Below are 55469 nucleotides of genomic sequence, written 5' to 3'. Positions count from 1 at the left end.
CGTCTTCAGTTCGTCGGCCCCGACCTCCCCCGAGGGCTTGAGCTTGACGAATGCGACGGGCGTTTCGCCCCACTTGGGATGCGACACGCCGACCACGGAACAATCCTGTACCGCCTGGTGTTCAAGCCCGACCGCCTCGATGTCGGCGGGATAGATGTTGAGGCCGCCGGAGATCAGCATGTCTTTTGAACGACCCTTTATCGTTACCCAGCCGTCTGCGTCAATGCTCCCCAGATCGCCAGTGCGCATGAATACATGGCCATCCGGAGATTTCCAAGCGACGGCCTCGTTCGACGCGGGGCGAGCTAGATAGCCCGTCATTGCAATGGCACATCGCCCGACCAGTTCCCCGATTTCGCCTTTGGGAAGCTCCTTGCCACACTCATCGACAACGCGAATCTCGCACGTCGGAATCGCGCGCCCCACAGAGCCGGGGTGGTCCTTCACCTGGTGCGGCTGTATCGCTGTGGCGACACCTTCTGTGAAGCCCCATAGCTCGCCCAGTCGTTCGCCGGTCATCTCCCGGGTGCGTCGCTTCAACTCCGAAGACATCGGCGCACCCGCGGTCACGATGAAGTCAAAGCATGACCAATCCGTCTCGCGCGCTGCCGGCAAGTCGATGAGCGCCTGCGCCATGGTCGGCACCATGAAGGCGAGCGTTGGACGGAAGCGCCGGATTTCCTCCAGGTAGCGCTGCGGATTGAAGCTCCCGGCAAGGTAAACAGCGCCTCCGGTAGCCAGTGCAGGAAGCAGCACCATGAAAGAACCGTTCGTGTGCGGGGGCGTCGTCAGCAGTAGCCGGCAACTTGACGAGCAACGAAAGACCGAAGCCAGGATCAGGGCCATTTGCGCCCGCGCCCGGTGGGAGTGCACGATGCCCTTTGGGGTGCCCGTCGTTCCAGACGAGTAAATGATCGTCGCGGGATCGTCAGGCCGCAGAACCACAGTCGACCTATCCGCTGAAGCGGCTGCGGCAGCCGCACCGATGTCCACGGTCCCTGCGAGAACGCCGTCCTCGCTACACACAATGCGGCATGGTTCGTTGGGGCCGATGCGCGGGATCACTGCTGCTGCAAGGTCGCCGTACGTCCTGCTTACCAGCAGGTGCGTCGCACGCGCATCGGCCAGCTGCGCATGAATGGCTTCAGGCCCGAGCATCGTGTTCAACGGCGCCGCCACCCCACCGGCCCGCAGCACACCGAATAGATGAATCCATGACCACCGCGACGAATCGATCAGCATCGCAACTGGCTGAGCCCTGCCGAGGCCCTGTGCGATCCAGGCGTTTGCCGAGGCGGTCACCAGGCCATCCAAGCTGCGCCATGAAACTTCGCCTGCGGAGTCGATGAGCGCCGGTTCGTTTGGTCGCGCCCTGGCGTTCAACTCGATCATCTCGGCGACCGACAGGAATTCCTGCTCCAGCATTTTCTGTACTCCTTTCGTCCTCGATGCGACGGGTGCGTTTCACACACTCATCAAACGGTTCACTTTTTCTTCGTCGCGCAGGAACGCTTCACGGTTTCCCTTCCATGCCACGCACCCGGAGTCGAGCACGTAGAAACGGCGGGCCAACTGCAGCGGAATCCGCGCGTTCTGCTCCACGATGACGATTCCAATCTGTTCCGACGCAACAGTCCTGATGGCTTCCAAGACCGCTTGCGCCATGATCGGAGACAGCCCTTCTGTGGGCTCGTCAAGCAGCAGCACGGCCGGTTGACAAAGCAGCGCGCGCGCGATTGCGAGCATCTGCTGCTCGCCGCCAGACAGGGCCGCACCCGCGGCTGTCCGTCTTTCAGCCAGCCGCGGAAAGAGCGAAAAAGCTGATTCAATCGTCCAACGAGACGCCTTGTGCGCGACTGAGGACATCCGAAGGTTCTCCTCGACGCTGAGCAGTGGAAACACTTGCCGGCTATCCGGAACGAGTGCAATTCCAAGCCGGCTCATCTGCTCGGCTGACACCGCGCGCAGTGCACTTCCGTTCCAGCGGATAGTGCCTTCACGCAGCGGCTCCCAGCCGGCAAGCGCCTTGAGAGCCGTAGACTTTCCCGCCCCGTTCCGGCCGACCAGCGCCACGACCTCACCAGGTTCGATCTCCATTGACACTTCGAAGAGCGCTTGGGCGCCTCCGTAGAACACCTGTGCACGTTCAAGCTCAAGCATCAGCAGTCCCCAGGTAGGCTGCCCGAACCTGCTCGTTTGCCTGGATCTCTCCAGGCGAGCCCTTTGCAAGCACGTTACCGCCAGCCAAGCACACAATCTCATCCGCAAGATCCATGACGACATCCATGTTGTGCTCAACCACCACCGTGGTTCGGCTCGCTGCGACGCGGCGAAGCAGATCCACGTACTGGGCCATCTCGCCATGGCCCACCCCAGCCAGTGGCTCGTCCAGCAGAAGAACCACGGGGTCGGCAATGACGCTCAATGCAATCTCCAGACCGCGTTGCTCTCCATGCGAAAGTTGACCCGCAGGTAACTCGGCCCGATCGGTCAAATTGAACTCCTGCAGTCTTTCGTCAACGTCCTGGACGATCTTGCGCATGGAGTCGACGGTGCGCCACGGCACCAGGCGTTTAAGCTCCGTGCGCTGGACTGCCAAGCGCAGGTTCTCGCGCACGGTCATTCGCGGAAAGACATTGACGATCTGGAACGAGCGCGCCATGCCTTGCTGTGCCCGCTGCCAGGGGGCGCTGCGGGTGATGTCGCGGCCCTCAAGCCGCACGATGCCGGCGCTTGGTGTCTGCAACCCGGAGAGGACGTTGAGCAGGGTCGTCTTACCGGCGCCGTTGGGCCCGATCAAGGCCGTCGTCTTGCCGGGAAGGAACGTCAGGCTCACATCGCGTAGCGCCTGGAACGAACCGAACCGGACGGCGATGGACTCGCACGAGAGCTGGGCGGCCCGCTTCATGCCTGCCTCGAGCGCCAGAAACCAGCCGCCCTGCGGCGCAGAAAGCGCGCACGCAGTTGGGCGAGGATGCCCACTAGTCCAGCTGGTGCAAACAGGGTGATCAGGATAAATAGCAGGCCGACGAATCCGAGCCAGTGCGGCGTTATGCCGCTGATCACCTCGCGGGCGCCTTCGAAGAAGGTGACGCCCAACAACGGCCCGAACAGGGTTCCTGAGCCGCCCAGAATCGCCATGATCAGAACTTCACCCGACAGCATGAAGCGCAGCATGTCCGGACCGACGAACATGGTGAGCATCCCGAATAGCGCGCCGCTAAGACCGGAAATTGCGCCTGAAAGACCGAGGGCGGTGATGCGGTAGAAGCCTACGTGGTAGCCCAGTTGTTCGGCCCGCACGGGATTGTCCCGCACGGCCGCGAGAGCATGCCCGTAGGGCGAGCGTCGCACCAGCGCGATTAGCGCGAGGATGGCGCTGAACACGAAGCAGGTGAACCAGAGGTAACGCAGGGTGTCGCTGAAGTCAATCCCCAGGACCATCGGGCGCGGGATGCCCGGGATTCCGTCGGAGCCCCCGCTGAAACGACGCATCTTCACCTCGATCAGTATGCTGACAAGCTGACCCAGCGCGAGGGTTGCGAGCGCGAAGTAAATGCCCGTTGCGCGTCGTCCCAGCACGCCGAAGAGCAGGGCCAGCAGGCCACCGGCAACGACTGATGCGGCAAGGGCGGGGAAGACTCCCCAGCCGGTGCCAATAGCGACCCAGGCGAACGCATAGGCCCCAATGCCGAAGAAGGCGGCATGCCCGACCGAAAAGATGCCGGTCCGCCCAAATGCCAAGTCAAATGCCGATGCGAAGATGGCCATGATCAGCACCTGGGCAATGAAGTGCTGTGCGCCTTCAGAAACCAGTCGCCCGAGTGCGGCGCAAGCAAGCCCGATCACGACGGCCGCAATCAGTTCTAACCTTAAGTTTTTCATGCTTTGCGCGCTCCTGGCGAGTTGAACAGTCCCTGAGGACGCAAAAGCAGCACGATGACAAGAAGCACGTACGTCAGCAGGTCGACGTATTCGACTGCATATTGCTGCCCGAACGCGCGCAGCAAACCCAGGGCGAATGCGGCCGCAACAGCACCTCGGACGTTGCCAAGGCCGCCCACGATGACGACCATAAAACTGTCCAGGATCACCGTCCCTCCCATATTGACCTGCACAGGGCTGAGAGGGGCGGCGATGACCCCTCCGAGGCCAGCGAGAGCGCCGCCCAGCGCGAACACCGTGGTGCGATAGCGCGCGATGCTGATGCCAAGGCCACGCACCATCTGCGCATGTGTCATGGCGGCACGCAACACCATGCCGATACGGGTGCGATCGATCATCAGGACAAGCACGGCCGCGACCAGCGCACCTGCAGCGATCACGAAGACGCGGTAGACCGGCAGCTTCTCGCCGAGGACCTCCATTTGTCCGGAGAGAAAGCCGGGGATCTGGATGTGTCGGTAATTCAAGCCCCAGATTGCGCGAGCGACTTCCTCCAACAAAATGAGTAGCCCGAAAGTCAGTAGCAGTTGCTTCTCGTGCGACTGTTCGTAGAGAGGCCGCAGCAGAAGGGCCTCTATCGCGACGGCCAATGCGGCAATCACGAGAGGGGCGATCAGCAGACCGGCGACAAAACTCCCGCTACGAGCCACCACCTCGGCAGCTACGAAAGCACCTAGCATGTAGAGCGTGCCGTGAGCGAAGTTCACGACTCCCAGCATGCCGAATGCCAAGGCAAGGCCTGCGGCGACCAGCAGCAGCACGGCGCCGATACTCAGGCCAATCAAGACAGTGGTCAGCACGTCTGCGCTCCTGCCACGGGCCTACTAGCGGCAGGCCGTAAACAGTTCGGCCGCCGAGAAGGTGTTTGTCACTTGGATGACCACCGGCGGCATCGGCGGCGTCGCAGCGACGGCGCGACCGAAGTAGCCGCTTTGTTCCGCCTGCTGGTCGCATGAACGCATCTTCTTGGCGCCTTCCACCGAGTTGGGCCGGGCGCTGGTCTTGAGCGACTTCACCCACACGGCCTTATCCCACGACTTCGTCGCGTCGATGACGTCCAGGAACCAAGCCATTCCGTCGAACGCTTCGCCGGCGTACTGGTCTGGCACGTCGTTGTATTTGGCCTGATAGGCCGCGACAAAGGCCTTGTTGGCCGGGTTGTCTATGCTGAAGTGGTAGCGCAGCGTCGAGTAGACGCCGCTGCTTCCGGACCCCACCGCCTTGGCGATGGACTCATCCATCGTGGTGGAGCCGAACAGCTTCTTCTTTTCCTGCAGCTTGAACTGCTCACCCTGCTTGAGCAGCGTGATCATGTCGCTTCCGGAGACGAACAGCGCGACGGCTTCGGCATCGCTCTGAAGGATCTTGTTGATGATGATCGAGAAGTCGCGTGTGCCGATGGCGGGAAACTCTTGGCCGACCACCGTCGCGCTGCGGGCCTGGAGCATCGCCCTGAATTTCGCTTCGGCGTCCCGCGACACGCCTGCGTCGGAGGCGACTGTGAACACTTTTTTGAACTCACTATGGGCGGCAAAGCGGTCCAGCATGCGCATCTCCATGTCTATCGAGTTCGACGTGCGGAATGTGTAGGGATTTCCCTCCTTGGCCGTGATGTCGTCCGCCGCCGACATAGTCACGAGCAGGGGCGTTTGCGCGCGTTCAGCGACCTTCATCACCGCAAGCGTTGCGCCGGACGCGACAGGCGCGAACAGCAGGTGCGACTGGGCCGACACCATGCGAGTGGCCTTCTGCACCGCCACCTGCGGCTTTGTTTCGTCGTCTTCCCAGATGAACTTAACAGGCGCACCCAGCACTTTTCGGCCGCGCATTTCGGCAGCCAGTTCAGCGCCCTTGCGCATCGATTCGCCCATCACCCCGAACGGACCGGAGAACGTGCCGATACCGCCAATCCGGAATTCGGTTTCCTGGGCGAGCGCGGGAACCGCACACAGCGCCGCAGCTAGTGCGAAAAGGTTCAACATGCGGACCCGCTTCGGCGTACAGTGCAGCGGGGTTTTCATGGCCTGATAGTCGCGATTCATTCCTATCTCCTTGGTTGGTTTTTCCGTGTGAATCCCGCAAGGGATGTGTTCAGTTGCGTTCCAGGATGACGACCGAGCAAGCCGCCTCTTCAAGTCCCAGCAAGCCGCCACCGTTTTCCTGCAGTGCAAGACGCGCATTCACTACCTGCCGCTCGCCGGCTTCGCCCCGTAGTTGGGTCGCGAGTTCCGCCAGCATCGACAGCCCCGTTGCGCCAAGCGGGTGGCCCTTGGAAACCAAGCCGCCAGACGTATTGACTGGGATGGCACCACCAAGGCGCGTCGCGCCCGACGCGACGAACGGGCCGCCCTCGCCGTCGCGACAGAAGCCAAGCATTTCCATCTGGTAGATTTCGCCGAAAGAGGTCGCATCGTGGACCTCTGCTACATCAATGTCGGAGGGTTTCACATCTGCCTTCCTGTAGGCCTTCTCCGCGGCGACGCGTGAGAGCGAAGGCTCGTCCTCGCTTCTCATCTTGCCGCCGGTAAATACACTGGCACGGATCTTCACGGCCCTCGCACGCACCTCGGGTGCGACGCTTTGCAGGTGGCGCTCCGAACAAAGTAGCGCAGCGGCCGCACCATCACCGATGGGTGAGCACATCGCGCGCGTAAGCGGGTCGATAACCTTCCGGTCGGCGAGCACTTCCTCGGGCGTCATCTGGAATCGGTACTGCGCTTTCGGGTTGAGCGAGCCGTGGAAATGGTTCTTCGAGGCGCAGTACGCAATCTGCTCACGTGTGGTTCCCCACCGATGCATGTGATAGGCGGCCTGCATGGCATAGGTGTCCATCGGTAGCGTGCGTCCAGGCCCCGGCGCGAAAGACCGGCCAATTTTTCCAGCGATCCTGCGGTATTCCCCGAACAGCTCCTCGCGATCGAATGGAGCGCGCCCACCACTGAAGCGCGTCAACATTTCCTCGCCGCCTTCGGGGTCGTACAGCTTCTCGACGCCTATGGCCAGCGAGAGGTCGGACTGGCCGGAAAGGATGTCCTTCCATGCGCCGTGGAACGCCATCGATGCGGTGGCGCAACCGCCTTCCACATTGATCATGGGCACCCGATCCGGAAACAATCCTTCCTGTACCAGCGGGACGAAGGAGATCTGGCCCCGGACCACCGCTTGCCCCCAGTAGTCAGCCATGCAGTTGCCGAACCACGCGAACTCGATGCCATCGCCCTTGGCCATTCCAGCATCCGCGAGCACGCCCATGTAGGCTTCGCGCGATAAGTCCCGGATGGACTTGTCGATGTGCCGCTTGAACGGCGTCGTATAGGCGCCAACGATGTAAACATCTTGCATGCTTTTTCCCTAGTTCTGCCGCAGCAGACCTTGCCAGAAGCGATCGCAGATCTCGCGCTTCGACGTCTTGCCAACAGCTGTGTGGGGCAGCTCACCCCAGAATTCGACGGACTTGGGTGCTGTCGTGCCACCAAGTCGCTCGTGACCGTACTTCTGCAAGTCTTCGCGCGGAGCCTCGGAGCCGCAAGCTCGAGTTCCTCTTTGACGGTCTCTTCCCACTTGCTTCTCAGAAAGCTGATCACGGCACTCTCCCGAGCCACTCTGAGGCGCCAACCCTCGATGAACCGCCGGCAAGGCCTCGGGGACGTGCATCAATCCTGCCGAGTGCAACTCGGCGCGGCATTCGAAAAAGCCAATCAGGTTCACGGTCGTCGTCTCCGGACAATCTGGCGTCAGTACAGTGCAAGGCCATTTAATATAGCAATATTACTGATACATTAATCATTGTTTTATTAGTAGTTACCCTGAATGAATCAACTACGAGTAGCATTGACGCCGGCTGCCGCTGCGGCGCCACATTTCAGGAAGCAACGAGGACCATGAACGCGACACGACGCAGCGCCAAAGCCCCTGCCTCAAGCAGTGCGAGCTCCGAATTCGACAGCGCCTTCTGGAACGTTATCCAGTCCCACTTTTTCTCTCACGCGCACCTGCGCCAAGCGGCCGAAGCTGCACTGGTCCCACTACAGCTTGGATTGGCACACCATCGTGCGATGGCTTTCATCTATAAGAACCCGGGCATCACCGTGGGGCAGTTGCGATGTGAACTCCGCGTGTCGAGCCAGGCGCTCAATACGGTCCTCGGACAGCTGATACGTCGTGAGTTGGTGGAACAAAAAGCTGGGCAGGAAGATAGGCGGATCAAGCATCTCTTCCTCACGCGGGAAGGAAAGGATGTGCTGGAAACGGCCTTAGGCCGCCAACGCGATGTAGTCAGGAAGGCGGCACATGCGTGCGGACCCGATGCAGTAAAGGGCTTCATTGCATTGGCTCGCGCAATGGCTGACGAGGAGGCGCGACAGTCAATCGGCCCGGTTGATGAGGCTGCGGTAGTTATGCTGTGCAAAGCCGGCCGGGCCAGCTGAAATTGCTCATAACGACAGCTTGGCCTTGCCATAAGCGTTTCAACGGTAGTGCCGACAGTCCACAGGTTCTAGACTGGGACCGTCGGCTACCGGCGCATCAGGCGATGGGAGCATGAGGAAGTCATGGGGACCGGATGCCCAATGCCATGACGGTGCGCAAAAGCACCATCGAGCATGTCTTCGGCACCCTCAAACACTGGATGGGTGGGACGCACTTCCTGACCCGAGGCATAGAGAACGTGGCAACCGAGATGAACCTGAGCGTGTTGGCATACAACTTCAAACGCGTCCTCCGCATCCTGGGTTTCGAGCGGGCCAAGAAAGCGATGCAGTTGTTGGGCGCATGGGCACCCTTTGCAGCCGCCTGCAGGCCCGATCTACAACCCCGAGCGGGCACCAGCATCACCATTGCAGGCCTCAGACGGGGTCAATTCGCACAAACAAACAAGGCTGCGAGCTGCGTCTGACTCGCGCGGGCTCCCCGCGAGTTGTCACACGGCCTCGCCGCGAAGCAGACATTTGCAACGGCTGGACGGATGACAGCTGTTGGCCGGCTACGGCACTTTAAAGATAAGCCAGTTAGTCGGCCCTGATTTATTCAGATTGACGCCCAGGCCAAGCGAGGGGCTGACCTGCTGAGTGCATGGTCAAGCGGCTTGCGCAGCATCCGAGACCAGTTCGGCGATAGGCTCGCGACCTCGCACAGGCGCAAATAGACCAGTTGCAGGAAGGCCACCCCCTTCCTTGCGATCATGCGCAGCAGCCAACGGATGTTGTAGCCCGCCGCGCACAGCACCGCGTGCAGCCGGTCGCCAGTTTCACCCTTGAGGTGGCAGCGATCCATCCGATGGTCGGCCTTGAGGTGGCCAATGATGGGTTCGATGGCCTGGCGCCGCTTGAGCAGCTTTCTCTCCCGTTCGCTGATCCGCTTGGCCTTGCCCCGGTGCACGATGTGCACGCCAGGCAAGTCCGCATCCACGCCCCGGTAACCCAGATCCACGAAGGCCGTCGCCGGTTTTGTCGCACTGTCCTGCATCAGGATCGTGGCCTGCTCGAGCTGCTCGGCCAAGGTGTGCCCGTCATACGGGTTGCCGTGGAAGGCCCGTGCGCCCACGATCAGGTTGCCGTGCAGCGTGCTGGCAATGCCCACCTTCACCCCGAACTCGTAAGGCGTTCTCGCCTTGCCCTTGCTGATGCAGTCCACCTCGGGCGCGTGCCAGGCGTAGAGCTTGGGCTGTCCATCCGCCGCTTTGCGTTGGCCGCTCTGGCACACGATGCGCCGGGCCTTGTTCAAAGTCTCAGCGAGCGCCTCCCGCACAGCTTGCCCGATGGCAGTGGCCTTGCGGTCAATCTCGCGCTGCAGGCGAGCGACGATGGTGCGCTGGCGCTTGATGGCCCGGCGCATGCGCTTGAACTGGCGGGCATGTGCGTATCTTCCAGCCTTGCGGCCCAGCTCCTTGCCCTCTTTGGCAAAGGTCTGCTTCAGATCGACCCCGGCGTCCTTGGCCGCCTCCACCAGCTTGGCGCGCGCAGTCTCCAGCAAGCGGCTGTCGGTGGGGTGGGCAATCGCCTTGTGTTGCACCGTGCTGTCCACGATCACGCGGGCGAGCTCCTGCGGTTTGATCAGCTTGAGGTTCACGGCCACGTTGATGGTTTGCGCCAACAGTTCCTCCACGCCTTCCTCAGCCAGGAGCTGACGGAACTTGATCAGGGTGGTGGCATCGCAGGGGCGGCGGTGTTCAAAGTACGCCTGGCCCGAGAAGAACTGCCACGTTGGCGTCTCGCCCCAGCGCTCAACGACGCCCTCGTCGGACTCGTTGAAGGCGTGCTTGAGGTACAGCAGCGCGATCATGATGCGCAGCGGCACACGGGGGCGCCCTGCATTGCTGGGAACAGCGGCACGCTGCACCTGCTCGCCGAAGAGATCCAGGTCGGGCATGGCCACACCGGCGCGGCCTCTGCGAGAGAAGACCTGCGCCACCCGTGCTTCGATCTCCTGCCAGGGCATGCGCGAGGCCAGCACGGCCAGCGGATGGCGCAGGTCGATCATGTGATCGATGCGCGAACGGAAGAAATCATCGGTGGCGGGGCAGGCAAACAGCACGGCAGAACTCCCAGAAAACAGCCTCTATTGGAATTCAAACCGGGAGTTCCGGCCATCCGCAATCACCCCAAAGTCCAGTGCCTACGCGGGCTCTGGGGATTCTTCAGGGACGACCAGTTAGCAGTCGTTCGCCAGCGAATTCATTGAGCTGATGCTCTGCCAGTGCATCGACTTTCTGGCCAATCAAGCGCATTGTGGTACTCCCTCAACTCAATGGGAGACCATCATGGAATCCGTCACCAGCGCTATCCATCGCGAGCCGTGGAACAAGGGGAAAATCGTGGGCCAAAAGTCCCCGTTCAAGGTCAAAGACATCTGGGCACTGCGTGTGCGACTACAGATGGAGCACCGAATCCGGGAGCTTGCACTTTTCAACCTGGGTATCGACAGCAAATTGCGGGGCTGTGACCTCGTGGCGTTGAAGGTCAGAGACGTTTGCCACGGCGATCAGATGGCGACACGCGCCATCGTTATGCAACACAAAACGCAGCGGCCTGTGCAATTTGAAATCACATCAACGACACGAGATGCCCTGCAGGCATGGATCAAGCATGCGGAGCTGAAATCCGATAGCTTTTTGTTCCCAAGCAGGATCCACAGATCCCCTCATCTGGGAACACGTCAGTACGCCCGTATCCTAGCCCACTGGGTGGATGAGCTAGGGCTGGAGCGCGCAAGCTATGGTACCCATTCGATACGAAGAACCAAGCCCACGCTGATCTATCGACGAACCAAAAACCTGCGTGCCGTTCAGTTGCTGCTTGGGCACTCCAAGCTGGAGTCGACCATCCGGTATCTCGGCATAGAGGTTGACGATGCGTTGGAGATTTCCGAGCAAACCGAAATTTGAAGCAAGCTTACGGTCGTGCTGCCCTTGTCATGAACTAGGCTGCACGACTTGAGCGGCTGCTTTACGGCAAAGGCGCGGAATGACACTCCCGGCCAATCGCGGACACTCTCCGAAGCTCGACGATCGGCTGTTTGAAACATAAAGCGGCCGTTAGGAACTCCACCTGAGCGAGCGCGACTCCCGTGGTCACTTGGGCAGTGACCAAGGGTATTTCGGGGTCTCCTCGTTTTCAGTGCAATAAGTGACGGTACGCAAAGCTAGCACTGGCGCGGGGGTGGTCTGGGTAGACCGTTGATTTCATTGACTTTCCTGTTCGCTTTGTAAACGGGTATGGTGGCCTCCCACTTTTGAGGTTCACGATGCAGGGTTGGCACACAACGTTTTTGGGGATGCGTGGGCTCCCCCGCGATATCAGCGACTTCGAGATGAAGGCATTTTTCACCTTCGATGGTGCCGAGCGCGACGCAATCAATGCACGCCGAGGTGATTCCCACAAGCTTGGTCTGGCGCTCCATATTGGTTTCCTGCGCATGAGTGGGCGTTTGCTCGGTGCCTTTCGGGTAATTCCAGTAGCCTTGTGGCGCCACCTTGGCAACGAGCTTGGCATTGCAGCACCAGAAGTCGCCTCGCTGAGAGCCATGTATGAACGCGGGCGCACGCTATTCGATCACCAACAAGTAGCCTGCACGGTCCTTGGATTCCAGTGGATGAGCGAGCACCAGCGCCGCTCACTGGTACGTGAATTGCGCGACGGAGTGGCGCGCTGCGCCGACCGCGATCAGCTACTCGTGCGGGCGCGTCAATGGCTGTACAAGAACAAGCTGGTGATCGTGCACGAGCGGGCAATTCGGACACTGATTGCGGCGGCACTTGCCCAGCTTGAAGTTGAAACAGGCACCGCCATCGCCGCCGGCGTTGATCCAGCAACACTTGAGCGCTGGCGAGCTTCAGTGTCAGAGCTGCGCCCAGATGGACAAACCCAGCAGAGTTGGCTATGGGCTGCACCGGCGAAACACTCAACCCGCCAAATCAGCGAGGTACTGGAGCGCATCGACCTGCTTTACACGCTGGACGTTCATAAGCACCTGGCAGACATCCCCGATCTCATCTTGCGCCGCTACGCGCGCCGACTTGTCTCCAGGCCGCCCTCAGCCGGAGCCAAGATCAAAGAGCCAGCGCGCACCGTGGAGGTCGCATGCTTTCTTCGGTATTGCCTGTTCACCACCACAGACCAGTTGATCCTTATGGTGCAGCGCCGGATCGCCGATCTGTGGCGTCAGGCTGCCGCCGATGTCCCCGCTACCGTCAATTGGGCCGCAATGTACAAAACGCTGCTCGGCGAACTTGTTGCCTTGAGCGCGCAAGGTGCGGTGCCAGATGCTGAGTTGCGTGCCCGTCTTGAAGCCTTGATCACCGAAACCCAGAAACGCAAACCACCGAGCAGGGCCTCCCTGGTCCGCGAGGGATTGATTGATGGAATTCGCCCCGTGCGGTCGTTGCTCGTCGCCATTGCAAAGCTGCCCTGGCAGGCCACCGGCGAGCATCCTGCCATCGAGTACCTTGCCAAGCTGCAAGCTTTATATCTCAAAGGATCCAGAAAGCTGCCAGTTGAAGTGGTGGCACCAAGTCTGGGAATGATCTGGCAGGTTTCGATCTCCAGCCCAGACCGGGAACGGGCGTTTCAGGCGTTGGAGGTGGCCACCCTGTTTGCCCTGCGCCGCGCGGTGCGCAATGGCTCGGTCTGGATTGAGCACAGCCTGAGCTTTCGGGGTCGTGCGCGCTTGTTCTTCACGGACGAGCGTTGGCAGGCAGAGTCCAAGAAACACTATGCCCGTCTATCGTTACCCAGCAAGGCTGCCACTTTCTTGAAGCCTTTGCTGGCCAGAGTAACTGCCGGTGTCGATGCGGTGGCCGCTGCAGCCCGCAGTGGCGTACTGCGCGTGGATGATGAACTCCATTTGTCGCCATTGCCCGCAGAGGACGAAGACCCAGAAGTGACCAAGCTGCGCGCGGCTTTGGATCACCGCATCGGTGAGGTTCAATTGCCGGAAGTGATTCTGGCCGTTGACGCCCAGGTGCGCTTTAGCTGGATCATGCTCGGACGTGAGCCGCGCTCTACCGACGAGCTGCTGATGGTCTATGCCGGCATCATGGCCCACGGCACCAGTCTGACTGCGGTCGAATGCGCGCGCATGATTCCGCAATTGTCTGCCACCAGCATTCGCCAGGCCATGCGCTGGGCGCGGGACGAACGGCGTCTGAGCCAGGCCTGCCAGGCTGTGCTGGAATTCATGCAGCGACACCCGATTGCCGCCACCTGGGGGCGGTCCGATTTGGCATCTTCTGACATGATGAGCATGGAGACCACCAAACGGGTGTGGCAAGCCCGGCTTGATCCTCGGCGCAACACACCTTCCATTGGAATCTACTCCCATGTAAAAGACCGGTGGGGCATCTTCCATGCGCAGCCCTTTGTGCTCAATGAGCGCCAGGCGGGCGTGGCCATTGAAGGTGTCATCCGCCAAGAAAAGCTGGAGACCAGCCAGCTTGCTGTGGATACCCATGGCTACACCGACTTTGCCATGTCACATGCCCGTTTGCTTGGTTTTGATCTTTGCCCGCGGTTGAAGGAACTCAAACAGCGCCACCTCTTTGTGCCACGCGGCACCAAAGTGCCCGCAGAAATCGCTGCGGTGTGCGAAGCCAATGTCGACGTCGCTTTGATCGAAAAGCATTGGGATAGTCTGGTGCACCTGGCAGCCTCGGTCATGAGCGGACATGCCAGTGCGGTGGCAGCTCTTGCGCGGTTCGGTTCTGCAGCCCAGGGCGATCCAATCTATGAGGCTGGCGTGCAATTGGGGCGGTTGCTGCGTACGGCGTTTTTGGCTGACTACTTTGTCAAGGACGCTTTCAGGAACGAGTTGCGCCGGGTGCTCAATCGGGGCGAGGCTGTTAACGCCCTCAAGCGCGCCATTTATACCGGCCGGATCAGCCCGGCGCAGGCCAAACGTGTCGATGAAATGCAGGCTGTGGCCGATGCGTTGAGCCTGATGGCCAACATCGTGATGGCGTGGAATACCTCACAGATGCAGGCGGTCCTGGATCGCTGGTCGAACCGCCGCCAGGTCATTCCACCGGAACTGATCGGGAAGATTGCGCCCACCAGGCTGGAGAGCATCAACTTGCGGGGTGTGTTTCGCTTCCCGGTTGACCGCTATGCTGACCAAATCCTGCCTTCGCGGCCAAATGCATCGATAACTGGCACCAATGGATGAAACCGACCACGGTTTGACGCCACGAATCGCAGATTTGAAAGTGAACAGGAAAGTCAATGAAATCAACGATCTACCAACACCACCTCCGCGCCAGTGCTAGCTTTTCGTACCGTCACTTATTGCACTGAAAACGAGGAGACCCCAAAGTGCACCGGCCCGATGCGCCGAATCCAGTGGTCCTCGATGGGGTGCTTGATCGCCTTCCAGCGGTCCACGACATCCTGCATCTTCATGGTGTTCCAGGCGATCACAACGTTGGTCAGCAGGGTGTGGGACGTCGAGATGGTGCGCAGTTCATCGGCGCGGCGGCCACGCGAGACGCCCACACGCCCGTGGTACACGGCGCGCTGCAGTTGATGGATGGACTCGCCGCGGTTCAGCAGGGCGTGCATCTCGCGGCGGAACTCAGGAATGGTGAAGTAGTCGCACAGAAAGACGGTGCGCAAAAGCTTTCCCAGCTCGTCTGCGGCCGCGTGCACAGGATCCCCCCGGGCGGCGCTGCCCAGGCGGGCGATGGCTTCTGCGGCCGTGAGGCGGCCCTGGCGGATGGAGGCGATCAGGCGCAGCAGCTCCATCCAGCCGGCACGGATCTTTCGCAGCGAGACCTTGCCCACGACCAACCGCTCCAGTGATTCGGGGGGCGCGTCGCCCCAGGCCATGAACATCTTGCGCTCCGACAACTGGCGCAAGCGAACACACAGATCGAAGCCAAGCAGCTTGGCGATCGCCATGGCTGCGTTGGTGTAGCCATGGGTGTCGACGGCCAGCAGGGACAGGCGGATCTGGTCCTCACGCCGAGTGCAGTTGTGTGCTTCGACGCCATGCACCGCTGGCGCGGCCTGCCGGTCGTTGATGACGATGGGCTGGTCGTGAAACAGCGCCCAGGTGTCCAGCATGTGCACATAGATGCCCACCCCATGCTGTTTGCGGCGGTACTCCATGCGCGCCGAGTGCAGGTGCCGCGAGGTATCGAGCGTCATCGAATCGGAGGATGCCTTGTCGCCCTGGCCCCAGAGCATCGCGATCGGCATGCTCTGCTGAAAATCAATGATGCGTGTGTTGGCCTCCCGCAGGCGGCCGCTGGCCTCCAAGGCGCGCATGGCCATGGTAATCTGAGAGACTTGCAGGCCGGGGATCATGGCGCATACCCCCTTGGCGTTGTTCTCCGTCCCATGCGCGTACAGGGCGCCGTACACCGCCTTCAGCTCACCAATATCCTTGGCCATACGGCCCAGCAGCGCTTGGCTGAAGCGGGTTTTGGCATCAATCTCAACGAGCATGTTCCCGAACTGGGCGCCGCCGATCATGTTGAACATGCTTTCGCGGGTCTTCGTGACCTGGGGTTCGACTTCAAGCGCCTGGATGGGTGCGATGCTGATGTGTCCCTGGTTGTCGATGGTGAGCGCGCCTTCCTCGACAGCTTTGGCGAGTTGGGCCAGGCCGGCGTCGACGCGCTCCAACACCCGCTCCAGGAACTTGTAGGGATCGTCGGTGAGGCTGAGCGCCCGGATGAGCGACATGTTCTTTTGCGCCCATTCCGGCTCAGACATCAGTTGATCGGCGCGACTGCGGTGTCTGCCGCTGTGCGCCAGCCAGAGCTTTCCGCCTTTGATGGCCTTGCGCAGTGCCGTTGCTGCACTGACCTTCAGTGCAGCAAGCGCGAGCTTGCGGTCTGGGCTCTGCAACAACAGATGCCAGCCGGGGTCGGCAAAAGAAACGTCGAGTCCCTCAGGCAGGCTGGTTGCACCCCGTTTGGCCAGATCGCGCAGCAACTTGAGTTGCCTCAGCGCCTTGTCCGACGCCTCGCCTCTGATCTCCAGGATGCCCAGTGAGTTGAGGAGCGCTGAGACACGCGGTGCCTCTTCCTTCACCAGTGCTTCGCGAACCAACTGGGCACGCGTGCCTGCGAAGTCGGGCTCGTTTTGCGGCACAAGTTTGCGCATCGCGGCGACGATTTGCTCGGCGGTCAATTTCTTGTCGTAGAGGACCTCTTTGAGCTCCACCCGCTCAGCGCGTAAATCGACGGAGCTGTCGGCTTGCTTCTTGAGCACCTTGCCGGAAGCCTTGCGGTAGAGATCGGTGAGGCGTCGCGCACCCATCTCCGCAGCCAGGTCGGTCTGCTCAAGCAAAGTGACGTGCAGGAATGAGACCATCTCCAACTCGCGCTGTTCGGGGGACAGGTTCTTTGTTGCTGATGGTGTTCGATTGACCACCTCCTGGCTGTAGGCCTTTAACCGGTTCAGCGCAATCGCCGACAGCTTCCATTCGTGGACATGCAATGCCTTCAGGCACTCGATTTTCTTGGTGACCTCGCTCAGGGTGAGCTGGCCATGCTTGCCCGGTGGCGTTCGCAGCCAATCCAGCACGGTGTGCCCACCCGGTCCAGATCGTTTTGAGAACGTGTGCAAAAGCGCCCTGTGGATGTGCTCGCGCGGCACGCCTATGCGAATCGTTTCGAGCGCCGCATTCTCCTGGTCGGCAAATGCCGTGCGGGCCATGTCCCTGAGGTTTCGATCGCCAGGCAGCACGAGGCGGCGGTCGAAAAGCCAGTGCTCCGACTGATGCACAAGATCGTTCACCGAAACCGCAGTGGTGGCAAGCTCGCGCAGGGCATCGGCAAGCAGTGCTTTTGTGGTGTCGTCCACAACCGCGAAGCCAACGCGTTGCCGTGCCCAAAGCTGATGCTCGAAGCGGGTGGCCCGGTCCTTGTACAGCGACGTCACGGATGCGATGTCCGTCGCGCTCATGCCCAGTGTTGATGTCAGGTGCCGCAGCAGCACGGGTGGCAGGCCTGAGAGGGCATCTGGGTGTCGTCCAGTGGCGCGCAGCATTACCAGTTGAACGGCCGCGCCAAGCCGAGCTGTACCCCGGAAGCGGGGCGGGCGAAGCTCGTGGATGTCTTCAGCGCTCAGTCCAAAGCATTCTTCGACCTCGCGCCTGGACAGAGACTTGGGAAGGGTGTCGGATCCGACAAAACGCAGATAGAAGCCTGGCAAGCTGGTTCTCCCCATGGCCTGCGCAGTTCCAAGCCTTGTTGGAGTCTACGGAATTGTTCTCGTTGGTTCCAGAAGGTTTGAGCGAATGCGGGTTAACCCTCGGCTGCTAACCCGACTTTCCGCACCGAAATTGAGATCACCCCATCAAGTAACGCGAGCACAGCAGTCAGCCCAAGCATTGCGGATGTGGTCTACGTTAACGACAGCGTCAAGAGGCCGTCGTCATTGACTCCACCCACTTCCGCTGCTTTCCGGCAAGGCCTGGCTTTTCGCTTGCGCATAGTGTGAGCCAATTGCCAGCCTCTTATCGTCCAAACCAAAGGAAGTGGCGAACCTGGACCGTGACCGTTCATTCATACGCTGTATTTTCTCAATACACTGAATATATGGATGCTGCAGGCGCCTTCTTTCCCAGCAGTTCGCCAAACTGGAGGACGCGTTCCGTGCGGCCGAGCCAGTTGCTGCCGACGGTTTTCTGGAAGTCCATTTGTAACCTAGCCAATGATGTTCTGAAGACTGCCAAGCTTTTCGATACGCATCTCCACAATGTCCCCTCTACTCAGACGAATGTTCGCGTCTAGCGCGGAGCCGCCAGGGAATGCCCCGCTGGTCACCAATTGACCAGGATGCAAGGTCTGACCCTTTGAAAGATAGGACACGAGGTCGGCAAAGCTCCAGGCCATACCGGACGTGTGGTAACCGCTCACGGGTGCGCCGTTCACCTCGAATGACATCCGCAGATCGTGCGGATCCCCAACCTCGTCGGCTGTGACCAGCCAGGGGCCTAGAACATTGCTTTGGTCCGCGTCTTTTCCTTTGGTGGGGCCCAGGCCGAACGCCATTTCACGCAACTGGATTTCGCGATAACTGACGTCGTTGAAGATGGTGAAGCCCACGATGGCTTCGCGAGCCTCATCGATGGAAAGGTCTTTTCCTCCGGTGCCAATCACAGCCGCCATTTCGCACTCGACATCTGTATACGTCGCGTAGGGTGGCCTCGGTATACACGTGCCTGGACCCTCCACAGCATCGGGGTTTGCCTTGTAGTACGCGCGAAGGTCACTTCCAGGCTCAGGGAATTTGAGCATCGTGTAGCCCTTGTCGTTGCTGTCCTCGACGTGCGCGCGCCATGTGATGAAGCATGCGATGCCTGGAGGCCGCGGAATGGGCGCGAGCAAGCGCGCGCAATTCGGTGCGTGAATTACCGAAACACCGCCACTCGTCGCCTCCTGCCCACTCTTGCGCACGTGTGCCACTGCTTCTCGAACCCACTGGATCGCCTCGGCGCCAGATCCAATCAGTTGCAACATGTCAGCTGGGACCTGGGCTTCGCCCACCCGTCGAGCGGCTGGCGAAGGCAACGTATTCTCAAGCAATGCGATACGGGCAGCTGTCGCATCGACGATGCCTTCTTCGACCACCACACCGACCCGGCGCAGCTCACCCAGAGGCGATGCAAGAGCAAAAGTGCAGAGTTTCATTAGGGATTCTCAGGGGTTTGCGTTGCGCACACAATTCATACAATCTCATTGTGGCATATGGCTCTCGCCGCGTCACATGTTGACCACATTTCGAGGGATTGGATTTGTATGGGCACTTGTATTGGCCTTGTCGAGGACGCTCGGTCCGCTGGACGTCGCATGCGATTCGATGAAGGAAACTTCCGTGGAGAGGCAGATTTTCTCTTCGAGACCTCACCGGGTGAACCGCCCGGTCCGCAAGCCCTGATTGCACGTCAGGCGGCGGGCTGGTCACTGCCCGTTCACTTTCACCTGCAGCACCAGTTCCAGGTCGTTCTGCGCGGATCAGGAACGCTAGGGTCACATATTCTGCAGCCTGGTAGCGTGCACTACACATCGCCTCAGTCGGGCTATGGCCCTACGCGGGCTGGCGAAGAAGGACTCGACTACTTCACGCTTCGCGTTCTCACAGAGAAAGGCGCCTGGTACTTGCCAGAGGCTCGCACGGCCATGACCCTCGGCATCTTCAAGGAACAAAAGTGGGCCTCTCTCAACCCGGCGGCTCCTGCTCGTGGATGGCAGACGCTTCTGGAATTGCGAGAGGATGGTTTGGCCGCGTGGGCCTGCACGTCCCAAGCAGGAGAGTCTGTGGCGTGTCCAGAGAAAGATAGCGGAGGCGGTAGATTCTACGTGGTAATACGGGGCAAGTTCAGCGAAGGAACGACCGATCTACCAGAGGAATCGTGCCTGTACTGGGCGCCGCCCGAGGCGGCTCCGCATTTGGTGACGATGGCTTCGAACTCCCTGTTGGTCGTGGTTCAGTTTCCCAGGCAAGCACGGCTCAACGAGGTTCCTGCGGAGTTGCAAGTAGCGCCTTCTCCACGCGGAAAAAAAGTCAATTAACACAAGTTGGTTGTATTATTTGCCGTATCAGACCTCGTCCGTCAATCCGACGGTGAAGGTCGCCATTTGGAGTGCGCGATGTCAGAAGCTGTTTACATTCTTGGAACTTACTCAACCCCATTTCGTCGCTGGCCTGAAAAGGGATTCAAGGAGCTCACCCGTGAGGCATACCTTGGCGCAGTGAAGGACGCCGGGCTTGTCGATCCCCTGTTGATTGAAGCCGCTTGGTTTGGCAACTGCGTGATGCACTACTGGGGTCAACCCATGGTGAGGGGCAATGTCTCCTTCATTCCACTGGTTCGCGAAGGTCTCTTTCGTGATCGCGCGCCGGTGATCAATGTCGAGGGCGCTTGCGCCACGGGCAGTTTGGCACTCAATGGCGCCTACAAGGAAATACGGGCTGGCGATGCCGAAGTGACGGTTGCCGTCGGTGTCGAGAAGCTGTACGACCAGAAGAACCCGTCTGCGATATTGCCCGAGTTTGGCAAGGGAGCGGACCAACTGGACCCGCAGGAGTGGATCCGCCACTACAGCGAGATCGGAGAACGACTGGATCAGCCCTTTGAGATGTCGCCAGATCGATCTGTCGCGATGGACACCTACTCAATGCAAGCAAGGCTTCACATGAAGCTCTATGGCACCACATCCGAGCAAATTGCTGCGGCCTGCGCAAAAAGTCACACCAACGGTAGCCTGAACCCACTGGCCCAGTATCGGTTTGCCATGACAGCCCAGCAGGTCCTGGACGACCGCATGGTCTCAAACCCGCTCACGCGGGCGATGTGCGCACCCGTCGGTGACGGTGCTGCAGCCGCAGTTCTGTGCTCAGAGCGGTTCCTGCAAACACAGCCGGCCAGTGTTCGCGAGCGGGCCGTCAAGATTCGTGCGCTGGCGCTTTCTGGCGGCAAGTACCGGGGAGAGCGAGAGGCAGGTCTGTCCCGAGCCGCGGCGGACAAAGCCTACAAGCAGGCAGGCATCAGCCCTGATCAAGTGAACTTGGCAGAAGTGCATGACGCCACATCGTTTTGTGAGATCTATCAGACGGAAATGATGCGTTTTTGCCCTGATGGCCAAGGCGGGCCCTTCGCGGTTTCTGGTGCGACCGCTATTGACGGCAAGGTTGCCATCAATCCGTCGGGCGGTCTGGTGTCAAAGGGACACCCGATCGGTGCCACCGGTCTTTCCATGTGCCACGAAATCGTCAATCAGTTGCGTGGTGAGGCGGGGGAGCTTCAAGTTCGAAATGCCCGCGTTGGTCTGCAGCAGAATGGAGGGGGCATCATCGGCCTGGAAGAGGCCGTATGTGCGGTGGCGATCTATGAGCGATGATTTCGCTAGTCGTCCCGGGGAGTCATCGACTCAAAGCCAGGCTCCAGCGGCACATCAAACGAGTTGACTATTCGAGCAACGCCGGCATAGAAGCTGGCGGTGACCACGAATTCCGTGACGTGCTCATTGGAGAAGCGCTCAGCAAGTTGAAGCATCGTCGCCTTGGACGCCCCGGTTCCCGCTGCCGTATCGTCGGCTAATGCAAGGACCGCACGCTCGTCGGCATCGAACAGAGCGTTGGTTTGCCAATGGGCAAGTGCCTGAAGCTTTTCCTCGGAGACTCCCTCCTCCTTGGCAATCACCCAGTGGTGCTTCCACTCGTACTCAGCCGCGAGGAGTTGTCCCGAGCGCACAATCATCAGCTCACGCAATGCTGGAGAAATCGTAAGGCGAAAACGTAGGGCACTGGAAAAATCCAGCCAAGGCCCGATCAGTCCAGGAGACCAGCCCAGTAGGCGATACAAGTGCAGGACGGGGGCCCCTTGCCAACGATGACGCAATCTATCGAAGACTGCACTCACTTGTTCAGAGTCCGGCTGTTCGGGAACAAAGGGCAGTGTGGTCATACAGTAGATCTATTCCGATGGCCCATCTATGCACGCCGTCGCCGTTTTTCAGAAGTGACTCAGACGGACTCGGAGGGGTCATCGAGTTCGGTCAGGCGCTGAACCCATCCTCGTCGATCATCATCGAGCATCGCTTCCATCACTTTGAAGTAGCTTTGGAGGTCCCTAGCGCTTACGCTGTCATAACCTCGCTGAATCCGCTCGCGCTGGCCTGCCGAAACAAACTCAAGCAACTTGTCGCCCTTGCGCGAACAGTAGATACGTTTGACTCGACCATCCTCCGCTGAGGCACGCGTCAAGATGTAGCCCTCTTCCACCAATTGCCGAAGCGCGGCCTGGATGTTCTGGTGCTTGACGCAGAGCACCGCCAGAAGCTCACTGACCGTGATGCCTGGGGTGAAATGCGCAAAGTAAAGGATTCGGTGATGCACACGGCCCATGGAACTTGTACCCAGGCGAGCGTCGGCGTCTTCGCCAATGCTGAGCTGCACCATGAAGTGCAACACCAACCCCTTGTGTATCAGTTGCTTTAGCTGATGGGCGGAAGGCTCCAACTGCTTGGAAGTCTTCACGACGTCTGCTTTTTCGGTCTGATTTTTGGGCATGCGGCGTAGTTTAGAGCGAGGAAGCGTTCGCCTCCTTCTGTGGCTTCACTCTAACGCGAGATTTAGAGATTTGGCAATCGGACCCCAGGTTGCGCGGTCGCGCGCAACCCGTTCGGCGAAAGCCTGGTTCGACTCCTCCAGAGGAGCAAAGCCCGCAGCGTCCATGATTTTCCTTACCTCTGGGTCGGCCGCGGCCGACCCGATGAGCTGGCTCATGCGTGCCAAGATGGGCGCGGGTGTTCCCGTCGGCGCATAGACACCGTAGTAAACGGTGGGCGTGAAGTTAAAGCCTTGCTCGCTGACGGTCGGCACATTGGGCATTGCGCGATATCTCTTGTCGCCCAGGATAGCAAGTGGTTTGAGGCGCCCCGCATCTATGTACTGTGCGATGGGTCCGTAGAAAAGCAATGTAGCACTTGCGTCATTGCTCAGGGTCGCCTGCAGCATTTGCGGCACGCCTGGGTACGGCACATTGGTGAGGCTACCATTCATCGTCTTATTGAAAGCGGTCAAGGACAAGTGCGCTGCACTACCGATGCCCCACGTCGCGAAGTTTGCCTTGTCCTTGTTCGACTGCGACCATGCTGCCAGTTCTTTTAAGTTGCTTGCCGGCACGGAGCTGTTGGCGACGAAGGCCAGAATGACCGTTGCTACTGGCGCAACCACGACAAAATCGCGTGCAGGATCGTAAGGGACGGTCTTATACACATGAGGATTGATGGCCATCACGTCAGAGACCGGTAGACAATAGGTATATCCGTCCGGAGGCGCGTTCTTGCACGCCGCAGCGCCGATCATGCCGTTGGCGCCTGCTCGATTCTCAACGACCATAGCCTGTCCAGTCGATTTGCTAAAAGCCTGTGCCATCGCACGCCCCAGGATGTCTCCGCCACCGCCAGCGGGATAAGGAATGATCAATTTCACCGGACGCGATGGAAAGGAGTCTTGTGCGAAGCCGGTTGTGGTCGTTGTAGCGCATGCGGCGGCAATCAACAGAGGGAGGAGGGTTTTCATGGCTTGTGTACTTGAAAGAAAGGCAATCACTGCTTCATGGTTTTCGCCACGCCGGTCATATCGGTCAACTGCCTCCACTTAGGCACCTCCACATCAATCTGACGGGCAAACGCCGCCGTGTTCAGGACGTCGGGTTCGACACCCATAGCGACAAGTTTCGACTGAAACTCGGGGCGTTGGCCAACCTTGACCATTGCTGCGTTCAACTTCTCCACGATGGCATCAGGCGTTCCATGTGGAGCAAGGGTGCCACCCCATGATGTCAGCTCAAAACCTGGCAGCGTTGACTCGGAGATGGTCGGCACGTCCGGCATTGCGCGCGAACGTTGAAGGCCGCTCACGCCCAAGAGCTTCAGTGTCCCTTGTTTTCCATGCGGCAACGCACTGGCCACTGCTGTGAACGTAATGTCGACGTGACCGGCAATCACGTCGGTGAGGGCTTGAGCTCCGCTCTTGTACGGGACGTGTTCTATTCGTGTCCCCGCCATTGAATTGAACAGCGAGAACGCCAGGTGGATAGTGCCTCCCTGTCCGCTGGATGAATATCGCAGCTTGTCCGGATTCGCCTTGGCGTACTCGATCACTTGCTTGACGTTCGAAAAAGGGGAGCTCTTACCGACAACCATCACCAAATGCGCGTTGCTGATCTTGGTGACAGGGCGGAAATCCTTCACCGCATCGTAGGGAAGCGACGCGAATGCGAACTGATTGATGTAGTGCGCGGGCGCGGTGAAGAGGAGGGTATAGCCGTCTGCCACGGCCTTCGCAACTGCGTCGGTTCCGATCACGCCGGACGCTCCGAGACGGTTGTCTACAACGATTGATCCACCAATCTCTTCGCTGACGCCCTCCGCCATCATGCGCGCAGCGAGATCCAACGCGGTTCCCGTTGAGAAAGGAACAACTAGCCTGATCGGCCTGTCAGGAAAGGTGCCTTGCGCCCTGGACAGCAGCGGAGCAATGCCGCCCATCAAAGGCAAGGCGAGGACAGAACGTCTCTTCATACTTAGTCTCCTGTGGGAATGACCCCAAGCGTTAATCGAGCCTAAAGCTCTTCGCAACAGAGTTGAAAAAGGGTTCTCTAAAAGAGCTTCTGGTGGATGATTAAGGCATATATAACAAGTAGCTTGTACCAGTAGTTTCCCCAAGATGCGCCCCCTGCGCGGCTCGATACACTACAAGTTACCTGTAGCATTTTGGACTTCTGCAATGAGACTCATCGACTTCTTCCGGCGCGGCCTTCTGAGTGCGCCCGACCGTATCGCGTTCGTGGATGCGGACGGCAACGGGGCATGCACCTACGCGCAGGTGGATACCTTGGCTGAAAAAATTGCCGCCGGGCTGCATGCGGTAAGCGATGGCGATGCGAACGTTGCTATCTACAGCCCAAACGATCCGCGAGCCTTTTGCGCCATGATCGGGATTTTCAGAGCGGGGCGGCGATGGGTCCCCATCAACATGCGAAACCCGGTGGCCATCAACGCCGCTTTTCTTCGCACAACAAAGTGCACGGTCTTGTTCTTCCATCCATCGCTGGAGGGCCAGGTACGAGAGCTTCGGGACACGGTGCCAACACTGCAACATCTGGTGTGCATAGAGCAGAGCCAGGAAGATTCCATCGGCATGTCCTTTGATAGATTCATTGCCCAGGCAAAGGTGCCGGCGCCAGAGCCCCTGGACGAATCAGGTCGCATCGAAACGGTTTTTCCGACCGGCGGAACCACGGGATTATCCAAAGCCGCCATGTGGACTCAGCGGACATGGGAGTCTGCTATCAAGGCGTTCTGGGCATGCCTGCCTACGGACCGGCCCGCGGTGCACCTGGTTGCAGCGCCCATGACCCACGGCGCAGGTGTTGTCGCACTCATGATGATGGCGGAGGGAGCTACCAATGTGGTCCTTCCATCGGCCGATGCCTTGAGCATCCTTGATGCGATACAACGCCACAAGGTCACGCATTTCTACATTCCCCCGACGGTCTTGTACAACCTCCTGGCCCATCCGCGCGTTCATGAGTTTGACTACAGCTCTTTGCGCTCAATCGTTCTCGCCGCGGCGCCTGTCGCTCCGGCGAAGTTGAAAGAGGCCATGGAGGTGTTTGGCCCTGTCGTCTGTCAGTCATTCGGACAAGCCGAGGCTCCAATGTTTCTAACCTTCCTTGCGACGCGTGACATTACTGACGCACCGGAGGGTAGTGACCGCTGGGCAAGTTGCGGTCGTGCGACGCTTGGGCAGAGGGTTGAGATCATGGGCGATGACGGCGTCATCCTTGCTCCTGGTGAGCGGGGGGAGATCGTTGCTCGGGGCGACTTGGTGTTTGGCGGGTACTACGAGAACCCTGCAGCCAGCGAGGAGGTATCCATGTTCGGTTGGCATCACACGGGAGATGTCGGCTACAAGGACAATCATGGTTTCGTCTATATCGTGGACCGAAAGAAGGACATGATCGTTACAGGCGGCTTCAACGTCTTCAGCGCCGAAGTCGAACACGTCATTGCTGAACACCCCTCTGTGGAAGACTGTGCAGTAATCGGTGTACCTGACGAAAAGTGGGGCGAGGCAGTGAAGGCGGTGATCCAGCTCAAGCCTTCGACGCACGCGACCGAGCAAGAGATTGTCCAGCTTGTGAAATCCGTGCTTGGTTCGGTTCATGCACCCAAGACGGTCGACATTGTTACGAGCCTGCCGCGCAGTCCGAACGGGAAGGTACTCAAGCGCGAGATCCGTGACAAGTTTTGGGCAGGCGCGAACCGCCGCGTGGGGTGAACGCCATGGCTGGAAGACTGGATGGCAAGGTAGTAGTCGTAACCGGCGCGGGCACCCGCGGTGAGGGCGTTGGAAATGGCAAGGCGTGTGCCATTGTTTACGCTCGTGAAGGAGCACGGGTACTTGCTGCGGACATTGATCTGGCTTCTGCGGAGGCCACCGCCCAGCTGATTCAAAACGAAGGTGGCGATTGCTTGGCTTTTCGCGCAGATGTGTCTCGTGCGGACGATTGTCGCGGAATGATCGAGGCGTGCACTTCTCACTTCGGTCGGCTGGACGTTCTGCACAACAACGTCGGCATTACGAACTCGGGCGGTCCCGTGGATTATCCCGAAGATCAGTGGGACCGCATGATGAACATCAACGCGAAAAGCATGTTCCTGACCTCCAAGTACGCATTGCCCCACATGGAGAGACAAGGCTGCGGGTCGATTGTGAATGTGGGATCCATCAATGGGGTGCGAACCATTCCATTTCCAAAGCTGGCATATGCAGCCTCGAAAGCGGCCGTCATTGGTCTGTCGCGAGAGATTGCGATCCAATACGCATCGAAGGGCATCCGTTCTAACGTGGTACTGGTCGGGCTCATCCGCTCCCCGATCGTCGAGCAGAACAACACGGCGCTGTATGGCGGGGATTTGGAGGAGATGTGGCGCAAGCGAGACGCCATGTCTCCCACGGGGCGACAGGGAGAGGTATGGGACATCGCGAGTGCCAGCCTATTCCTGGCATCAGACGAGTCAAAGTACGTCAACGGCGTCGTGCTTCCTGTAGATGGTGGTCTGATCAATATGGTGAAGTTGTAACTATTCAGATCTGGCGCCAGTAGCGCGGCCGGGCTGCCCGCTATAGCCGCCGGCCTTGTGCAGATCGCATTCAGCGCCGAACCCGACTATGGTGAGCGCGCACGCCAGACTGTGCGCAGGGCGGGCTGGCGCGAGGGTGGTATCAGAGGTCCAGCACGAGAGACGGCGATGTGGCGGTTGAGCAGCAGATCATCATTCTGTCGCCCGCGGCCCGCTCGTCTTCGCTCAGGAGCGTGTCGCGGTGCTGGATGCAGCCTTCGAGCACCTCGGTCTCGCAGGCGCCGCACACACCTTCGAAGCACGAGTAGGGGACGTCAATGCCGGCTTCGAGCACCGTCTCGAGGATGGACTTGTTCGGCAACACCTTCAGGGTGCGGCCTTGTCGGGCCAGCACGATCTCGAAGGTCTTGCCGATGGAAGGCACCGGTGTGGCTGCCGCGAAACGCTCGCGGTGCACGCGCGTCGGCGGCCGTTCGCTGCACGCGCGTTCGAACGCGTCCAGCATTGAACCTGGCCCGCAGCAATAGAGGTGCGTGTTCTCATCGGCCGAGGCAATTTGTTGAGCAATGTCGAGCGGCGCACCGCCAGGCTCCAGATCGAAGTGCAGATGCAGCTGGCCTTGGCCCGATGCCGCCAGCTGCTGCAACTCCTCTACAAAGGCCGCGTGCTGACGGGTGCGCGCGCAATAGTGCAAGGTCCAGGCCTGCCCGAGGATTTGCAGGCGGTGCACCATGGCGCGAAACGGTGTGATGCCGATACCGCCCGCGATCATCAGGGTGTGTGGCGCTTGCTCCACCAGCGGGAAGTTGTTGCGCGGCACCGATGCCGTCAGCTGGACGCCCTCGTGCAACGCCTGGTGCACGAAGCGCGACCCACCGCGGCTCGCGGGATCGTCGAGCACGGCGATTTCATAGCGGTTGGTTTCCGACGGTGCGTTGCAGATCGAATAGCTGCGCTTGAGCCCGTCTTGCAGGTGAAGGTCGAGATGGGCCCCGGCTTCAAAGCGCGGCAGTGCGCCGCCGTCGGCGAGCAGTTCGTAGCGCCGGATGCCCTGGGCTTCCTGCCGAACGCGCCCGACGCGCAAGGAGAGGGTGGCGGACGTGCTCATGCGTCGGCGTAGAGGTCGGCGTAGGCCTCTCGGATCTTGAATTTCAATACCTTGCGTCCGACCGTGCGCGGAAACTCGTCCACCAACACCACGCGCTTGGGCGATTCGAAACCGGCCAGCCGCGTGCGGCAGTGCTGCACCAGCGCCAGCGGGTCGACCGAGGTGGCCGGCTTGAGGATGACGAAAGCGGTCACGGCTTCGCCCCAGCGCGCGTGCGGCAAGCCCACCACCGCCGCTTCGGCCACGGCGGGGTGTTCGGTCAACGCGCCTTCCACGCGCACGCTGGAGACGTTTTCGCCGCCGGACTTCACCAGGTCCTTGAAGCGGTCGACCATGACCAGCAGGTGGTCGTCGTCGTACTCGCAACAGTCGCCCGAATGGAACCAGCCCGAGCGCGTGGCGTCGCGCGTGGCGTCGTCGTTGCGGAAGTAGCCGGCGGTGTTGGCGGGCGAGCGGTACACCAGCTCGCCCGGTTTTCCCTTGTCGCGCACCGGGTCCATCAGCTGACCGTTCTCGTCGATGACGGCGGCAGCCAACAAGGGGCTGGCCACGCCGACGAAGTTGCGCTTGGGCGCTTCGGCTTCGAACTTCTCGGCCCAGCGGTCGGGCCAGAAGCGCGTGCAGGCAATCGCTTCGGTCTGGCCGATGCGTCCCGCCAGTTGCACGCCCGGGCCGCACAGCCTTGTCAGCGCAGCGGCGATGGTGGGGCTCATCGCTTTCCAGGCCCAGGAAATCTGGACCACCGAGCGCAGGTCGTAGCGCGCGGTGCTGGTGTCGACCGCTTCGACAAGATCCGCCAGGAACTGCGGCGAGCCGGCCCACAGGCCCGTAACCTTCTCGCGCGTGACCGCCTCGGCCATCAACGCGCCCGAAGGCTTGCGGTGCGGCTTCGATGGTGGCCATGTCGAGCACGCGCTGCACCGACAGCCCCATCGGCCCGCCCGCGCGCACCCGCGCCAGGCTGAGCGCGGTTTTCATCGCCGCGGGAACTCTTGAGACAATCGGCAATTCAGCCGAACAACTACGTGGATGAGTCCCGGCATTTAACTAAGCAAACGTGAGGCTGGGCTCTTGGAGAGCCCGCCCTTGCGCTGATAACCGAGTACTACAGCAACAGATTGATGACCCGTCATCGCCATCGTGTCCGCGAGTGAGACATTTTGCGCAGCGGCTTCCGTCACGAAGCCGCTGCGCAGCGAGTGCGCAGAAAATTCCCCCTCAACCCCCGCCAACAGACACCGCGCCTGAACGATGTCGCGCACCGCCGCTGCGGACAGCGGGCCGCCCAGGTGGCCGCCCTTGAGCACCCGGCGGAAGAGGGCGCCCTCCCGAATCCCGCTGATCAATAGCCAATCTTCCAGTGCTGCACCCGCTGCGCCCAGCACGGGCTTGTGGTTCTCGGGCCGGTCGACGCCGCTCTGGTTGGTTTTCGAGAAGACCAGCTCGTAAGAAAACTCCCCAGGCCCGGTCTTCTTCAAAAACTTCATATCGGCCGCAGCCACCTCCGAACGCCGCCGCCCACCGCTGGCCCAGGCAAAGAGGAGGAGGGCGCGGTCGCGTTTGCCCCTCAATGAATCATCACAGGTGGCCAGCACGAGCTGCAGCGGATCCTTCGTCAGCGCGTCTTTTTTCTTGGGCAACTCGCCACGCTTGGCGTACGCCTTGCGCGTGCGCGAGAGCAGCTCGCGCACCTTGGGGTCCTGACACGGGTTTTTCACGTCACGCATCTGGTGGGCTTTGGAGAGCACCGCCAGGCGGTGCACCAGCGTGTTGTGCGCCATCGGTCCCGTCTTTCCCTTGTAGCCGGCCTCGACCAGGGCGGCGTCGATCTCGGGCGGGAGTTCGTGCACCAGGCCCTTGGGGCTGCTGCGCTGTGCGTGGTCGACGATGAACTGCAGCACGCAGGCCGCTGGCAACGGCAGGCCGATCTGCGCGCCGTAGCGGATCCCATACCAGGCGGCCCAGTAGCGCAGTGCGCTGCGGTAGCTCAGCTGCGTGTTGAGCGATTCCCCCTCGCGCAGCAGGTCGGCCACAGCCTGCGCGGTCACATCACTGAGCTCGTTCGGCTGCAGGGCGGGAGTTTTCTGGAGGATGGGCAGGCGCATGTTCAGGGCAGGGTGACGAATAGAGATTTATCACACATACTATGTATTGGATCATACAGAAAAGAGCGATAACTCACGATAACAATCTCTTATCGTGGGTAATTTACAGCGCGGAGCAGGGCGATGCAAACGAAAAGTACGAGAGTCACGCGCGGCGTTCAGCCCGATGAGGTTTGGGCCGCGGCCGACGCCGTGCTCGCGCACGGCGAGCGGCCCACGATCGAGCGCGTGCGCGCGTATCTTGGCCGGGGGTCGCCGAACACCGTGGCCCCCATGCTCGATGCCTGGTACGCCTCTCTGGCCAAACGGCTGGGGGGTGGCGATGAGGGCGCCGGAGAGCAGGGCACTCTGCCGGCACCGGTTCTGCGGGCGGCCAAGACGCTGTGGGGTCGCGCCCAGCAGCATGCCCAGGAGCAGGCGGCTCAATCGGTACAGGTTGATCGAGACGCGCTGGAAGGGCTGGTGGAGCGGCTCGCTGCGGAGCGAACAGCCTTGGATCAAGAACAGCAACGGTTGAACGAGCGCTCGGAAGCACTGGGCGCAGCACTTCTGGCCAAGGACCACCAGATCGCCGATCTGATGCGCCAGGTCACCGACCTGCAAAAAGGGCTGGCGGGTAGGGACGCCGACATTGAATCCGTGCGCACCCAGCATGCTGCGGCAACGCAAGCGTTGCAAGCCGAGCGTGGTCGCCTCAATGCGCTGAACGAGGAGCACCGGCAGGAGCGTGAGCGCCTGGAGCAACGAGCTTCAGCTCAGGAACGTCGACTGTTGGAGGACGTCGATAAGGCCCGGCAGGAACTCAAGCGCGTCACCCTCTTGCTCGCAGATGACAATAAAAAAGCGGCCAATTCGTTGGCAGATTCGCACGAGCAAGCCCAGTCGCTTCGGGTGCAGGTCAGCGCCCTGATCGCCGAGAACGCCGGCTTGGCCCGTGAGATCCTTTCTGCACGCGAGGATCTGCAGATGGCGCACTCGCACCAGGAGCAGTTGCAAAAAGACATGGCTGACCTATTGGTCCAGCTCAAAGCACGCCTACCCAAGGGGGGCACCAACACTGGGACACCCGCGACGCGGTCCAAAACGAAGACCGTGCTCAAACGCTAGTAGCGCAACAGCACGATGCTTTCGCTCCAAGCTCCAGGCCCTGGCTGCGCACCAACCATACGCTGTACAGCGTATGGAATGCTTTGAGCACATAGTCGAAGGCGCGTTGGATGGTGGCTACGGTCACTCAGTAGGAAAAAATATTAGTTAAATCAAATACTTAGCTTCTTTTTTGCGGATTTTGCAGGAATCACGGCCGACCCTCAATAGAGGTGGCTACTGGACGATCGGCACCTGGGAGCCGTGCGCCGCAAGCACGACGCTGCGATGCAGCCGTCCGGTGCCAGGCTGCACGAGAGATATGTTTGAGACCCTCACCATACGTGCGATGCCCTCTTTGAACAGGCACACGCAGCCGTGATAGGGGTGCTGCGCGGAGGCATACAAGACTCCGTGAGCGTCCGAACGCCTGCAGTCTGCAGCGAAGGCCTGAGTCGACTCGTAACGCAGCGACTGCAATACGGGGAACCGCTCTTCCAGTCCTCGAAGGTCTACCAGCCGGAGCCTGGCAGTCGTCCGGAAGCTGGTCAATGTGCGTTCCTTGAGCCTGTCGAGATGGAGACTGCGCGCTTCGCGACGAAACAGCGATTCGTACAGCGCGGTTAACTCTCCATCAGCGAGATAGGCAGTCGCTTCATCTTCCAGATCGAAGCGTCCGGACAACGTACCGGTGGGGGCCATGGTGAAGCCACGCATGCGCACGCTGCCGGAACGCGCCCTTGCCCGCTGAATGCGGTGCCACAACTGATGTTCGGGAAGCTCAATGAACGGTGGGTTGAGATCGGTGAGGTTCATGAAATGAGGTCAATGAGCCTCAGCCGTAGCCAGCGCCAGGATGCGCTCGCTGGACACGCCTTGTTCGAGCGCCGCGCGTGGTGTCTGTCCGTCGAGGGCCATCGAAGGCGTCTCTAGAAAGGACAGCAACTGCCAACCGTCGCTGGTGCCCAGGCTTTTCACCAAGGGCTGCAGCAAGGGCCAGACGGTGGGCTCGAACTGCCAGCGCGGCAGCTTGAACCCACGACGCAGATTCGCCACGCCAATGCAACGTCCCGCCTTGATCCAGGCGTTGATCGTGACGCGGCTGGTGCCGGCCAGCTCCGCTGCTTCGTCCGTGGTGATCATGTCAGCGGCTTCCATGCGATCACGGCGGTACTGCGCGCCCGAACGCAGCAATGCGGCCGATTGGGCTGCAGTAGCGTAAGGGTCGGAAGGCGCGTCGCGTCGATCGCGGGCATTACCCGGGGCATACGGTGAGGTGATGGAGAGAGTGTTCATGCGTGTTCAACCGTGGTGCGCTCAAGGCGCGTTACGCAGATTCGGCTTCGCTGCCGAAAAGAATCCCCGTCCGACATTGGGGCCCAGGGGAGCGACAGTGCCGGCGTGCCCCTGGGCATGAGCTCCCTGGACCAGCCTGGCCCGTTTGAAATCGAGTGCGAGCAGCCGGATCTGGCAACGCCAGACCGCCACGCGTTCAAAGAAGGAAAAGGTCAGACCTTGGCACAGGATCTTGCGGCGTTCCCGGTCGGTCAGTGTTCCATGTACTGCCAAGAATGCCTTCTTCATGGCTTCGGCGATCCTGCTCGGTTCGAATGGAATCACTGCGCCGTTGCGGCGAATGATCTGGTAGTGGGCAAAAACTGTGCTCGACGCTGGCTCGTCGGTCTTCCAAACAATCATCATGGATCTCCTGGCAGCGACGGAGCCGGCCGAGATGCCGATGGCGCTGTCTTGCAAACAGTTTACCTTACTTTAGTTAAGTCCGGCAATCTCGTTAAGTTCGATATGAAGTGAACCGAACGCGGATGGATTTCAGTCAGAAGCCGCCCGGACCCTTAAGTACCTTATTCCAATTTTGTTGAATTTGTGCATGCTTCAGATCCAAACAGCTTAAGTATCATTTTTAACCGTATCTCGGCATACCCCCATGAAGGCGTGGAATTTGTCCATGTTTTAGCCGCTAAATCGGAAGGCCCGCCCTACTCCGGCGAGCCTTCGCTTCTGTTGTTGAAGGAGATCGAGCGCGGCACGTAGCCGCCCGCGACGTTGATGGATGGAGCTGCTGCCGGCCTGGCCGCCGGCGCGGCCGCTGGGGCCGCTGCCGTGGCCTGCTGGGCGGCTTGCACCGCCGGCGCTGGCCCGGTCGGCATCGAGGGCGTGGCCCCCGCCTTCGTCACGTCCAGCGTGACGAACCGAGCTTCGAGCCAATCCGCCCACTTGGCGGCCTTGCGCATCAGGTCGGCGCGATACACCGCGTTGTACTGCGGCGTGCGTGAGTGGTAATTCGCGGCCTTCGTCCAGAGATCGCCCTTGTCGTTGCGAATGTGCATCCGCAAGCGCCAGGCGGCGAGGTCGAACGAGTAGCAGCCAGCGGCCGCTACATCGTCCGCCGTGATGCCGTAGCGGGCCAGGTCGCGCAGGTAAGCCGTGTTGAACTGCATCGGCCCCACGTCATGAGTGCCGTTCGAGTTGCGCACCCACTGGCCCGGCTTGCCGCCTTCCTTCTCCGCGACGGCCAACACGATGTTGGCCGGCACTTCGTACTTCACGGCCGCCGAAACGGCGCACACGACGCGCTCCTGGAGCTGCGGCGGAAGGTCGGCAGCAAAGGGCATGTCAGTAACCCCCCCAGGAAGCGCGGCGGCGCTCTTCGTCCTCGCGCCGGATGCGTTCGTTGTACTCGGCCAGCGCCCGGTCATAGTCGGCCGCTTCGACCCAATACCCGCCCCTTTCTGGCGTGCCGACATAGCGCGGCTTGGTGCTGCTGAAATCGGTGTAAGCGTGGTTGGTGTAGGCCGCGCAGTAGTCGGGCATCTGGTTGCTGATGTACGTCGTCCCGTCCTCGTAGCCCTGCCAGAACACCAGCGTTTGATTCAGGGCCTGCGCATCGCAACGGCCAGCGCCGCGCGACATGGCCGACACCAGCGCGGACATTTCCGGCGTCTGGTTCGACACCGGGCACAGATCGAGGAAGTTCTTGCGCTTCTTGATCGTGTCGGACATTTTCCGCGCCGTGATGCTGAAATACTTGCGAAGCGACGGCGCGCATTCGCTCGGGCGGGTGCCGCTTGCGAGGCACAGGATCGCCTCGCAAGCCAGGCGGGTGTCGCCGGTCAGCACGTCTTGCGCGCTGGCCGTGCCGACCGAGCAGAGGGCCGCCACAGCGGCCACGATGGAAAGCAACTTCTTCTTCATGATGAACACTCCTTTGGGTTACGCAGATTTGTCGTTGCGGCCGCCGTCACGGAACGCGGCTACTTCGGACTCGGGATCGGCAGAGCTGTCAGCTCCGGCCAGGCTGTTGTCGCCGAAGGTCGGCGAGGGTTGTTGATCGGGCACGTCGATGCTCGTGTCGGCCGAGCTGCCGCCCTGCGCCTTGATCGCGGCCGCGATCTTTCCGCCGGTGGTGTCGGCGATGCGTTCCATCGCCGAGTCGCGCATGCTGGCGGCCTTCGCGGCCGCCACCGCACCTACACCCTTCGCCAAGTTCGCGCCGGCGTCGGCCGTGACGCGGCCGGCCTTGCCAAGCGCGGAAGCGGCCGAGGCCAGCATGCCGGGGCCGGTACTACCAGGTGCGTCCTGCTGGCCGCCCTGCCCCGCTCCCTGGCCCTGGCCGCCACCCTGGCCGGCCTTCGCGCCGCCGGCGTCACCGCCGCCGCTGGCCTTCTGGCCGCCGCCTTCGCCACCCTTCGAGCTGGAGCCGGCCTTATCGCCGCCGGCCTTGTCGCCGCCTTTGTCGCCGCCCTTCGACTCGCCGCCGCTGCTGCCGCCGCCGCCAGAGTCGCCACCGCCGCCACCGAAGCCGGCGGCTTGGCCCAGGGGCGTGCTGGTGCCGGCTTCACCGCCACCACCACCGCCAGAGTCGCCGCCACCACCACCGCCCAGCATGGACATGACATCCGACCCGGACGAGACGTTTTCATTGGCCTTCGAGAACGCGGCCATGACCGCAGAAGCACCGCCGGCGGCCGAGGCCGCGCCGGCCGCCAGAGCAGCGCCGCCGGTTGCCGCTGCTGCGGCCGCCATGCCAGCGGCACCGAGGGCCGCGCCTGCGCCGAAGTTGCCGATGCCGGCACCGCCCACGCTCGCGCCGGTGATGACGCCGGCGATGAGCGCCGGAATCTTGTTGACGAGTGCCAGCAGGATCACGCAGACGATGAGCATCACGCCCATTTCCTTGAGGTTGATCCCCTCGCTCATGCGCGCGTAGTAGTCATCCAGAAAGGTCTTGCCGATGCCGACCAGCAGCACCATTGCCATGAGCTGCGCGGCCACACCCAGCACGGTCTTGTAGTAGTTGATCGCCATGTCGGAAGTCCACCGCGACCCACCGAAGCCGAGGAAGAACACGCCGCCATAGGCGAGCACCCAACCAGACGCCAGGAGAAGAAGCATGTTCACGCCGATGAGCGCGAGCACGATCAAGATGGCAACGGCCATGAGGATGCCGGCCATGCTGTCCACCGGCGACCACACCGAGGACTGATCCATCACCTTGTAGAAGATGGCAAAGCCAATATCGACAATGCCGGAAGGCGACAAGGCTTGACCCAAGCCCGTCGCGTTGCCGGCAATTTGGCGTAGCGACGCATAGATGGTCGAGGCGAAGTTAGGGCCGTTCGTCAGCAACCACCAGAAGAAGCCGGTGAAGATGGTGAAGCGGACAAGCTCCGCGAAGAACTCCCCAATGTCGGCCTTGCGCAAGGCCATCATGCCGAACGTCCAGACCATCGAGATCGTCACCAGCAGCCAGAACAACCAGGATGCGGCGTTGGTGATGACACCGGCCCAGCCGCTGGCGGCGGCGTTGTAGCGGTTCAGAACGTCATCGAAGAGGCCCGAGCTGTTCATTTGGGCGGAAGCGTCCGTAGAAAAGAACGCCAGCCAAACGAGCAGCGGCAGGGCGAGTTTCAAGCTGGCTGGCATTCTCATTCGTCAGTACCTCACCAGGACTTAGGTTCGCTAGGTTTGAACGAGCCGGCCCGCAGGCACTGCGATGAAAACGCCTCTTGCACGCTCTTATCGAGCTTGGCGATGTTCTCGGGTTTGCAGTTCTCGGCATTCACTTCGGGCAGCGTCACCGGCTCGGGCTTTTTCTCGCAGCCGGCCAGCAGGGCCGCCACAAGGGCGGCCGCTGCCAGGATCGAGGGTTTGGATAGGCGCATGTATCCCCCTTACCAATTACGGGCCGGACTGGCCCTGTACTCGCCCTTGCGCAGCGCCTCGCCGGCGGCTTGCTGCTGCGCTTCACGGTCGGCTTCGACCTGCATCCGCGTGGCGATGGCGTTCTGCTGCGCGACCATGAGGCCCCGGATTTGCAGAAGCTGGTTTGCCTGCTGGGCCGCGAGCTGGTTGGCGAAGCCGATGGCCTGCATTTGCCCGTTCGCGCCCTGCGCGGCCGACTGGAGCCGTTCGAGCTGGCGCGCGTCGGACTTCAAGGCGTCCTGCTGGCGATCCAGGCCCTTGAACAAGGCATCGTTGGCCTTCTTCTGGCTCTCGCTCGCCAGGCGGCGGTTCTCGGCCATTGCGGCCTGTTCGGCGGGCGTGCAGCCGCCGGTGCCGTTGAAGCACGGCGAGCTGCGGTAGTAGGCCACGTCCTGGAACTTGCCCAGGTACGAGTCGATGCTGCCGAGCTGGGTCTTGTAGTAGTTCAGCGTATCGACCGCATTCATCAGCCCGTTGATCGTGGACTGCGCCTGATCCCAGATATAGGCCGCCGGCGCGACCGTGTTCTGGATCATGTTTTCGTACTGCTGGAGCTGGGTTTGGTACTGCTCAATTTGCTTGAGCGTCTGCGCCACCGACTCGATGGCCGTCATGACGTTCTGCACCAGGTTCCCGCCGTCGATGACGGGAATGCCGGCCTGCGCGGGCGACATGGTGGTGATCGACCCGGCCATCAGAGTGACGGCGAGAGCGACTTTAGCGGCTAAAAACTTCTGCTTCATTTGCTTTCTCCTGGCGTTAGTAGTCAAACGATTGGTACGGCTTCGAGAACGTCATGTCCTTGGTCACGATGACGTTGAACCGATAGCCGGGGCGGATTTCCAAGGTCGGGGCAATGTTCAGATTCTTGGAAACGAGTTGGGCGATGGTGTTGCCCAGCACTTGCCCAAGTGCTTCGCTCAAAGCATCGCTGGCGCGCTGCTGATTGCCGGTGGAACCGCTGTTGTCCTGGCTCATGCTCACGGCGGCGATGACGCCCGACATGAGGAAGGCCGAGCCGAACACGCGCAGGTAGTGGTTATTCACCTGGTCATTGAAGCCCGCGTACCCGGCGCTATCCGCGCCCGGCATCGTGCCAATGTCCATCGCCTTGCCATCGGGGAACACGATGCGCTGCCAAGCCACAAGCACGCGCGACTGACCGTAGGCAACATCGCTCGAATACGACCCGACCAGGCGCGAGCCTTGCGGAATCAGCAGATGCTTGCCGGTCGGCGTGTCGTACACGTTCTGCGCGACCTGGGCCATGATCTGGCCCGGCAAGTCGGAGTTGATGCCCGAAATGAGCGTGGCCGGCACCACGAAGCCGGCGCGCAGCTCGAAGGGCGAGCGCGGCGCTTCGGGCTGGGAGTCCAGCCGCCAACGGTCGCCCTGGCCGCTTCCCGCGAACTGCGCGTAGTTCTTGCCCTGGCCGCCACCGGCGGTTTGCAAGAGCTGCGGCGCACCACCACCCACGCCGCCGCCGGCCTGCTGGCCGCCGACGCCCGAGGCGCGAAGCTGCGCGAGCCGGGCCTGATAGGCGGCGGTCGGATCGCCCGATGCTTGCGCACCGATTTGCTGCCGCACAGCCGCCAGGCGGGACAGCATTTCGTCGCGCGTCTGCGGCGTGCCCGGCTGCGCGCCCGATGACCCGCTGCTGCGCGGCGCATCGACACGAACGCCCGTCTTGGCCTTGACCGCTTCCTGGAACATTTGCAGCTTCGCCATGCGGATGCGGTCGGCTTCATCGTCATGCACCGGCTGGCCCAGGTTGCCGCTGGGCGGTGGCGGCGGCGCGTCCAGGTCGGGGCGCGCGACAAGCACCGGCGCAGCCTCTGGCCCGGTCGCCAGCTCCGGCGGCTTGAGCGGCGAGGCCGCTTCTACCGTGCCGCCATCCCTGTCGCCGACGATCTCCTTGGCGAACATCGACGTGTTACCCGCCTTCTCGGCCGCGCCTTGCGCCGGTGCGTTCTGCTTCGCAGCGCGATCCGCCGCGACCAGCATCATCACCAGCAGGAAGGCACCCAGCGCGGCCGCAAGGATGTACATCGGCATGTTGTTGACACGCCGCACGCCGGACTTCTTCGATACCGCGCCCGGCGAGGCGTCCGGTGCCATTTGATCGGCTTGGTCACTCATAGGTCACTCCTTGCGCACCCAATACCCAGCCGGCGCAAAGCTGCCGTCTTGCACCAGGTACGGGCGGGTGATGGATTGATGGCCGACCAACAGAGTCAGGCGGTACAGGTTCGAGTCGCCGGCCTGGTCGAGCACGTACCGCAGCGGCAGGGCCGCCGGCGATGCCGGCTCACTGGCCGCCGTGGCCTGCGCCTTCGCGCTGGCCGGGTTGAACTCCAGTAGGGCATAGCCGCGCTCGCGCAACGTCAGCACCAGGGCCTGGCCGAAGGCATCAGGCGTGGCCTGTTGCAGCTCCAGGCGCGTCTTGGCCGGCGGGTACAGCACAGCGAGCTGCTGCACCGCTTCGCGGGCGAGCTGCTGCTGATCGACCGTTGCGGTCGGCGGGACGAAGTTGCCGTATTGGCCGGTGGTCGCGCAGCCGCCCAGGGCGAGGACGAACAGCGCAGCAAAGATGATCTTGCGCATGGTCACTTCCTCCGGGAGATAGTCACGCGGTCTTGGCTTCCACCAACACCGGCAATCAGGATCGCGCGGTCAAACACCGTGTCCACGATGTAGCGATTGCCCTGCACGCGATAGTTCACCATCACGGTTTCCTCGTCGCGGAAGATGCCGCCCTCGCGGCGCACGACCAGGAGCGTCGGCGCTTCGGTTTGCTCCATCGTTCCGGGCATTTCGATGATGGTCTTGCGGCCATCGTTGAACACACGCACCGGCTTCCAGCTCGCCGAGCCGGACAGGTCATAGTCGAACTTGAGATCGCCCAGGTACTCGCCGGTCTGCGGGATGGTGCGGTCGGTGCGTTCTTGCGTTTCGCGGCGCTGGATCGCGTCCCACTTCGCAAGCGCGTCCTCGGGGTAGGTGAACGAGACTTGCGGCATGTACTCGGTGCGATGCGAGCGCAGGCGCAGGTGATAGGCGCGGCGGTTCGTCGTCACGATGAGGCTGGTTTCCAGGCCAACATCCATCGGCTTGATGATGAGGTGCTGCACTTCGTTGGGGCCGCTGCCGGTGATGGCCGGCTCGACCGTCCACCGGGCCGTGTCGCCCAGGTTGATCGAGTTGACTTGCTCGCCTGGCTGCAAGGCCACGTCGCACACCTGGAGCACCGCGCACACGATGCTGGGCTGCTGCGCGCCGAACAGGAACTTGATCGCGCCATTGGAGCCGGCGACGGGCTTCATGCCGGTGGCAGCGCCCGCGTTCCATCGCTTCGCAATGTCGATGGCCGCGCGCTCTTGAGGCGTCAGCGTCGGGTTCTTGCCGGTGAAATACTTGTCGGCCAGGTCATCGGCGGCCAGGGCCAGGGTGGGCGACAGCAGCGCAGCGCCCAAGGCGACAACGGAAAAGATTTTCTTCATGGTGAATGTCCTTGGGTTCATTGAACGCGCGACCAGGAGTAGTCCCGCACGTACACGCTTAGGGGGTTGTTCCGAAGTTGCTCATCCGTGGTTTGCGGCGTGACTTCCGCGACGTACACAGTGACCAGCGCACGCCAGATCGCGGGCTTGCCCTTCGGTGTGCCTTGACGGTCGCGGGCGGTTTCTTCCCACTCGACTTGCCAGGTGTCCGGCGTCTGCGGGATGGCCGTCTTGATCTCGACGTTCACCATTTCCTTTTCAGCGCGACGGAACGGGCTGGCATCCGGGGTGCCGTTCAACCACTCATTCATCTTTGGCGTTGCCGGATCGTTGGGCGACAACTTGGCGTACACGCGGAACACAGAGCGGCGCTGCAAGGCCACGTCCGGCGTGACCGTGCGGGCGTCGGTGATGAACTCGGCGACCGTCGCATGGATGACGCGGGCATCGGCCTTCGAGGCCGCTTGCACCGGGCCGGCGGCCACTGTCTGGCCGAGCTTGTCCACTTCCACCACGTAGGGGATGAACTTCGACTGGCTGCCGATGTGGATCACGCCGCCGACGCCGGCGAGCGCGATCAACAGCGACAAGATGCCGATCACTTGCCAGGTCTGGCGAGACGACACGACGCCGCCCACGTGATCGTTCCAGGTGCGACGAGCGGCCAGATAGGGGTTCTCGGCCTCGCCCTGGCGTCGGCCGCCTTCCAGCGGTTCATCGGTCTGCCGAGGGTCGCGCTTGTCGCGTCCTGCGGCCGTGGCGGGCTTCTTGAAGATCAAGCCCTTGAGGGTGTCGGCAAAGCTCATGCGGCCTCCAGGTAGTCATTGAGATTCAGATTGCGGCCGGCCAGCCAGTGATCGACCCACTCATGGCCGAACTTCGCTTGCAGGCTCTTGATGGCGGCGACCGATTCCTTGTCGGACGCGCCGACGAAGGCCAGGGCCAGCGGCCCCAGGGCGAGGTCATAGAGGCGGCGGCCGTTCTCGGAGACGTAGTAGTACTGCCGCTTCGGAACCGCCGTGGCGAGGATTTCGATTTGCCGCTTGTTGAGGCCCATGCGGCGATAGAGCGCCGCCGTGTCCTCGTCGCGGGCATAGACGTTCGGCAGGAAAATCTTGGTCGCGGTCGATTCCACGATCACATCCAAGATGCCCGAGTTGGCCGCGTCGGAAAGGCTTTGCGTAGCCATGAGCACCAGGCAGTTCGCCTTGCGCAAGACCTTGAGCCATTCCCGAATCTTGGCGCGGAACGCCGGGTGGCCCAGCATCAACCAGGCTTCGTCCAGGATGATGACGGCCGGCTGGCCTTTAAGGCCGCGCTCGATGCGGCGGAACAGGTACAGCAGCACCGGCAGCGCGAACTTCTCGCCGAGGTTCATCAGCTCTTCGATCTCGAACACCGTGAAGTCGGAGAGCGACAGGCCATCCTCTTCGGCATCGAGCAGGTGGCCCATCGAGCCGTCCACCGTGTATTGCTTGATGGCCTCGCGGATCGCTTCGTCCTGGATCGTCACCGAGAACTCGGAGAGCGTGCGCGCGCCGCTGGCGTGCATGCTCATGATCGCGTGGCCGATCTCGTTGCGCTGCCCTGGCGTGGTGTCCACGCCGTTGAGCGCAAGGATCGTGTCGATCCACTCCATCGCCCAAGCCCGATCCGCCTTCGTTTCGAGGAACTGGAGCGGGCAGAAGGCCAGGCGGTCATCGTCGGCGGCCACCGTGAAGTGCAGGCCAGTCTTGCCCTTCGAGCCGGCATTGATTGCGGCCGCGAGCGGGTACATCGACATGCCCTTGTCGAAGGCGTAGATCGACATGCCGGCATAGCGCCGGAGCTGCGCGGCGATGATGCCCAGGTGCGTCGATTTGCCCGCGCCGGTCGGGCCGAACATGAAGGTGTGGCCCAGGTCGCGCACGTGCAGGTTCAGCCGGAAGGGCGTAGCGCCGACCGTGACGCAGTGCATGAGCGCCGGGGCCAGCGGCGGGTACATCGGGCACGGCGCGGTGGCGCTGCCCGTCCAGATGGAGCTTGTCGGCAGCAGGTCGGCCAGGTTCATCGTGTTGATGAGCGGCCGGCGCACGTTCTCGACGCCGTGGCCGGGCAAGCTGCCCAGGTAGGCGTCCATCGTGTTGATCGTCTCGATGCGCGCCGCGAAGGCCAGCCGGTTGATGGCCTTCTCGACCGACAGCGCGGCGGCCGCCAGGCGCTCCCGATCCTCATCCATCAACACGACCACGGACGTGAAGTAGCCGGCGGCCACCAGGCCGCTATTGACCTCGGCGATGGCCGCCTCGGCATCGGCCACCATCGTTGCCGCGTCCTGGTTGACGCTGCCGGTGTTGGTGTTGAAAACCTGGTCGAAGAAGCCGCGAATCTTCTGCTTCCACTTCTTGCGGAACTTGTCCAGGTGCTTCAAGGACTCGTGCTGATCCATGAAGATGAAGCGGCTCGACCAGCGGTATTCACTCGGCAGCTCGGCCAGGGCCGACAGCAGGCCAGGCGTTGACTCCAAGGGGAAGCCTTCGAGGGACACCACCTGGATGAACTTGCGGCCGATCTTCGGAACGACGCCGCCCCACAGCTCTTGCCCGCCGATCACGGCGTCCAAGTACATCGGGTTGCTGGGGAGCTGCACCGGGTGATAGTTGCCGGTCACGCAGAACTGCAACCAGCTCAGGAAGTCGTCATGCGTGACTTCCCTGCCCTCTTCCGTGGCGATCTTGTGGCCCTTCAAGCGCGTGAGCTTGACGGCCGAGGACATGCGCGATTCCAGGCTGCGGATTTCGCGCTTGAACTGCTCGATGAGGCCCACGGTGCGGGCCGTGTGGTCGGGCGTCACCGCGTCATCGTCAAACATCAGCTCAACGAACTTGCGCTGGGCCAGCACTGGCGGAAACCAGGTCACGGCGAATACGAAGTGCCCTTCGTACATCGTGCCCAGGCCCTCGAAGAGCCGCCGGCGCTCTTCATCAATGGCGGCCGACACCGGATCGGTGAAGGTGGAGACGCCGCGCTCGGAGTAGTTGGGTGCCGGCCGGCGCACGGCATCGACATGAACCATCCAGCCGCTGCCCAGGCCCGCCAGGGCCTGGTTGATGCGGAAGGACACCATTTCCCGCTGCTCTTCGGTGCTGCTGGCGTTGTCATCCCCTTGGTACAGCCAGGCGGCCATAAAGGAGCCGTTCTTGCCCACGATCACGCCGTCATCGACCACGGCGGCATAGTTGAGCAAGTCGGCCAGGCCCGCGTCCTTCGACCGATGCTTCTTGAGCTTCAGCTCGGCATCGACCTGACGGATACGGGCAAAGAGGATGAGCAACAGAACCGCACCGAGTACAGCAATGCCAATTGCGATTGCTTCGATCATTTGTATTGCTTCCCTTGACTCGGCGTGTTTTCACGGAAGGGCGTGCTGCGAGCCGGGTAGTACGGCTTGTACCGGCGGTGCCGCAGGTACACGTGTCGCAGCTTCGGGTCGGACTTCGCCATGAGGCGCAGCACGAATAACGCGCCGAACCACAAGGCGATGCCGAACACCGTTGCCCTCACTTCTTGGGCGCTGAAAATCAGCGCCCCGGCCAGCAGGCCCGAGAACATCACCAGCTCGCGGTCGCCACCCATGAACAGGTTTTCTCGGTTGCCGGCCCTACGGATGGGGATCGCGCGCAGTGCCATGACTTACCCCGCGATGTGGCCGCGTTCGGCCCAGCGTGCGATGGCTTCACCAGGGAAGCCGGCCATGTCCAGCGCCGCGACCTTGGCCTGGTGCAGCACGCCATCGGTCAGGGCGGCGATTTCCGCGCCACGGCCGAAGAAGGTGCTCATCATGTTCTGCGCGCCGACCAGCAGGGCCATGACCAGGACGATGAAGATCAACGTGCGGAAGAAGCCGTTGAGTTCGCCGCCGAAGATCAAGATGCCGCCGGCGACAACGATGCCGATGATCGACAGCGCGAAGGCCACCGGGCCGGTGACGCTGTTGCGCAGGTTGGTCAACCAGCCTTCATACGGCAGGGAACCGCCGGTGCCTTCGGAGGCGAAAGCGTGCTGGGGGGCCAGCAGGAAGAACGCCAAGAGGGCGAACATGCCCAGGTAGAACACGGCGCGGCTGTCGAAGCGGAACGCGGGAAGGGTCGATTGCATGGGTCTAAGCTCCTTACAGGGTTACAGGGTTACAGGGTTTTGGTTGCGTACTGGCCGTTGGCGTAGCCGGAAACCTCAAGGATTTCCTGGATGCGCCGCGAGCCGTCAGGGGTGCGGGCGATATGAACGACCACGTGAACCGCCTCGCCTATCAGCGGTTCAATGGGTTTGGGTGAATCGGGGTGCATGCTGATGAGCATGGCGAGCCGATCAAGGCCCGCTTTGGCGTTGTTTGCGTGCAGGGTTGCGGCTCCTCCTTCGTGCCCGGTGTTCCAGGCCATCAACAGATCAAGTGCTTCGGGGCCGCGCACTTCGCCGACCAGGATGCGGTCGGGCCGCATGCGCAGCGTGGTCTTGAGCAGCGCCGTCATGGTCACGTCGATGCTGGTGTGGTACTGGACGTAGTTCTCGGCGGCGCACTGGATTTCGCCGGTGTCCTCGATGATGAAAACCCGTTCGGTCGGGTCTTGAAGCACCATCTCGTTGATGATCGCGTTCACCAGCGTGGTCTTGCCCGAGCCGGTGCCGCCGATCACCAGGATGTTCCGGTGGGCACGCACGGCGGCAATCAAGGAATCGCGCTGCTGCGCGGTCATGATTCCGCGCTCGACGTACTGCGCCAGGGTGAAGATGGCGACCGCCTTCTTGCGGATCGCAAAGGTCGGTGCGGGCACGACCGGGGGGAGCTGGCCGGCAAAGCGGCTACCGTCTAGCGGGAACTCGCCTTCCAGGATCGGCCGCTGCCGCGTGACTTCCTTGCCGTGGTAGCCGGCAATGGTTTCGATCATGGCTTGGGCCTGCGCGAAGCGAAGGGTGCCGATGCACTTCATCGGCTCGCCCAGCTTCTCCTGCCAGACTTTGCCGTCCGCGTTGAGCATGATTTCAACGGTCTTGGGATCGTTCAGAGCTGCCAACAGCTCCGGCCCCATGTCGCGTTCGAGCTTCTTCTTCGCCCGTTCCTTGATCGTGTTGTGTTCCAGCTTCTGTTCGGTCATTCCGTGTATCCCATGTATGTGATTTGCGTGCTGCCCTGACCGCACGCATTCTACACAGGTTCATACGATATACCGAAGTCTTTTGACGAGCAAGCAAACGGAATGACGGATTGAGTGTTTTCAATCGTGTCCCGAGCTGATCGCAATAGAAACAACGCGGCGCATGCTCCGTGCGCCTCGCACCGAACCTATGGCTTGCGTTGTGGGTGTTCCGGGGGTTGAGCCACCCCGGCGGGCTTTAGCGGCTAAAAAGTGCTGGCTTCTGCTGGCTCAGTTCCTTGCCGCGTCCCTTCCCTGCTTTCTTTCTTGGCGTCCTACCCCCGGAGCTTCTTGCGGGCGGCCTCGCCCCACTTCTTGACGATGAATGCCTGATGCGACGGTAGCACCGCCGCCACTCGCTCGAAACCGGCAGGAAGGCTCTGCGGAGCCTTGCCGCCGGCCAGGGCATCGAGCGTGTCCTTGTCCAAGTCGGTTGATTCAAGCAGAAGGGGCAACGGCGCATCAAGGGCCTTGGCAATGTCCTGCATGACCTTGAGGGACGGATTGGCCTTGCCCGTAGTGAGATCGGACAGGAAGGAGATCGAAACCCCCGACCTGTCCGATAGCTCCTTTTTCGTCATGTGGCGCTCATCAAGCAGCCGCAGCACGTTCGTGAAGAAGATGTAGTTATACAAAGGCGTCGCCTTGCGCATGGGCGGCTCGAAATTTTAGCCGCTAAAGTTCTTGACCTCGGAATTAGGTTTAGCTAAACTCTAGGCTTCATCACAGCCTGGAGAGCTACGCATGAGCCATAACCAATTCCAGTTTATCGGCAATCTTACCCGTGATACTGATGTTCGCCATAGCGAAAACAGCGCCCGCGCCGTATTCGACCTGGCCGTGAACCGCGTGTGGCGCGACCGCGCCGGCGAGAAGAAAGAGCAAACCGACTTCTTCCGCATCAAGTCGTTTGCCGGCCTGGCAGAGAACGCGGGCAAGTACCTTGGCAAAGGCTCCAAGGTGTTCGTCCAGGGCCGCATCGAGCCGACGAAGTTCGAGAAGGACGGCCAGACCGAGTACGGCTTTGACTTCATCGCCGACGTGATCGAGTACCTGGATACCAAGGAACCAGGCGGCAAATGAGAAACGCGCCCGGCCACAGGCCGGGCGTTATGCTAGGAGGACGAAGATATGCCGGACAGTTTCGACGAGCAGGGCTACCGCCGCAAGCTCATCGACGGCGGGTTGAGTGAGGCCGACGCGACGGCGCTTGCCCGCCGCTACGCGGCCGAGCGCAACGCGCAGGCCGGCACCGCCGGCGGGGCTTTCCGCCCCGCCGGTTCCCTCTTCGAGCTGCCGGACGGGCCGGCAGCGCCGGAGCCACCGCCACCGCCGCCCAGCGCGGCCGTGGCGCGCTCCGAGCGGATGGCGGCCGAGTCGGCCGAGCTGGCGCGGACTATGGGCCTTCCGCCCGAGCCGCGAACCGTGGTCAACACCTTGGCCGAGAAAGTCAGCGGCGTGACCGCCGAACGGAGAACGCAACAGATGGCGACCAAGAAAACGACCGAGAAGCCGGCCAGTGCCACCGGCGAGCTGGCCGAGCAGGTCAGCCAGGCCAAGCAGGCCGCCTTGCTCAAGCACACGAAGCAGCAGATCAAGGACATGCAGCTTTCCTTGTTCGACCTCGCGCCGTGGCCCGACCACATGCGGGCCATGCCCAACGACTTCGGCCGGTCGGCGATCTTCACGACCAGGAACAAGAAGGTGCCCCGCGCCGCCTTGCAGCGCGAGGCGATCTACCACATCAGCAAGGACGTGGAGATCACCTTTACCGGCATCGAGCTACGCGCCGACAGCGACGAGCTGGTGTTTGCCCAGGTGCTCGAATACGCGAAGCGCACGCCGCTGGGCGAGCCGGTCACGTTCACGTTCTACGAGATTTGCCAGGACTTGGGCTGGTCGATCAATGGCCGCTACTACAAGCAGGCCGAGGACTGCCTTTCGCGGCTGCAAGCGTCCGCGATGCAGTTCTCTTCCCAGCGGCTGGGCCGCCTGGAATCCGTGTCGCTGATCCGGCGCTTCCGCATCCTGGATCGCGGCAAGCGCACGTCGCGCTGCCAGGTCGAGATCGACACCGAAATGGTGGTGCTGTTCGCCGGCGACCACTACACGAAATTCGTGTGGGAGAAGTACCGCAAGCTGTCGCCCACCGCGCGGCGGATGTTCGACTACTTTGCCACGCACAAGGAGCCGTACCCGCTCAAGCTGGAGACGTTCCGGCTCATGTGCGGTTCGGATTCCACCCGCGTGAAGAAGTGGCGCGAGCAGGTCAGCGAGGCATGCGACGAGCTGCGCGAAAACGGCCTGGTGGACAGCGCCTGGATCAATGACGACCTGGTGCATTGCAAGCGATGACCGCCGCCCTGCCCCTGGAGAGCCGCCCGAGATCGAGGCGGCTTTTTTTCTCGAGCATCGCCGCTTCTGACGAGGGAGTTCCGGCCACCTGGTCGCGCGCACGTCGAGCTGCAGCATCGTCATTTCCGGCGAGGCTGGCCACGTCCAGGCCACGGTCGACCATCGCCACCTTTGACGATGAACCGAGGGCCCCATCGCCAGTTCCGACGATGACGGCCGACGCCGGCGCTGGATCTCGCATCGCCGCTTCTGACGATGAGATCCACCCTTTGACACTTGAGGGGCCGAGCTGCGGGGGATTCTCCCGGCCGGCGGCCGCGAGAACCGGCTATGTCGTGCTGCGCATCGAGCCAGGCGGCAGAGCCGCCCGTCTCGCCCCTGGCGGGCTTCCAGCGCCTTCCCGACGCTCACCGGGCCGGTGGCCCTCGCCGCTGGGCTTTGCGGCCCTGACGGGCCTTCCTGGCCCGTTTCCGGGGCCTTCCCTGCCCTGCCCCACCGGCGCGGCCGTTGTGGACAGTTTCGGGACAAGTCGGCCGAGGCCGGCCGGCGCAGCCCTGACGTTGACACTTGAGGGGCAGCGGGGCCGGCGCGATGTTGACACTTGGGGGGCAGCGGCCGATTTCGGCCTGGTCGAGCCGTCCAGGCGGCCGCCGAGGCGGCCTAAGTGCCTGATCGGCATGGAGTTATCCACCGAAGTTGTGGATAACCCTGTTAGGAACCCTGCCCCGGTATTGACACTTGAGGGGCGGCCCTACTGACACTTGAGGGGCGCGGTTCTTGACACTTGAGGGGCAGCGTATTGACACATGGGGGGCTTATCCATTGACACTTGAGGGGCGGCCTCTTCGCACTTTTCCTTGGCGTGACAACGGTTTACGCGCGTTTTTCGGTCATGCTAACCAGGTTTTTAACCGTCTTTATAACCTTTTTATATAACCAGGTAGTTTTAACCAGAGGCTGGCGAAAAAAACGGCAACACGGCCCAAGCTGCCGCGCAGCATGACCGGCCGCCGAAGGGGGGAAACCCCCCTTCTCGATCCCACCCGGCCGCAAGCGGCCTCCCATCCCCCCAGGGGCTACGCCCCTCGGCCGCCTTGCGGCCTCACCCCACAATGGAGCGCCTTCGGCGCTACGGCTTAGGAGAGCCAGGCGCAAGCGCCTGGCGGAAGGCAGTAAGTTCGAGAGCTTGCGAGGGGGCAAAGCCCCCTCACACTCCCCAACCAGGTCGCCGCGGTTCGACCGGCCGCGCGATCCTCAAGCATCGCAGCAGCTCCACCGCCGCAGGTTTTACGCCAAGGAAGGGGGTCGGCCAGCTCGGCCGGTGGCGCGGAAAGCGCCCCTCAAGTGTCAATGAAACGTGAGACGCGGGGCCAGGCCCGCGCCGATCACAAGCCGAGTTCGGAGTGAGAGCCGAGGCGCACCAGGCGCAGCGTGTCGGCGTCGGGCTTCTGGTAGATCAGCACCAGGTCGGGCTTGACGTGGCAATCCCGGTGATCCTTCCAGTCCCCGGTCAGCGCGTGGTCGCGGTGCCGAGGTTCCAGCGGCTGGTCGTCGGCGAGCGCGACCAGGACGGGCACCAGGTCGGCGTCGAGCGTGGCCCGGTGCTGCCCTTTCGCCTCGCGCTTGTAGTCGCGCTTGAACTGGCCGGTGCGCTCAATCTGCCGCATGCAGATCGGCCATCAGATCGTTGACGGTGGCGAAGCGCGGCAGCTTGCCCTTGCGGGCTTCCTTCATCGCCTCGATGGTGGTGGCGTTCGGAATCAGCGGCTCGAAGGGCAGCGCCTTGTCCTGGGCCACCTTCGTGAGCAGCAGCCGCACCGCGTCGGACACGGTAAGGCCCATCGCGGCCAGGACGGCCGCCGCTTCTTCCTTGATCGCGCCGTCGATGCGCGTTTGTACGAGCTGGTTTGCAGCCATGATTGGTTCTCCGGTTGGGTTCGTGAATTACATTGTAATGCACGCCAAGGGAAAGGGCAAGGTTTAGCGGCCAAAAAGTTTAGCTAAAGTGCTTGACGATTAGGACATTTTGCCCTAATATAGCACTTGAAGGCCGGGCATTTCGCCCAGGTCAACTACCGGAGAAAGTCCGATGAACACCCAAGAGCAACCCGTTACCGCTTCCCTGGTCGCCGAGGCCCAGCGCCTCGACTTCCTGCCCGCCTACTTCGGCCCGCGTCTGATGATGCGCGGCGAGGCCCTGGTGTATGCCTGGCTTCGCCGGCTCTGCGAACGCTACAGCGGCGCGTATTGGCACTACTACACCTTGTCGGACGGCGGTTTTTACATGGCCCCCGACCTGGCCGACCGCCTGGAGATCGAGGTGGACGGCAACGGCTTCCGAGGCGAGTTGTCGGCCGACGCCGCCGGCATTGTCGCAACCCTGTTCGCGCTGGGCCAGCTCGCGGCCGAGGCCGCCGACACGGACGCCGGCGATGCCCTGATCGACCGCTATCACTTCCTGCGCGGCTTCGCAGCCAGCCACGCCGAGGCGGCCGCGATCTACCGGGCTATTGACTGATGAGGGGCGGCCCCGGCTTCGGCCGGGGCTTCCAGGAGGCGACCATGACCAGGAACAACGCTCCCCAGGCACCGACGAACAGCTACGCGACGGACGGCAAGTGCCACAACGCCGAGCCGGGCACCTACGGCCACGAATGCGGCAAGCCGGCCGCATGGATCGGCACGAACCACAAGGGGTTCAGCTCGGGATTCTGCGACGACTGCAAGCGCCACGGCTACGAAGCCCGCGACGTGATCGCGTGGCGGCGTGCTGACACTTGAGGGGCCGGCCGATGGCGAAGAAACGCAAGACGCCGGCCCAGCCGGGCCAGGACTGGAACGCGCCGGCGGCCGAGCTGCTGGCCGAGCTGCCCACCGAACGCGACGAGCTGCTGGCCGCCGCCGTGGCGGCCGTGGTGGAGATCGACGCGGCGATCATGCGCGGCGACGGTGCGGCCGCCGAGGCGGCCAGCGACCGATACGAGGCCGTCATCTGGAAGATGAACGGCGGAACGCACGTGGGCAGCATGGCCGACCACGACGCGCCCGGCCAGGTCATCGAGCGCCATTGCGCGGCGGTGCCTGGCGACGTGCCCTTGTGGGGCCAGCGCGGCCAGTTCCTGGTCGCGGATGGCGACATGCGCGCCCTGGTGGAGTACGAGGCCGGCTACGGCGGGCCGCTGGGTGCCCACTTCCAGTTCCACGTCATCGACCTGGACAGGCCGTTTATCTCCGAAACGGGCTACCGCTCGCACTTCGACACGGCGCAGGGCTGCATGACGGTGGACGAGGTTGCGCGCGGCATCCTGGCTGCGCAGCGAGCCGAGAAGAAGCGCCCGGTGATGGTCGAGGCCAGCTACCGCGACCGCCTGGCCGATGCTCCCCTGCCCGCTTGGCTGGCCGGCCTGGAGCCGCCGGCGCGGCGCGAACCGGCGACCGTCCTGGTGCCGCCGGGGTTCGTCCTGGTCGATGTGGTGCTGCCCTCGCATCGGGCCTTCATCGCCAGGCGCTGGGCGGCCGAGGCCGCGACCAGGATCAAGGCGGCCAGGGCCGCCGGGTTGGACGCCAAGGGAAAAATCACCGGCGCAGGCCCGGAGCGAGATCCCGCATCGCCAGAAACGACGATGACCTGCAGCATCGTCAAAGCCGACGATGCCGAGCCGGTCGAGGGCGGGCCTGTATCGCCGGAAACGACGATGCCGGGAGCGAGCGCGGCAACCTGCAGCATCGCCAGGAATGGCGATGGAGGCCCGGCCGACCGGGTGGAGTTCAAGCCCGGCCAGCGGTGCGAGATCGTGAGCGTCCATCACCCGGTTTTCGACCGCTACATCGGCAAGCGCATCATCATCGTGAAGGTGCATCCCGACACCCGCCAGGTGTGGGCGCACGACGACAGGCCGGTAACGTACAAGACCAATCGCGCAGGCCGGCGCGTGGTCGATTCAGACCCGAGCTGCATCCAGTCGATCTACGGCTTCGACCAGTTGCGGCTTATCACTTGACCAGGAGAACGAACGAATGACGAACGACGCCAATATCCGGCTGGAGTGCTTGAAGCCGGCCGAACGCTGGGCACAACCGACCGGCGAGGAAGTCCGCGAGGTGCTGCGCCTGGCCGGGTTCAGCGGCAGCAAGGCCGCGAAGGCGCTGGGGCTGGGCGCGAAGGGCGACCGCACGATCCGCCGCTGGATCGGCGAGGACACCCCGATTCCCTATGCGGCATGGGCGATCCTGTGCGACCTGGCCGGGCTGGGCGTGATCTGGAAAGAGGATTGACGCCAAGGGAAAGGTTTTAGCGGCTAAAGTTTAGCCTTCGGATTCCGGTAAAGCGAAAAAAGTTTAGCTAAAGTGCTTGACAGGCTAGGGCATTTTGCCCTAATATAGCACTTGAAGGCCGGGCACATCGCCCAGGTCAACTACCGGAGAAAGTCCGATGAGCGACAACAAGATCATGCCCTGGATTGACGAGCTGGAGGGCGCGGCAGCGACCGACTTCCCGGCCCGCCGTGACGAGATCGCGGCCATGATGGCCGAGGCGGCCGAGCTGGTGCGCAAAGCCGAGGAACTGCGCGGCAAGGCGTACTTCGCCGGATGCTCCCTGGAGGGGCAGGCCAAGGGCCATTGGTCGATGGAAGCCGTCGAGCAGGCCAAGCGCCGGGCCGGCTGGTAAGAGCACATGGCCCGGTCGGCAACGGCCGGGCCTATCGAGGACGCCAAGAAGGGAGTATTGCGTGAGCCGAGGCAAGATCAAGGGCGGCCCCAGGTGGAGGAACGCCCCGGAGTGATCCGGGGCGCTTGGCCTGGTGCTGGCACACCGTAACCATGCTTCCGAGTGGGAGCACCCAGCATTCAACACGTAAGCGCGTGGAGGGTCAAGCTATGTCCAACATCATCAAGTTCCCCAAGGAGATCGAGCAGCCCGCCGCGCCCGCGCCGGTGGAGCCTGCCGCCGCGCCTGCTGCCCCCAACAAGGCCCCCGGTGCTGGCCTGCTGGCCGGCCTGGTCAAGTTCGTATGGGTGGCGACCGTGTTGGTCTGGCCGATCCTCAAGTGGGTGCTGTCGATTGCCACCTTCTTTCAGTTCGTGCGGATGCTCTACCACTGGAACACGCCTGGCGTGTATGCCGGCTGGTCGTTCCTGGTGTACTTCGCGGTGCTGACCGCGATCACCTACTTCGTTTCGATCTACAAGCCGAAGGGGCTTTGACATGAAAAAACAGACCCTGCCCTACCCGCCGGGATTCGTGGAGCCAACCACGGGCCGCGTGGCCGTCCTGGTGCGCGAGTACGCGGCCAGCGATTTGAACGGCGATGCGCCGGCCTATTGGTACAGCGCGCAATCCGAGGAATGGGGCCTTGACCCCTGGCGGCTCGTTGAAGGCGTCGATCCGCATGTGCATGGCGGTTCGTTCGACGTGTGCTTTGCGAGCGGCGGCACGCGCACCGTGGGGCCGTTGATGACGTTCTTCGTGAGCGCCGACCACGCGCAGCAGCTCGCAGTTTCGCGCGCCGCGTCGCAGATGGGGCGCTACGGAATGCGGGTGGTCGAGGTTCAGCAAGGCCCCGACGACCTCAAGCGCCTAGCCGCGCTGTATTCGGATGACGCCAAGAAGGGGTGATTTTTAGCCGCTAAAAGGCTTGACGCGCCCGGCGAGTTTAGCTAAACTTCTGCACATGGTCGGCGGCTGGCACCGCCTTTTGTTCAACAACCGGGTGTGGAGTTTATATGGGTGTTCTCCATGAAGAAACGGCTAACCGAAGCCCAATTCCAGGCGGCGATCAAGGGCCTGGAGATCGGGCAACAGACCATCGACATAGCGCGCGGCGTGCTGGTCGATGGAAGGCCCCAGGCCGAGTTTGTGGCCTCGCTGGGGCTGACCAAGGGGGCGGTATCGCAAGCGGTCAGTCGCGTGTGGGCAGCGGCGGGGGAAGTGCTCCCGCAGGGCTTCGCGCGGGTGACGGCGGTACTGCCGGAGCATCAAGCGTTCATCGTCAAGCGTTGGGAAGCCGACGCCAAGGGAAAGAGGAAACAGGAACCCAACTCATGAAAACACTGGTCACGGCAATTCAGAAAGGCGGACAGGGCAAGACCTTCGCAACCTGCCACCTGGCGTTCGACTTCCAGGAGCGCGGCCTTCGGGTTGCAGTGATCGACCTGGACACCCAGGGCAATGCAAGCTGGACGCTGGCCGGCCACGACTCGGGCTATCCCGCCAGTCGCATGTTCACCGCCGGCGGCGACGAGCTGCGCGCCTGGTTCGCTGGCCGGGAGGATGACGGCCTGGCGCTGATCGCGGCCGATGCCAGCCTGGCCAACCTGGACAAGATGGACTTGGCCCAGGCCGCCGGCGCGCTGCGGGCCAGCATCGCGGCGCTAGGCGAGTTCTTCGACGTGTGCCTGATCGACACCGCCCCTTCCCTTGGCGTTGCCATGACGGCGGCCGTGCTGGCCGCCGACTACATGCTTTCGCCGGTCGAAATGGAGGCGTACAGCTTGCAAGGCATGAAGAAGATGGTTGCCGTCATCGGCAACCTGCGCAAGCAAAACCCGAAGCTGCGCTTTCTCGGCATGGTGCCGAACAAGGTGGACGCGCGGAAGCCGCGCCACGTCAGCAACCTGGCGACCTTGCAGCAGGCATATCCGCAACTGATCTTGCCGTTCAGTGTCGGCGCGCGAGACAGTATCGCGGAGGCGCTGGGCGAGCAGATGCCAGTGTGGAAGATCAAGAAAACCGCTGCGCGCAAGGCCACCCAGGAAGTGCGCGCCCTGGCGGATTACGTGTTCACGAAGATGGAGATCGCGCAATGACCAGCGCCGTAAAGACCAACGCCAAGAAGAAGGCCCCGCAAGCGGCCGCAGAGAAGCCCAAGGGCGGCGGGCTGGGCCTGGATGGCCTCGGCGACCTGTCGAGCTTGCTGGACGAGCCACAGGCCGCGAATGCGGCCCCTGGCGGCCCGCAGGAGCTGCCGCTTGACCTCATCGACGAAGACCCGCACCAGCCGCGCACGGCGGACAACCCCGGCTTCTCGCCGGAGTCCATCGCCGAGATCGGCGAGACGATCAAGCTGCGCGGCGTGAAGTCGCCCATCAGCGTGCGCGAGAACCCGGACGCGCCGGGCCGCTACCTCATCAACCACGGTGCGCGGCGCTACCGTGGCTCGAAATGGGCCGACAAGACCACCATCCCGGCTTTCATCGACAACGACTACAACGAGGCCGACCAGGTAATCGAGAACCTGCAACGCAACGAACTGACGGCCCGCGAGATCGCGGACTTCATCGGCCGCGAGCTGGCGAAGGGCAAGAAGAAGTCGGAGATCGCCAAGGAGATCGGCAAGTCGCCGGCGTTCGTCACACAGCACGTCACGCTGCTGGACTTGCCCGAACCGATTGCCGAGGCGTTCAACACTGGCCGCGCCAAGGATGTGACCGTCATCAACGAGTTGGTGACGGCGTTCAAGAAGAACCCCGAGGAAGTGGGTGCGTGGCTGGCCGACGACAGCCAGGAGCTGACGCGCGGATCGGTCAAGCTGCTGCGCGAGTACCTGGAGGACAAGCGCCACCAGGAAGGCGACCGCGACCCCAACACCGTCGATGCGTTCAGCGGCAAGACGGATGGCGAGGCCGAGGGCGACGGGCAAGGCCCGGAGGATGACGCCAAGAAGAAGGAGCCGAAGGAACCCGACCCGGACAAGCTCAAGAAAGCGATCATCCAGGTCACGCACGACGACCGCCCGGCCCGCCTGATCCTCAACCGCCGGCCGCCGGCCGAGGGCTGGGCCTGGCTCAAGTACGAGGATGACGGCCAGGAGTTCGAGGCCGACCTTGGCAAAGTGCAGCTTGTCGCGCTGCTGGAGGGCTAGACCCCCCCTGCAC

The 55469-nt window shown here is 62.2% G+C and carries 57 protein-coding genes and 2 pseudogenes (1 of these 59 running past the window's edge); 21 read left to right on the top strand and 38 right to left on the bottom strand.

What is annotated here, in order from left to right; all coding sequences use genetic code 11:
* The 8 genes in view from FFS10_RS10480 to FFS10_RS10445 are tightly spaced (at most 49 nt apart) and all read right to left on the bottom strand, a layout consistent with a single transcriptional unit that may run on beyond the window.
* Positions 1-1425: the 5' portion of a class I adenylate-forming enzyme family protein gene (locus FFS10_RS10480; protein ID WP_137894258.1), read on the bottom strand. Its footprint begins 138 nt before the window's first position; the window shows 1425 of its 1563 coding nt (coding positions 1-1425); the start codon lies at positions 1423-1425; its stop codon lies off the left edge, out of view.
* Between the two features lie 39 nt (positions 1426-1464).
* Positions 1465-2160: an ABC transporter ATP-binding protein gene (locus tag FFS10_RS10475; protein ID WP_212744118.1), complete on the bottom strand. Its 696-nt coding sequence runs from the start codon at positions 2158-2160 to the stop codon at positions 1465-1467.
* Positions 2153-2908, bottom strand: coding sequence for an ABC transporter ATP-binding protein (locus tag FFS10_RS10470; protein ID WP_137894256.1), 756 nt, complete (start codon positions 2906-2908; stop codon positions 2153-2155). The genes FFS10_RS10475 and FFS10_RS10470 overlap by 8 nt, the downstream gene beginning before the upstream one ends.
* Positions 2905-3885 (bottom strand): branched-chain amino acid ABC transporter permease, encoded by a 981-nt coding sequence (locus FFS10_RS10465; RefSeq protein ID WP_137894254.1) that lies wholly within the window; start codon positions 3883-3885, stop codon positions 2905-2907. The genes FFS10_RS10470 and FFS10_RS10465 overlap by 4 nt, the downstream gene beginning before the upstream one ends.
* The gene (locus FFS10_RS10460) at positions 3882-4745 is read right to left on the bottom strand and encodes a branched-chain amino acid ABC transporter permease (protein WP_249931244.1); all 864 of its coding nucleotides are present in this window, start codon (positions 4743-4745) and stop codon (positions 3882-3884) included. The genes FFS10_RS10465 and FFS10_RS10460 overlap by 4 nt, the downstream gene beginning before the upstream one ends.
* A gap of 24 nt (positions 4746-4769) precedes the next feature.
* Entirely contained in the window at positions 4770-5987 is a 1218-nt protein-coding gene (locus FFS10_RS10455; RefSeq protein ID WP_171016129.1) for an ABC transporter substrate-binding protein, read from the bottom strand.
* A 49-nt stretch (positions 5988-6036) separates the two neighbouring features.
* A complete protein-coding gene (locus tag FFS10_RS10450) occupies positions 6037-7287 on the bottom strand; it encodes a thiolase family protein (RefSeq protein ID WP_137894250.1) in 1251 nt (416 codons plus the stop codon).
* 9 nt (positions 7288-7296) lie between these two features.
* On the bottom strand, positions 7297-7653 hold the full coding sequence (locus FFS10_RS10445; protein ID WP_137894247.1) for a long-chain fatty acid--CoA ligase: 357 nt from the start codon (positions 7651-7653) through the stop codon (positions 7297-7299).
* Positions 7654-7826: 173 nt separating this feature from the next.
* On the opposite strand from FFS10_RS10445, the gene FFS10_RS10440 reads away from it, so the two are divergent.
* Together FFS10_RS10440 and FFS10_RS10435 are read left to right on the top strand one after the other, a co-directional pair.
* Positions 7827-8372 carry a MarR family winged helix-turn-helix transcriptional regulator gene (locus FFS10_RS10440; RefSeq protein ID WP_137894245.1) on the top strand — a complete coding sequence of 182 codons (546 nt, stop codon included), beginning with the start codon at positions 7827-7829 and terminating at the stop codon, positions 8370-8372.
* An 87-nt stretch (positions 8373-8459) separates the two neighbouring features.
* Positions 8460-8701: pseudogene (locus FFS10_RS10435) on the top strand (transposase); the annotation flags it as partial.
* A gap of 269 nt (positions 8702-8970) precedes the next feature.
* Here FFS10_RS10435 and FFS10_RS10430 read toward each other — a convergent pair.
* A complete protein-coding gene (locus FFS10_RS10430) occupies positions 8971-10473 on the bottom strand; it encodes an IS5 family transposase (protein WP_349654582.1) in 1503 nt (500 codons plus the stop codon).
* Positions 10474-10702: 229 nt separating this feature from the next.
* Between FFS10_RS10430 and FFS10_RS10425 the strand changes: the two genes are divergently transcribed.
* Entirely contained in the window at positions 10703-11326 is a 624-nt protein-coding gene (locus FFS10_RS10425; protein WP_003052404.1) for a tyrosine-type recombinase/integrase, read from the top strand.
* A 359-nt stretch (positions 11327-11685) separates the two neighbouring features.
* Positions 11686-14601, top strand: a complete 2916-nt coding sequence (locus tag FFS10_RS10420; RefSeq protein ID WP_137894243.1) for a Tn3-like element IS1071 family transposase — start codon at positions 11686-11688, stop codon at positions 14599-14601.
* 116 nt (positions 14602-14717) lie between these two features.
* Here FFS10_RS10420 and FFS10_RS10415 read toward each other — a convergent pair whose 3' ends face one another.
* Together FFS10_RS10415 and FFS10_RS10410 are read right to left on the bottom strand one after the other, a co-directional pair.
* Positions 14718-17597 (bottom strand): Tn3 family transposase, encoded by a 2880-nt coding sequence (locus tag FFS10_RS10415; protein WP_171016130.1) that lies wholly within the window; start codon positions 17595-17597, stop codon positions 14718-14720.
* A gap of 494 nt (positions 17598-18091) precedes the next feature.
* Complete coding sequence (locus tag FFS10_RS10410) at positions 18092-19078, bottom strand: fumarylacetoacetate hydrolase family protein (RefSeq protein WP_137894239.1); 987 nt, start codon at positions 19076-19078, stop codon at positions 18092-18094.
* 159 nt (positions 19079-19237) lie between these two features.
* On the opposite strand from FFS10_RS10410, the gene FFS10_RS10405 reads away from it, so the two are divergent.
* Entirely contained in the window at positions 19238-19960 is a 723-nt protein-coding gene (locus FFS10_RS10405) for a hypothetical protein (RefSeq protein WP_137894237.1), read from the top strand.
* A gap of 78 nt (positions 19961-20038) precedes the next feature.
* The gene (locus FFS10_RS10400) at positions 20039-21289 is read left to right on the top strand and encodes a thiolase family protein (RefSeq protein WP_137894235.1); all 1251 of its coding nucleotides are present in this window, start codon (positions 20039-20041) and stop codon (positions 21287-21289) included.
* A 5-nt stretch (positions 21290-21294) separates the two neighbouring features.
* On the opposite strand, the gene FFS10_RS10395 is transcribed toward FFS10_RS10400, so the two are convergent.
* The 4 genes from FFS10_RS10395 to FFS10_RS10380 form a co-directional block, all read right to left on the bottom strand.
* Complete coding sequence (locus tag FFS10_RS10395) at positions 21295-21855, bottom strand: carboxymuconolactone decarboxylase family protein (protein ID WP_137894233.1); 561 nt, start codon at positions 21853-21855, stop codon at positions 21295-21297.
* 59 nt (positions 21856-21914) lie between these two features.
* Positions 21915-22427 (bottom strand): MarR family winged helix-turn-helix transcriptional regulator, encoded by a 513-nt coding sequence (locus FFS10_RS10390; protein WP_171016131.1) that lies wholly within the window; start codon positions 22425-22427, stop codon positions 21915-21917.
* A 78-nt stretch (positions 22428-22505) separates the two neighbouring features.
* Positions 22506-23474 carry a Bug family tripartite tricarboxylate transporter substrate binding protein gene (locus FFS10_RS10385; RefSeq protein ID WP_137894229.1) on the bottom strand — a complete coding sequence of 323 codons (969 nt, stop codon included), beginning with the start codon at positions 23472-23474 and terminating at the stop codon, positions 22506-22508.
* Positions 23475-23500: 26 nt separating this feature from the next.
* Positions 23501-24478 carry a Bug family tripartite tricarboxylate transporter substrate binding protein gene (locus FFS10_RS10380; protein ID WP_137894227.1) on the bottom strand — a complete coding sequence of 326 codons (978 nt, stop codon included), beginning with the start codon at positions 24476-24478 and terminating at the stop codon, positions 23501-23503.
* A gap of 205 nt (positions 24479-24683) precedes the next feature.
* On the opposite strand from FFS10_RS10380, the gene FFS10_RS10375 reads away from it, so the two are divergent.
* Positions 24684-26240, top strand: a complete 1557-nt coding sequence (locus tag FFS10_RS10375) for a class I adenylate-forming enzyme family protein (RefSeq protein ID WP_137894225.1) — start codon at positions 24684-24686, stop codon at positions 26238-26240.
* 5 nt (positions 26241-26245) lie between these two features.
* A complete protein-coding gene (locus FFS10_RS10370; RefSeq protein ID WP_137894223.1) occupies positions 26246-27046 on the top strand; it encodes an SDR family NAD(P)-dependent oxidoreductase in 801 nt (266 codons plus the stop codon).
* A gap of 142 nt (positions 27047-27188) precedes the next feature.
* Here FFS10_RS10370 and FFS10_RS10365 read toward each other — a convergent pair whose 3' ends face one another.
* From FFS10_RS10365 to FFS10_RS10355, 4 genes and pseudogenes are all read right to left on the bottom strand, one after another.
* Positions 27189-28154 carry a PDR/VanB family oxidoreductase gene (locus tag FFS10_RS10365; RefSeq protein WP_137894221.1) on the bottom strand — a complete coding sequence of 322 codons (966 nt, stop codon included), beginning with the start codon at positions 28152-28154 and terminating at the stop codon, positions 27189-27191.
* Positions 28151-28489, bottom strand: a complete 339-nt coding sequence (locus FFS10_RS23660) for an AMP-binding enzyme (protein WP_283957657.1) — start codon at positions 28487-28489, stop codon at positions 28151-28153. Before FFS10_RS23660 ends, FFS10_RS10365 begins: the two co-directional genes overlap by 4 nt.
* Before the next feature lie 102 nt (positions 28490-28591).
* A pseudogene (locus FFS10_RS23655) lies at positions 28592-29044 on the bottom strand (AMP-binding protein); the annotation flags it as partial.
* Between the two features lie 153 nt (positions 29045-29197).
* Positions 29198-30259, bottom strand: a complete 1062-nt coding sequence (locus tag FFS10_RS10355) for a tyrosine-type recombinase/integrase (protein WP_137894216.1) — start codon at positions 30257-30259, stop codon at positions 29198-29200.
* 123 nt (positions 30260-30382) lie between these two features.
* Here FFS10_RS10355 and FFS10_RS10350 point away from each other — a divergent pair, with 123 nt between their 5' ends.
* The gene (locus FFS10_RS10350; protein ID WP_137894214.1) at positions 30383-31366 is read left to right on the top strand and encodes a DNA-binding protein; all 984 of its coding nucleotides are present in this window, start codon (positions 30383-30385) and stop codon (positions 31364-31366) included.
* 216 nt (positions 31367-31582) lie between these two features.
* On the opposite strand, the gene FFS10_RS10345 is transcribed toward FFS10_RS10350, so the two are convergent.
* From FFS10_RS10345 to FFS10_RS10265, 17 genes are all read right to left on the bottom strand, one after another.
* On the bottom strand, positions 31583-32161 hold the full coding sequence (locus tag FFS10_RS10345; protein WP_137894212.1) for an RES family NAD+ phosphorylase: 579 nt from the start codon (positions 32159-32161) through the stop codon (positions 31583-31585).
* Positions 32162-32170: 9 nt separating this feature from the next.
* Positions 32171-32641, bottom strand: coding sequence for a MerR family transcriptional regulator (locus FFS10_RS10340; RefSeq protein WP_137894210.1), 471 nt, complete (start codon positions 32639-32641; stop codon positions 32171-32173).
* A 21-nt stretch (positions 32642-32662) separates the two neighbouring features.
* Entirely contained in the window at positions 32663-33046 is a 384-nt protein-coding gene (locus tag FFS10_RS10335; protein ID WP_137894208.1) for a hypothetical protein, read from the bottom strand.
* A 296-nt stretch (positions 33047-33342) separates the two neighbouring features.
* Entirely contained in the window at positions 33343-33978 is a 636-nt protein-coding gene (locus tag FFS10_RS10330) for a transglycosylase SLT domain-containing protein (RefSeq protein WP_011255139.1), read from the bottom strand.
* A 1-nt stretch (position 33979) separates the two neighbouring features.
* Positions 33980-34558: a TrbM/KikA/MpfK family conjugal transfer protein gene (locus tag FFS10_RS10325; RefSeq protein WP_011255138.1), complete on the bottom strand. Its 579-nt coding sequence runs from the start codon at positions 34556-34558 to the stop codon at positions 33980-33982.
* Between the two features lie 18 nt (positions 34559-34576).
* Positions 34577-36289 (bottom strand): P-type conjugative transfer protein TrbL, encoded by a 1713-nt coding sequence (gene trbL / locus FFS10_RS10320; protein ID WP_015060606.1) that lies wholly within the window; start codon positions 36287-36289, stop codon positions 34577-34579.
* Positions 36290-36306: 17 nt separating this feature from the next.
* A complete protein-coding gene (gene trbK, locus FFS10_RS10315; RefSeq protein WP_011255136.1) occupies positions 36307-36528 on the bottom strand; it encodes an entry exclusion lipoprotein TrbK in 222 nt (73 codons plus the stop codon).
* 9 nt (positions 36529-36537) lie between these two features.
* On the bottom strand, positions 36538-37311 hold the full coding sequence (gene trbJ, locus FFS10_RS10310) for a P-type conjugative transfer protein TrbJ (RefSeq protein ID WP_011255135.1): 774 nt from the start codon (positions 37309-37311) through the stop codon (positions 36538-36540).
* A 16-nt stretch (positions 37312-37327) separates the two neighbouring features.
* A complete protein-coding gene (locus FFS10_RS10305) occupies positions 37328-38707 on the bottom strand; it encodes a TrbI/VirB10 family protein (protein WP_012478192.1) in 1380 nt (459 codons plus the stop codon).
* 3 nt (positions 38708-38710) lie between these two features.
* On the bottom strand, positions 38711-39172 hold the full coding sequence (locus FFS10_RS10300; protein WP_011013267.1) for a conjugal transfer lipoprotein TrbH: 462 nt from the start codon (positions 39170-39172) through the stop codon (positions 38711-38713).
* Between the two features lie 2 nt (positions 39173-39174).
* On the bottom strand, positions 39175-40068 hold the full coding sequence (gene trbG, locus FFS10_RS10295; protein ID WP_014386236.1) for a P-type conjugative transfer protein TrbG: 894 nt from the start codon (positions 40066-40068) through the stop codon (positions 39175-39177).
* Between the two features lie 17 nt (positions 40069-40085).
* Complete coding sequence (locus FFS10_RS10290; RefSeq protein ID WP_011013265.1) at positions 40086-40874, bottom strand: conjugal transfer protein TrbF; 789 nt, start codon at positions 40872-40874, stop codon at positions 40086-40088.
* On the bottom strand, positions 40871-43429 hold the full coding sequence (locus tag FFS10_RS10285) for a VirB4 family type IV secretion/conjugal transfer ATPase (RefSeq protein WP_011013264.1): 2559 nt from the start codon (positions 43427-43429) through the stop codon (positions 40871-40873). Before FFS10_RS10285 ends, FFS10_RS10290 begins: the two co-directional genes overlap by 4 nt.
* On the bottom strand, positions 43426-43737 hold the full coding sequence (locus FFS10_RS10280) for a conjugal transfer protein TrbD (RefSeq protein WP_011013263.1): 312 nt from the start codon (positions 43735-43737) through the stop codon (positions 43426-43428). The genes FFS10_RS10285 and FFS10_RS10280 overlap by 4 nt, the downstream gene beginning before the upstream one ends.
* 3 nt (positions 43738-43740) lie before the next feature.
* The gene (gene trbC / locus FFS10_RS10275) at positions 43741-44205 is read right to left on the bottom strand and encodes a conjugal transfer system pilin TrbC (protein ID WP_011013262.1); all 465 of its coding nucleotides are present in this window, start codon (positions 44203-44205) and stop codon (positions 43741-43743) included.
* A gap of 29 nt (positions 44206-44234) precedes the next feature.
* Positions 44235-45200, bottom strand: coding sequence for a P-type conjugative transfer ATPase TrbB (gene trbB / locus FFS10_RS10270; protein WP_011013261.1), 966 nt, complete (start codon positions 45198-45200; stop codon positions 44235-44237).
* Between the two features lie 314 nt (positions 45201-45514).
* On the bottom strand, positions 45515-45874 hold the full coding sequence (locus FFS10_RS10265) for a transcriptional regulator (RefSeq protein WP_011013260.1): 360 nt from the start codon (positions 45872-45874) through the stop codon (positions 45515-45517).
* Positions 45875-45983: 109 nt separating this feature from the next.
* Between FFS10_RS10265 and FFS10_RS10260 the strand changes: the two genes are divergently transcribed.
* A complete protein-coding gene (locus FFS10_RS10260; RefSeq protein WP_011013259.1) occupies positions 45984-46322 on the top strand; it encodes a single-stranded DNA-binding protein in 339 nt (112 codons plus the stop codon).
* A 48-nt stretch (positions 46323-46370) separates the two neighbouring features.
* Positions 46371-47594, top strand: coding sequence for a plasmid replication initiator TrfA (trfA, locus tag FFS10_RS10255; protein WP_011013257.1), 1224 nt, complete (start codon positions 46371-46373; stop codon positions 47592-47594).
* A gap of 1385 nt (positions 47595-48979) precedes the next feature.
* Here the strand turns inward: trfA and FFS10_RS10235 are convergent.
* Together FFS10_RS10235 and FFS10_RS10230 are read right to left on the bottom strand one after the other, a co-directional pair.
* Positions 48980-49261 (bottom strand): type II toxin-antitoxin system YafQ family toxin, encoded by a 282-nt coding sequence (locus FFS10_RS10235; protein WP_011114071.1) that lies wholly within the window; start codon positions 49259-49261, stop codon positions 48980-48982.
* On the bottom strand, positions 49248-49511 hold the full coding sequence (locus FFS10_RS10230; RefSeq protein WP_011114070.1) for a type II toxin-antitoxin system RelB/DinJ family antitoxin: 264 nt from the start codon (positions 49509-49511) through the stop codon (positions 49248-49250). Before FFS10_RS10230 ends, FFS10_RS10235 begins: the two co-directional genes overlap by 14 nt.
* Before the next feature lie 172 nt (positions 49512-49683).
* Between FFS10_RS10230 and FFS10_RS10225 the strand changes: the two genes are divergently transcribed.
* From FFS10_RS10225 to FFS10_RS10180, 10 genes are all read left to right on the top strand, one after another.
* Positions 49684-50112 (top strand): antirestriction protein, encoded by a 429-nt coding sequence (locus FFS10_RS10225; protein WP_011114069.1) that lies wholly within the window; start codon positions 49684-49686, stop codon positions 50110-50112.
* 44 nt (positions 50113-50156) lie between these two features.
* Positions 50157-50375, top strand: a complete 219-nt coding sequence (locus FFS10_RS10220; RefSeq protein WP_012478187.1) for a hypothetical protein — start codon at positions 50157-50159, stop codon at positions 50373-50375.
* 11 nt (positions 50376-50386) lie between these two features.
* The gene (locus FFS10_RS10215) at positions 50387-51595 is read left to right on the top strand and encodes a hypothetical protein (RefSeq protein ID WP_012478186.1); all 1209 of its coding nucleotides are present in this window, start codon (positions 50387-50389) and stop codon (positions 51593-51595) included.
* A gap of 16 nt (positions 51596-51611) precedes the next feature.
* The gene (gene korC / locus FFS10_RS10210) at positions 51612-51869 is read left to right on the top strand and encodes a transcriptional repressor KorC (RefSeq protein ID WP_012478185.1); all 258 of its coding nucleotides are present in this window, start codon (positions 51612-51614) and stop codon (positions 51867-51869) included.
* 157 nt (positions 51870-52026) lie between these two features.
* Positions 52027-52263, top strand: coding sequence for a stable inheritance protein KleA (gene kleA, locus FFS10_RS10205; RefSeq protein WP_011255200.1), 237 nt, complete (start codon positions 52027-52029; stop codon positions 52261-52263).
* A gap of 209 nt (positions 52264-52472) precedes the next feature.
* Complete coding sequence (kleE, locus tag FFS10_RS10200; RefSeq protein ID WP_012478184.1) at positions 52473-52799, top strand: KleE stable inheritance protein; 327 nt, start codon at positions 52473-52475, stop codon at positions 52797-52799.
* A gap of 1 nt (position 52800) precedes the next feature.
* Positions 52801-53211 (top strand): DUF2761 domain-containing protein, encoded by a 411-nt coding sequence (locus tag FFS10_RS10195; protein ID WP_011255198.1) that lies wholly within the window; start codon positions 52801-52803, stop codon positions 53209-53211.
* A gap of 120 nt (positions 53212-53331) precedes the next feature.
* Positions 53332-53640: a transcriptional regulator KorA gene (locus FFS10_RS10190; protein WP_011255197.1), complete on the top strand. Its 309-nt coding sequence runs from the start codon at positions 53332-53334 to the stop codon at positions 53638-53640.
* A complete protein-coding gene (locus FFS10_RS10185) occupies positions 53637-54401 on the top strand; it encodes a ParA family protein (RefSeq protein WP_013397098.1) in 765 nt (254 codons plus the stop codon). The genes FFS10_RS10190 and FFS10_RS10185 overlap by 4 nt, the downstream gene beginning before the upstream one ends.
* Positions 54398-55456 carry a transcriptional repressor gene korB gene (locus FFS10_RS10180; protein WP_012478180.1) on the top strand — a complete coding sequence of 353 codons (1059 nt, stop codon included), beginning with the start codon at positions 54398-54400 and terminating at the stop codon, positions 55454-55456. Before FFS10_RS10185 ends, FFS10_RS10180 begins: the two co-directional genes overlap by 4 nt.
* The last annotated feature ends 13 nt before the right edge of the window (positions 55457-55469 follow it).

The organism is Ramlibacter sp. 2FC, assembly GCF_005503345.1.
Taxonomy (GTDB): domain Bacteria; phylum Pseudomonadota; class Gammaproteobacteria; order Burkholderiales; family Burkholderiaceae_C; genus SCMQ01.
Note: the sequence above shows the minus strand (reverse complement) of the source record. Positions and strands in the feature narration are given on the sequence as shown.

Bases quoted from the DNA above. Each gene is read 5' to 3' on its own strand.
- kleE (WP_012478184.1), top strand. From the start codon at position 52,473: ATGTCCAACATCATCAAGTTCCCCAAGGAGATCGAGCAGCCCGCCGCG.
- trbL (WP_015060606.1), bottom strand. From the start codon at position 36,289: ATGCCAGCCAGCTTGAAACTCGCCCTGCCGCTGCTCGTTTGGCTGGCG.
- FFS10_RS10455 (WP_171016129.1), bottom strand. From the start codon at position 5,987: ATGAATCGCGACTATCAGGCCATGAAAACCCCGCTGCACTGTACGCCG.
- FFS10_RS10280 (WP_011013263.1), bottom strand. From the start codon at position 43,737: ATGGCACTGCGCGCGATCCCCATCCGTAGGGCCGGCAACCGAGAAAAC.
- FFS10_RS10305 (WP_012478192.1), bottom strand. From the start codon at position 38,707: ATGAGTGACCAAGCCGATCAAATGGCACCGGACGCCTCGCCGGGCGCG.
- FFS10_RS10190 (WP_011255197.1), top strand. From the start codon at position 53,332: ATGAAGAAACGGCTAACCGAAGCCCAATTCCAGGCGGCGATCAAGGGC.
- kleA (WP_011255200.1), top strand. From the start codon at position 52,027: ATGAGCGACAACAAGATCATGCCCTGGATTGACGAGCTGGAGGGCGCG.
- FFS10_RS10420 (WP_137894243.1), top strand. From the start codon at position 11,686: ATGCAGGGTTGGCACACAACGTTTTTGGGGATGCGTGGGCTCCCCCGC.
- FFS10_RS10475 (WP_212744118.1), bottom strand. From the start codon at position 2,160: ATGCTTGAGCTTGAACGTGCACAGGTGTTCTACGGAGGCGCCCAAGCG.
- FFS10_RS10235 (WP_011114071.1), bottom strand. From the start codon at position 49,261: ATGCGGCAGATTGAGCGCACCGGCCAGTTCAAGCGCGACTACAAGCGC.
- FFS10_RS10325 (WP_011255138.1), bottom strand. From the start codon at position 34,558: ATGAAGAAGAAGTTGCTTTCCATCGTGGCCGCTGTGGCGGCCCTCTGC.
- FFS10_RS10180 (WP_012478180.1), top strand. From the start codon at position 54,398: ATGACCAGCGCCGTAAAGACCAACGCCAAGAAGAAGGCCCCGCAAGCG.
- FFS10_RS10195 (WP_011255198.1), top strand. From the start codon at position 52,801: ATGAAAAAACAGACCCTGCCCTACCCGCCGGGATTCGTGGAGCCAACC.
- trfA (WP_011013257.1), top strand. From the start codon at position 46,371: ATGCCGGACAGTTTCGACGAGCAGGGCTACCGCCGCAAGCTCATCGAC.
- FFS10_RS10370 (WP_137894223.1), top strand. From the start codon at position 26,246: ATGGCTGGAAGACTGGATGGCAAGGTAGTAGTCGTAACCGGCGCGGGC.
- FFS10_RS10375 (WP_137894225.1), top strand. From the start codon at position 24,684: ATGAGACTCATCGACTTCTTCCGGCGCGGCCTTCTGAGTGCGCCCGAC.
- FFS10_RS10215 (WP_012478186.1), top strand. From the start codon at position 50,387: ATGGCGAAGAAACGCAAGACGCCGGCCCAGCCGGGCCAGGACTGGAAC.
- FFS10_RS10425 (WP_003052404.1), top strand. From the start codon at position 10,703: ATGGAATCCGTCACCAGCGCTATCCATCGCGAGCCGTGGAACAAGGGG.
- FFS10_RS10440 (WP_137894245.1), top strand. From the start codon at position 7,827: ATGAACGCGACACGACGCAGCGCCAAAGCCCCTGCCTCAAGCAGTGCG.
- FFS10_RS10350 (WP_137894214.1), top strand. From the start codon at position 30,383: ATGCAAACGAAAAGTACGAGAGTCACGCGCGGCGTTCAGCCCGATGAG.
- FFS10_RS10345 (WP_137894212.1), bottom strand. From the start codon at position 32,161: ATGAACCTCACCGATCTCAACCCACCGTTCATTGAGCTTCCCGAACAT.
- korC (WP_012478185.1), top strand. From the start codon at position 51,612: ATGACGAACGACGCCAATATCCGGCTGGAGTGCTTGAAGCCGGCCGAA.
- trbB (WP_011013261.1), bottom strand. From the start codon at position 45,200: ATGACCGAACAGAAGCTGGAACACAACACGATCAAGGAACGGGCGAAG.
- FFS10_RS10470 (WP_137894256.1), bottom strand. From the start codon at position 2,908: ATGAAGCGGGCCGCCCAGCTCTCGTGCGAGTCCATCGCCGTCCGGTTC.
- FFS10_RS10365 (WP_137894221.1), bottom strand. From the start codon at position 28,154: ATGAGCACGTCCGCCACCCTCTCCTTGCGCGTCGGGCGCGTTCGGCAG.
- FFS10_RS10185 (WP_013397098.1), top strand. From the start codon at position 53,637: ATGAAAACACTGGTCACGGCAATTCAGAAAGGCGGACAGGGCAAGACC.
- FFS10_RS10230 (WP_011114070.1), bottom strand. From the start codon at position 49,511: ATGGCTGCAAACCAGCTCGTACAAACGCGCATCGACGGCGCGATCAAG.
- FFS10_RS10340 (WP_137894210.1), bottom strand. From the start codon at position 32,641: ATGAACACTCTCTCCATCACCTCACCGTATGCCCCGGGTAATGCCCGC.
- FFS10_RS10405 (WP_137894237.1), top strand. From the start codon at position 19,238: ATGCGATTCGATGAAGGAAACTTCCGTGGAGAGGCAGATTTTCTCTTC.
- FFS10_RS10355 (WP_137894216.1), bottom strand. From the start codon at position 30,259: ATGCGCCTGCCCATCCTCCAGAAAACTCCCGCCCTGCAGCCGAACGAG.
- FFS10_RS10290 (WP_011013265.1), bottom strand. From the start codon at position 40,874: ATGAGCTTTGCCGACACCCTCAAGGGCTTGATCTTCAAGAAGCCCGCC.
- FFS10_RS10260 (WP_011013259.1), top strand. From the start codon at position 45,984: ATGAGCCATAACCAATTCCAGTTTATCGGCAATCTTACCCGTGATACT.
- FFS10_RS10330 (WP_011255139.1), bottom strand. From the start codon at position 33,978: ATGCCCTTTGCTGCCGACCTTCCGCCGCAGCTCCAGGAGCGCGTCGTG.
- trbG (WP_014386236.1), bottom strand. From the start codon at position 40,068: ATGAAGAAAATCTTTTCCGTTGTCGCCTTGGGCGCTGCGCTGCTGTCG.
- FFS10_RS10385 (WP_137894229.1), bottom strand. From the start codon at position 23,474: ATGAAAACCCTCCTCCCTCTGTTGATTGCCGCCGCATGCGCTACAACG.
- FFS10_RS10300 (WP_011013267.1), bottom strand. From the start codon at position 39,172: ATGCGCAAGATCATCTTTGCTGCGCTGTTCGTCCTCGCCCTGGGCGGC.
- FFS10_RS10335 (WP_137894208.1), bottom strand. From the start codon at position 33,046: ATGATGATTGTTTGGAAGACCGACGAGCCAGCGTCGAGCACAGTTTTT.
- trbK (WP_011255136.1), bottom strand. From the start codon at position 36,528: ATGCGCCTATCCAAACCCTCGATCCTGGCAGCGGCCGCCCTTGTGGCG.
- trbC (WP_011013262.1), bottom strand. From the start codon at position 44,205: ATGCAATCGACCCTTCCCGCGTTCCGCTTCGACAGCCGCGCCGTGTTC.
- FFS10_RS10400 (WP_137894235.1), top strand. From the start codon at position 20,039: ATGTCAGAAGCTGTTTACATTCTTGGAACTTACTCAACCCCATTTCGT.
- trbJ (WP_011255135.1), bottom strand. From the start codon at position 37,311: ATGAAGCAGAAGTTTTTAGCCGCTAAAGTCGCTCTCGCCGTCACTCTG.
- FFS10_RS23660 (WP_283957657.1), bottom strand. From the start codon at position 28,489: ATGGTCGACCGCTTCAAGGACCTGGTGAAGTCCGGCGGCGAAAACGTC.
- FFS10_RS10220 (WP_012478187.1), top strand. From the start codon at position 50,157: ATGACCAGGAACAACGCTCCCCAGGCACCGACGAACAGCTACGCGACG.
- FFS10_RS10465 (WP_137894254.1), bottom strand. From the start codon at position 3,885: ATGAAAAACTTAAGGTTAGAACTGATTGCGGCCGTCGTGATCGGGCTT.
- FFS10_RS10410 (WP_137894239.1), bottom strand. From the start codon at position 19,078: ATGAAACTCTGCACTTTTGCTCTTGCATCGCCTCTGGGTGAGCTGCGC.
- FFS10_RS10395 (WP_137894233.1), bottom strand. From the start codon at position 21,855: ATGACCACACTGCCCTTTGTTCCCGAACAGCCGGACTCTGAACAAGTG.
- FFS10_RS10450 (WP_137894250.1), bottom strand. From the start codon at position 7,287: ATGCAAGATGTTTACATCGTTGGCGCCTATACGACGCCGTTCAAGCGG.
- FFS10_RS10285 (WP_011013264.1), bottom strand. From the start codon at position 43,429: ATGATCGAAGCAATCGCAATTGGCATTGCTGTACTCGGTGCGGTTCTG.
- FFS10_RS10380 (WP_137894227.1), bottom strand. From the start codon at position 24,478: ATGAAGAGACGTTCTGTCCTCGCCTTGCCTTTGATGGGCGGCATTGCT.
- FFS10_RS10225 (WP_011114069.1), top strand. From the start codon at position 49,684: ATGAACACCCAAGAGCAACCCGTTACCGCTTCCCTGGTCGCCGAGGCC.